Raw genomic sequence first — 50,870 nt, 5'->3', positions numbered from 1 at the left:
CACCCACGCCAGGTCCGCCGCCCGGCCCTGCCCGCGCACCACCCGCGCGGTGGCCCACGCCCCCACCAGCGGGTCGTCGAGGACCCGGTCCACCGCCGCCGGGGCCGCCGCGCGCACCGCGCCCAGGGTGCGGAACGCGGCGGTGGCGTCGGGGTCGCCGGTGACCGACAGCCGCAGCAGGCCCAGGGTGCGGGAGCGGCGGGCCGCGACCAGGGCGCGCACCGCGGCCTCACCGCCGCCCCCGGCGGCGAGGGCGTCGAGGGTCGCCTGCGACAGGGTGTGGCGGGGTGGCACGCGGGTCACCGCAGGTGTTCCAGGTCCGCGGTCAGGCGGGTGCCCGCGTGGGTGATCAGCCGGGTCAGGTCCGGGCAGTACACCGACGGGTTGTCCAACCCGGACCCGGTGCGGTGGCGGTGGGCGGGTTGCCCGCCGCCGCAGACCCGCAGCAGCGGGCACGCCGCGCACGTCGGGCACACCGGTGGGGCGGGGGCCAGGGCGGCGTCGAAGGGGTCGCGGTGCACGGTGAGGCCGGTCGCGGCGGCGGTGGGGACGGTGGCGGCGAGGATGTCGGAGCGGCCGATGCCGCCGTCGGTGTCGACGACCACCTGCGGGGACGGGTCGGTGCCCAGTCCCTCCACGGTGGACTCCCCGCCCAGGAGCAGGTCGAGCAGGGCGTCGAACAGGCGCACCGAGGTGGGGCCGGGGGCGGCGGTGTACCAGTGGTCGAAGATCGTGACCAGCCAGTCGCCGTAGGGGGTGCGGGTGGGGTCGGGGGACCGGCCCGGGGGCGGGGTGTCCCAGGTGCCGTGCGGCAGCAGGTAGTCGAGCACCGGTGGGGCGAAGGAGGTCAGGGCGGTGTGGGTGGCCAAAGGGGCGCGGGTGGGGTCGACCACGCACAGCAGCCCGCCGAAGATGTGCCGGTAGGGGCCGGTCAACGCCGCCAGGCGTTCGGTGACCGCGGCGTGGGTGCCGTGCCCGGAGCGGGTGCGGCGGTGGTGGTCGTGCCCGGCGGCGGTGCCGTCGAGGCTGACGCCCACCCTCACCCCGAACTCGGCGAACAGGTCCAGGAAGGCGGTGTCGAGCAGCAGTCCGTTGGTCTGCACCGCGAACCCCACCCGGGCGGGCACCCGGTCGCGGGCGCGGGTCAGCACCCGGCGCAGGGCCGCCACCCCCGCCAGCAGGGGTTCCCCGCCGTGCAGCACCACCTGCACCGCGTCGAGGCCGTGGGCGGCGGCGTGCTCGGCGACGCGGTCCACCGCGGCGTCGGCGGTGCCCGGGGCCATCGCCCGGGGTCGGTCGCGCCAGGACCCGTCGCCCATCTCGTAGACGTAGCAGTAGTCGCAGGCCAGGTTGCACCGACCGTGGACCTTCAGCACGAACTGGCGCACCGGCCGCGGCCCGGTCATCCCACCCTCCTCCCGGGGGCCACCCGTCCGGGTGGCATGAGCGATCATCATTCCCGGCCTGCGAGGTGACCGGCGGGTTCTCGTCACCGCAGTACCCGATCGGCTCATCCCCGTGTCGGGGGGCCGTGCGCGATACCATGGGTGGCAGGCACACCACGGGGTGTGACGATCCGGGGGAGGGGGTGTGCCGTGGACGCTCGACGCGCCGACACCACCGCAGACCGCGACACCGACACCACCGAGGCCGCGGGCGGGGCGGGCACCGGCGGTGTCACCGGGGGAGGGGACGGCCAGGGAGGCGAGGATGCCACCACGACCACTGTGGACCGGGACGCCGCGGCGGGGCTGCCCGACCTCACCGGGCTCGACTTCGCCGACCTGGAGGCCGTGCCCGAGTCGGTGCTGCGCGCCGCGCTGCGCCGGGTCCTGGCCGACGACGGTGGGCCGAGCAGGTTCGCCGCGTTCCAGAACTCCCTCTAGGGTGTTGCGACGATCGGGTGATCTTGGTCGCCGGGGGGCATCGGGAACCCCCGGGCGGGAGTCTCCTCAAGACGGGACACGTCGGCGCGGGTGGGGTGTGGGAATCGGATGAGCGGACGTCGGGAGGCGGTCGGGCAGGCCGCGGTCACCGTGTTCGCCGCGGCCGCGGTCCGGCCGGGGCGCGCCGACGCGGTGGCCAACCTCGCCGTGCTGCTGGCCGCCGCCGGGCGCCGGGTCCTGGTCCTGGACTGGTCCACCGAGAGCCCCCCGGTGCGGGAGTTCCTCGACCCGTTCCACACCGACACCACCGAGGTGCCCGCTCCGCTGTGGGCGGGGCTGCTGGCCATGGTGCCCGCCCACGCCCGCCCGGCCGGGGCCGGGCCGCTGGAGCGGTTCACCGTGCCCGGGCTGCCCGGGCCGGTGGACCTGATCTGCACCGGCACCCCCGGTGGGCTGCCCGACTTCGTCACCGCCACCGCCGGGCCCGCCGCCTCCGGGGACCTGCGCGGGCTGCTGACCGAGTCCGACTACGACGACGTGCTGGTGCTGCTGCCCGCCGGGCGCGACCCCGACCGGCTCGCCGCCGCCGCGGCCCTGGGCGACCTGGCCGTGGTGGTCTTCGCCGGGGGGCCGCGGGCGGTGGCCGCGGCGGTGGAGGTGGCCACCGGGCTGCGGCGGGCGGCGACCGTGCGCGTCGACGTGGTCGCCCTCGCCGCCCCGTTCCCCGCCGGGGACGACCCCGAGCAGGCCGCGCAGGCGCGCACCGACATCCACCGGGCCTTCGCCCCCATCACCGCAGAGCAGGCCGACGCCCCACCGGTCGACGGGCACCTGGAGCTGCCCGCCTGGCGCCACGACGACCCGTTCGCGCTGCTGGCGGTCCTGGTGGAGTCCCCCGACACCGCCCCCGCGGTCCTGGCCGGGCACGCCGCGCTCGCCGAGGTCGTCACCGGGCACGGGCTGCCCACCGCCGACGGGATCCCCGCCGCCACCCGCGCCACCTACCGGCGGGCCTTCGGGTTGCCCACCGACGGTGAACCCGACCGGGTCCTCGTCGCCGCCGCCCCCGCCCACCGGCCCTGGTCGGACTGGGTGCGCGACCAGCTCGCCCGCGCCGGGGCCCGCACCCGCGACCTCGCCGACCCCGGCGACTGGCTCGACGAGGACGCGGAGGTGGCGCCGTCGGTGCTTCTCATCACCGCCGACGACACCGACCCACCCGGCCTCGACGGCATCGCCGGGCGGGGGCTGCGCACCCACCGGTTCACCCCCGCCCCGGCTCCCGAGGGGCCCGTGGGCCCCGCCGGGCGGCGCACCGCCACCGAGCACGCCGACCGGGCCCGCTCGGCCATGCTGCGCGCCCTGGGCCTGGTCGAGCGGCGCACCGACTTCGCCGGGCCCGCGCCCCGGCTGCCCGGGCTGGCGCCGGCCCGCTTCGGCGCCCCCGGCCTCAACCCGCGGCTGACCCCCCGCGACACCGACATCAACGCCCTGCGCGACCGGTTCACCCGGGCCGGGGAGCGGCGCACCATCGTCACCGTCACCGGGGCCGCCGGGGCGGGCAAGAGCCAACTGGCCCTCGCCTACGCCCACCGCTTCGCCTACGACTACGACCTGGTGTGGTGGGTGCCCACCCACGACCGGCAGCGGGCGTTCGTCGCCCTCGCCGGGCTCGCCGCCGGGATGGGGCGCGCGGGCGGGTACCAGGCCAGGGCGGCGCTGCGGGCGCTGGCCACCGACCCCGCCTGCAGGCGGTTCCTGCTGGTGTTCGACGACGTGCCCGCCGACGACGACCTGGAGGACCTGCTGCCCGAGGGCGGCACCGGGCACATCCTCATCACCACCCGCTCCGCCCTCGACAGCACTGTCGAACTCACCGGCATGGTCGCGGCGGACGCGGTGGCCCTGCTCACCGGTGCCGTGCCCGGGTTGACCGCCGAGCACGCCGCCGCGGTGGCCGACGCCCTCGACCACCGCCCCTACGCCCTGGAACTGGCCGGGTGCTGGCTGCGGGAGACCGTGGAGTCGCTGTGCTCGGCCGGGGCCGCCGTCGCCGCGGCGGCCGACCACGCCGCGGCCGACCTCGTCGCCGAACTGACCCGCCCCGCCGACACCCACACCCCGCACCGGGCCCACGACCCCGCCGGGTGCCGGATGACCGAGCACACCCTGGCCACCCTCGCCGAGACCACCCTGGGGCGGGTGACGCTGCTGCTGGTGCGCATGGGGGCGTTCCTGTCCGCCCAGGGTGTGGCGCTGGGGTTGATGCGGTCGCGGCCGCTGGTGGCCGCGGTGGCCGACCTCGCCGACGACGACGCCCTGCGCCTGGACGCCACCCGCGTCGACCGGGCGCTGTGGCTGGGGGAGCGCTACGGGTTGCTGGAGGTCGACTGGGGCAACCGGGCCAGGGTGCACCTGGGCAACACCCTGCAGGGCATCGTCGCCGACCTCATGGGCCACGACGAGCGCGAGGCCACCCGGGCCACCCTGCTGCGGTGCCTGGCCCGCTACGCCCCCGCCGAGACCGCCGACGAGGCCGGGTCCGCCGACCGCTTCGCCGAACTGCAGCGCCACGTGCTGCCGTCGGGGGCGTTGGGCAGCGACGACCCGCAGGTGCGGCGGTGGCTGGTCAACCAGGTCCGCTACCTGTACCTGCACCGCGGCGAGTACGGCATCCTCGACGCCGCCCTCGACATCGGCGCCGGGGTCCTCGACGACTGGGCCGCCCGCTTCGGCGTCGACGACCCGCTGCGGCTGCGGCTGGCCGGGCAGTTGGCCAACCTCGCCCGCGACCTCGGCTACCGCCGCCGCGCCCTCGACCTCGACCGCGACACCCTCGCCCGGCAGCGGGCCCGGCCCGACTCCGCCGGGGACCTGTCCGCCCTGGCCACCGCCCGCGGCCTCGGCGGGGACCTGCGCGGCCTGGGGCGCTTCGCCGACGCCCTCGTCGAGGACCAGGTCACCTGGGAGGGCTACGTCCGCGAACTCGGCGAGGACCACCCCCAGACGCGGCGGGCGGCGAACAACCTCGCGGTGTCGCGGCACCTGTCCGGTGACACCGAGGGCGCCCTGCGCGTGGAGGAGGACAACCACCGCCGCAGGCTTCGCCTGTTCGGCGAGGACGACCCCGACACGTGGTGGTCGGCGACCAACATCGGCGTCTACCGGCGCGAGCTGCGCCACCCGCGGGCGGTGGAGGGGTTGCAGATCGCCTGGCAGAAGCTGCGCGACCTGCTCGGCGCCGACGCCCGCGCCACCGTGTGCGCGGAGTGGCAGTTCAGCGCCGCCCTGCGCGGCACCGACGCCGGGCGGGCCCGCAACCACGCCCGCAACGCCCGCACCGTGCTGCGCGCCCTGCTCGGCGACACCCACCCCGACACCCTGGCCGCCACGCTGAGCTTCGCCCACGCCCAGCGCCGCTTCGGCCAGGACCACGCGATGGCCCTGGAACTGGCCCTCGACGCGCACGCCGGGTTCACCGCCGAGGTCGACCTGCCGCCCGGGCACCCGTTCCTGGCGCTGTGCGAACTGGGCCTGGGGCAGGCCGAGGCGCACGCCGGGTCCCACGAGCGCGCCGAGGAACGCCACCGCAACGCCCTGGCCCTGCTCACCGACCGGCTCGAACGGGTGCACCCGTGGACCCTGGCCGCCGCGGTCGACCTGGGGGCGCTGCTGGCCGAGACCGGGCGCCTCGACGAGGCCGTGGGCATCACCACCGCCGCCCGCGACGACGCCGTGGACTACCTGGGGCCCGGGCACCCGTGCGCGGCCGACGCGGGCGCCAACCTCGACCTCGCCGCCCGAGGGGTCACCACCGGCTGGAGGCTGATCGATGTCGACGTCCCCCAGACCTGACGCGCACGAGACCGTGCCCGCCCACCTGCCCGCCGACGTCGCCGCCCTCGTCGGGCACTACCGCGACATCCTGGCCGCCACCACCGCCCTGGACTGGCTGGGGCACTTCCGGGCGGGCACCCTCGCCTACGGCATCGACCGGCTCGGTGAACCCGAACCCGCCCCCGACCACCTGCCCGGCACCACCCGCCGCGACGCCGTCGAACGCCTCGGCCGCCAGGTCACCTCCACCGTGCGCGCCCTCGACCGCGCCCTGCAGCAGGCGGGCACCGGCAGGTTGATCCGCACCGTGCTCAGCACCGACCACAACGCCCTGTTCTGCGACACCGTGCGCCCCGGCGACGACGTCATCGGCGTCATGCCCGTCACCGACGGGCCCGACGCCGTCGACGCCGGGGACCGCGCCGTGGCCGCCCTGGCCACCCGGCTGCGCGCCCTCGACGGGCTGCCCGCCCCCAACTACGGCTCCTTCGACACCACCGCGGTCACCGACCGCGCCGAGAGCCCCACCCGGCCCCTGCCCCGCCCGGGCACCGACACCGCCGCGATCACCGACCGGTTGCGCGCCGACATCGGCCCCGACACCCTGCACCTGCTCACCTACTGGTCCGACGGGCAACCGGCGGTCACCGTCGACTGCCTCGACACCGTCACCGACCCCGCCCGCGGCGCCCGCCTGCGCGCCCTCTACGCCACCCTCGGCGCCGACCTGGGGCCGCGGGCCAACGAACTCAACCGGGCCGCCGGGGGCGCCCTGCACGGGCGGCTGCTGCGGCTGGTCCTCGACGTGGAGAGCGGCGCGATCTACTACCGGCGCCTGCCCGCCCGCCGCTACCTCGTCGGGGTCACCCTGCGCCAAGCCCACGTGGCCGCCGCCGACGACCGCATCTCCGCCCTCGCCCAGGACCTCACCCACCCCGACGGTTGAACCCGGCCGGACGCCGTCCCCCACACCCGGGCAGAAGTTGAAGGTGAGAGCACTTCGGCATAAGATCGACCCGGAGTGTGCGGGACTCGGCCGTTGCGGTGAACGGGGACACCATGGTCAGAGCACCAGAAGAGTACGCGTCGTGACGGCCTGGTCACGGTCGGTCGCCGTGGTGGGGGCGGTGTCGGCCGGGTGGGGGCTGGCCGCGGTCACCGGCTTCCACGACGCCGCCGCCTCCGACGCCTACGGGTTCCTCGTCACCGCCCTGCTCGGCTTCGGCCTCTACACCAGCACCCGCGGCATCGACATCGACGAGTTCCGCACCCACCTGCGCACCGTCCTGATCGCGGTCACCCTCGGCGTCGCGGCCAAGGTCGCCCTGATCTTCGCGGTGCTGTACGCCGTCGGCCACGACGTGAAAGCGCTGCTGCTGGCGGTGGCCGTCGCCCAGATCGACCCGCTGTCGGTCGCGGCGATGCGCGCCAAGTCCCGCATGAGCGAGCAGGGCAAAGCACTGCTGGCCGCCTGGGCGTCCTTCGACGACCCGGTCACCGTGCTGCTCACCGCCTACCTCGGCGCCGCCCTGCTCGGCCCCGACTTCGGCGCGGGCACCGGCGGCGCGGGCGGGTTCGCCCTCAGCGTCGCGGGCAACCTCGCCCTCGCCGCCGCGGTGTGCTGGGTGTGGCGGCGGGTCGGGGACCGCCCGCGCGGGGCGGTGGGCAACGCCGTCGTCGCCGCGGCGGTGCTCGCGGTGGCGTTCCTGGCCGTGCGGTACTCGCTGATGCTCGCCCTGGCCCTCATCGGCCTCGTCGTGCGCCCCGACGTCGGCGACACCCTCGACCGCCTCGCCGGGGCCGCCCTGTACCTCGGGCTCGGCGCCATCGGCGCGGTCCTTCTCACCGGTATCCCCGTCGGCACCGGTGTCGTCCTCGGCCTCGCCGCGTTCGCCGCCCAGTTCGTCGTCGCCTACGCCGTCACCGCCCACCGCCACTGGCGCCGCGACCGGCTCCGCCTCGCCCTCGGCCAGCAGAACGGGCTCACCGCCGTCATCCTCGCCCTGCTCCTCGAACCCGCCTACCCCGGTGCCGCCGCCACCGTCGCCGTGGCCGTCGTCGTGGTCAACCTCCTGCACCTGGGCACCAACGCCGCCCACGACCACCTCACCCGCCCACACCCCCGACCCGACGTCGAAGCAGGCGTCGAAACCGCCCGGGACCGGCGCATCCAGACCACCCCGGCACTGGAAGGCTGACCCGTACTCGCAGCGGCGGAGTGTGTGGGCAGCTCAGCCGGTGAGACCGCCCAACCACTCCTGCGCCCCGGCCACCACCTCGGCGGTCAACCCGGTGTGCGGGTCGACCGGCACCAACAGGGTCGGGACGTCCCCGCGCCGGGCCAGGAACTCCGCCCGCGGACCCGGGTAGAGGTCGAAGTCGTCGTCGAACCACACCAGCGGCCTGCCGTGCGCGTACCGCGACACCCCCGGGAACTTCCACCCCGGCCCCTCGCCGAAGACCACCGCGGGCAACCGCGGCAACCCCAACGCCGGACCGACCATCGTGTTCGCCTTGTGCTCCCACGTCGTCGCCCACACCAGCTCCGCACCGGTGCGCTGCGCCAACCCCAGCAGCGCCGCACCGTGCGCGGGGTCCAACCACAACCGCAACGGCCGCCTGCGGCTCCACCCCGACAACCGGAACCGGTGCTCGACATACCCCGGCGGACGGGTGTCCTCGGTCGCCGCGAACGGGTTCAACGGCCCATCGACATCCACGAACACCACCGGCCGCACCCGCGAACTCCACCACGACCACCACCGGCGCGGCAACCGCGGAGTGGATCAGGTCTCGCTCGTTCAGCGGAGTGGTGAAGCCGCCCGGTGGGCATAGGGTTCGGTGACGCGCCCATGACTGGGGATTGGGCGCCAATCGAAACTGGGGTTTCGCATGACAAGCACGACGGGCCTGTTCGGCCTGCGCGCAAAAGCACTCGCGGTGGCCGCCGGGGTCATCACCTCGGTGGTGTTGACGCCCAGCGTGGCGCACGCCTACACCGGGCAGGTGATCGGCTGGACCTCCCCGGCCGACCCGGTGAAGAACGTCCCCTCCTCCCTGTCCTCCGGGGCGACCGCCATCGCGGTGGGTACGGCACACGCCTTGGCGGTGAAGAGCGGCGGAGCGATCGCCTGGGGTGACAACGCCTCCGGGCAGACCACCGTTCCGACGGCGGCCACCTCGGGGGTGGCGGCGGTGGCTGCGGGCAACAGCCACAGCCTGGCGCTCAAGAGCGGCGGGGTGATCGCCTGGGGCAGCAACGCCTCCGGGGAGAGCACCGTACCGGCGGCGGCCACCTCCGGGGTGGTCGCCATCGGCGCCGGGCTCGACTTCAGCGTCGCGCTCAAGTCGACCGGGACCGTGGTGGCGTGGGGCAACGCCCCCTTCGGGCTCAACGGCGTCACCGGGGTCAAGGCCATCTCGGCCAACCTGCTCGAGACGGTGGTGGTGCGCACCGACAATTCGCTGGCGCAGTACACCCGGACCTCCCACACCCCCGCGCCGCCCAACACCGCGGGGCTGCCGGTGAAGCAGGTGGCGGCCGGGGTGTCGGTGCACATCGCGGTCACCGACGACGGGTACACCTTCGCCTGGCATGAGGACGGGACGGTCTTCACCCTGCCGCCGACGATGCAGAACGGCATCAAGTCGGTGGCCGCGTCGTGGACGTACCTGCTGGCCGTGGGCAACGACGGGGCGGTGCGGGTGCTGCGGCTCTCCGACCAGACCCTGGTGACCCCGCCGAGTTCCCTCACCAGCGGTGTGGACAAGGCGCTGCTCGGGCTCAGCAGCACCAACGACCTGTGGGTCGTGGCGACCAAGTGATCCCGGGGCGGCCCCGCTGCGGCGGGGCCGCCCATCAGCGGCCCGCCGCCGTGCGCAGGACCTGGCGGCGGACGCGGAAGCTGAGGTTGCTCAGCGACTCCTCCACCCGCGCCAGCGCGTCCTCCGGGCGGCCCGGGACCACCGTCAGCGGGGTCAGGCGGAACGTCGGCAGGTACTCGGCCATCGCGTCGTAGACGTTGCACACCCCTTCCAGGGCCGCGCGGGCGTCGGCGTCGGTGGTGCCCGGGTAGCGGTGGAACCAGGCCGCGACCGCGCTGCGGAAGCGGATGACCACGTCGACCAGCAGGCGGCCGGTGCCCGCGGCGGCGACGACGTCGGGGCGTTCGACGATGCGCAGGGCCGGGTCGGCGGCCTCGTAGGTGCCGGTGTCGAACGCGAGGGCCACCTCGGGGTCGATCGTGGTCAGCGCGGTGAGGGCCTCGACCGCGGCGGTGAACAGGCCCGCCACCGGCTCGGGCAGGTCGTCGTCCTGCGGGGTCGGGGTCGGGGCCGGGGGGTCGGCGGGGCGGGTGACCACCGACTCGACCCGGTCGGCGTTGTGCTGGATCTGCTCGAGCAGGTCGCGGTGCATGGTGGCCATGCGGCGCAGGATCTGCTCGGTGTGGGTCAGGACCTGCCCGACCGGGTCGGCGGCGTCGAGTTCGGGGAGGCGGGCCATCGCCGCCTCCAGGGCGTGCAGCAGGTCGTCGACGAAGGTGGCCTGCCGGTAGAGGACCGGTTCGTGGCCCAGGTGCTCGCGGACGCGGGCCACGGCGATGTCGGTGGGGGTGCCGGTGACGACCGGGAGGATCACCGCGTGCGGTTCGACCCCGCGCAGGGCCACCACCCTGGCCAGCACCGCGTCCACGTCGGCCTCGGTGAGCAGGGCCGAGGTCAGCAGCACCGCGCAGCCCGAGGCCCGCTGCGGGAACCGCACCCAGTAGTCGGCGCGGGTGTCGGGGCGGGGGCCCAGGACCCGGTCGCGGTAGTGGTCCCAGTTGGCGACGGTGAGGACCCTGCCGATCTGCTCGCCGATGTCGTCGGCGTTGGGCTGGCCGAACAGGTCGGTGCTGGCCCGGCTGAGCAGGGCGTCGTCGATGGGGGTGTCCACCCCGGTCTCGCGGCGGCGGTCGTCGGCGAGGCGGAACGCCCGGTGGCACAGGCGGATCACCTCACGCGGGTTGCCGCGGGTGATCATGCGGATCGTGCGGATCACCGGTGGGGTGAACGGGGACAGGGTCCGCGCACCCAGGGTGGCTTCCTGGGTGCGCATGACGAAGTCGGTGATCTCCTGCTCGGTCAGCCCCGCCAGGCGCACCGGGTGCGGGATGCGCGCGCGCACCGGCCCCGACAGGGCGGGCCACACCTCCGGCAGGCCGCCGAGCACCAGGCACGCCCCGGCCTTCGTCGCCACCTGCAACAGCTCCTGGAACTCCGACATCTCCGCGTGCCCGGGGGCGTGTTGGGCGGAGAAGATCTTGTCCAGCTCGTCGACGACGAGCACGAAGCGCTGCTCGCGGCCACCCAGGAGCAGCGCGAAGACCCGCAGCGCCTCCAGCGCCACCAGGTCGTCGTCGATGACCTTGGTGACGCCGCGGTCGACGAGGATCTGCTCCGGGCGCCCGCCCAGCAGCCAGTTCCACACCGCGTCCTGGAACCCGGTGCGCAGCAGCAGCGTCAGCGCCGCGGCGAAGTCGCGGTTGGCCGTGACCCCGGCCAGGGTCTCGCGGACCTGCCGCAGCAACCTCGACTCCAGCAGGCCCAGCTCCCGGGCGATCTCGTGCCAGCGCACGTCCTCCCGCTCGGTCTCCGCCGCGGCCAGGCCGCTCATCGCCCGCACGTCGTCCTTGGTCAGCCCCGACGGTTCCAGCGCCTCGGCGACCCGGTCGGCGTAATAGTCGTTGACCAGGGCCACCAGGCCCGACACGCCCAGGGAGGTCATGAACCGCTTGTAGAGGGACAGGAAGTCCGCCGCGGCGGCGTCGAGGTACATCGCCCCGCGCGGGTTGCCCAGCCGCCGCCGCGCCCGCGACACCATGCGCACCGACAGGTGGGTCTTGCCGATGCCGTAATCACCCAGCAGGGCGATGACCGTGCCACCGGTGCCGCCGGGGCGGTCGTCGCGGCCGTCGAGGTAGTCGTCGAGGAACGCGAACGCGGTGCGCATCGCGTCGGTGAGCACGGTGATCTCCGCGGAGTCCGGGTCGCCGTCGACCAGTGACACGTTGGCCACCGCCATGTCCGCGAACGGGTTGCGCCGCCGCGCGGGCCGCTGCTCGTCGCTCACCTCGACCCCCTCCGGGGGCCGCGGGGGCCCAGCTGACCGGCCAGCCACCTGCGGAAGTCCTCGGCTGTCACCGCGTAGCCGGGGGAGTAGTCCGCGCCCTGGTCCCGCAGCATCTTGAAGGTGCCGTGCGTGGCGCGCTGCAGGGTCTTGACCGACGGGGACATCGTCGCCAGCGCCCGCAACCCCTCCGGGGAGACCCGCGGGTACACCCCCGCCCCGGTGTGCCTGGTGAGCCGGTCGTCGACGAACCGCTCGACGTCCTGCGCGGACAGCGTCTGCATCTGCACCACCACCGGGGGCCGGAAATCTTCCAACTCTTCCTCGATCTCCATCAAGCTATCCCCCAACAGGGACGACTCGGCCAGGAACACGACCCTCGGACTGCTGAACATCTTCGCGTACCGGACGACTTCGAGCACCAGATCACCGGGCGTCGGCAGCAGCACCACGGCCGCGGCGGCCGGTTCCAGCGCCGTCTCCAGCTCGGGGAAGATCAGCCGGGGGTCGTCGTTGTGCTGCCACAGCGCCGCCGCGCCCGGCCGCAGCAGCCCGGCGTTGCGCTGCAGGGCGGGCAGCAGCCGCTTGCACACCAGGTTCACCCGCTGGTCCACCGACCGCTCCTGCTCCTCCACCGCCGCGGTCAGGTCGATGACGTGCGCGCGCAACCCGGTACCCACCAGGCCCGCGCGGACGCGGTCGGCGAGCCGGTTGACCATGGCGCTCTTGCCGCACCCGGACTCCCCGGCCACCAGCACGTACCCGCCCCTGGCCAGTTCGGTGAAGTCGTCGAACGCCGACTCCGCCCAGCTCAGCGCCGCCGCGAAGCCGCACACGTCGACGTAGAAGCCCTCGTGCTCGGGGTGTTCGAAGGGGCGCAGGGGGCGCAGCGGGCCCCGGTCGAAGTGCGGGACCACGAACGGGTTGACCGGCTTCCCGCCCGCGCCGCCGGTGCTCACCCGGTGTTCTTCCGGCGCAGGGACCGGTGCCACCGCCCGGGCGTGGCCAGCGCGGCGGCCACCAGGTCCAGCGTCGAGTGCAGTTCCTCGACCGCCTCCTCTTCCCGTTTGCCCGGGCCCTCGGACAGGCTGCCGAGAGCTTCGGGGGACAGCGGGCCGGAGACGATGGTCTTCTTGGCGGCCTCCGCCGAGGGCCACGACGGGTGTTCGGCGACCACGCGCCGCAGCCGCGTCAGCAGGGCGGTGTGGGCCTTGTCGAAGCGGGCGCTGTCGCGGTTGGACACGTACATGGAGGCGTACTCCAGCGCGGCGGCGTGGAACTCCGTGGCCGCCGCCACCAGGGCGTCGCGGTCGGCGCGGCCCGCGGTGACCCTGGCCTGCCAGGCGGTGGCGACGTAGGCGGCCAGCGCGCCGAGCAGGCCGGTCAGGAACGGCAGGGCCTTGTCGAGTGCGTCCTGCGGGGGTTGCTTCTGCGCCTCGTAGAGGGCCTGGCAGGCCTTCTCGAACGCCTCCGCGTCGCCCCGGCGCCACGCGGGCAGGTCGGCGACCTTCGCCTTGTCCGCGCCCAGGGCGATCGCGGCGTCGCGCAGCGGTTGGGCCTGGGCGGGGGACAGGCAGTAGACCAGTTCGTGGTCCTCGGGCTCGGCGTGCGCGGCGGGAGCCCAGGCCAGGGCGGTCCACACCGCCACCAGGGCCACCGCCGCGCCCCGCCACCCGACCCCGCGGTCCACGCGCACCCCCCGGTCGCCACCCGTGCCCGAGCACCCGGCGGGTGCCCGCCGGATGAAGGTCAACTGTAGCGAAACCCATGCCGCCCGCCCCCGCTCTCCTGCTACATCCCCGGATCGGGGTGGGGCGTTAGGGGGCCGTCCGGGTGACGCTGCGCCCCCACCGGGTCGGGCACCCGGGAAACGCGGTGGCGACGGCGGTCGGGCAGCCCCTACCGTCGCCGCACGTGACCTCGCAGCCGCACGTGACCCCGCACCCACCACTGCAACCGCACGCCAGTGGCCACCTCGACGTCGGCGACGGCAACCGCCTGTACTGGGAGAGCAGCGGCAACCCCGACGGCAAACCCGCCCTGTGGCTGCACGGCGGCCCCGGCGCGGGCGGCGGGCGGGGCAGCCGACGCCTGTTCGACCCCGACGCCTACCGCATCGTGCTGTTCGACCAGCGCGGCTGCGGGCAGAGCGAACCGCACGCCGCCGACCCCGCGGTCAGCCTGGAGCACAACACCACCGAACACCTCGTCGCCGATATCGAGCGCCTGCGCGAACACCTCGGCGTGGACCGGTGGCTGCTCTACGGCGGGTCCTGGGGCTGCACCCTGGCCCTGGCCTACGCCCAGCGCCACCCCGACCGGGTCTCCGAGATCGTGCTGGTCGCCATCTCCCTGAGCACCCCCGCCGAGATCGACTGGCTCTACCGGGGCGTGCGCGTGCTGGTGCCCGGCCCCTGGGAGGACTTCCGCCGCGGCTCGGGCCTCGACGGCGACCCCGCCGGGGTCGAGCTGGTCGCCGCCTACGACCGGCTCCTCAACTCACCCGACGCCGCCGTGCGCGACCAGGCCGCCGTCGACTGGTGCGCCTGGGAGGACGCGGTCATCGCCCACGAACCGCGCGCCGGGCACTTCTCGGCCACCTTCGGCGACACCCAGCGCGCCTTCACCCGCATCTGCGCCCACTACTACTCCCACCACGCCTGGCTCGACGACGGCGCCCTGCTGCGCGGCGTGGACCGCATCGCCCACATCCCCGCCGTGCTCATCCACGGCCGCCTGGACTTCGGCTGCCCGCTCAAGACCGCCTGGGACCTCGCCGCCGCCTGGCCCGCCGCCGACCTGGTGGTCATCGACGACTCCGGGCACACCGGCAGCCCCGCCCTGGCCGCCGCCATCCACGCCGCCACCGCCCGCTTCGCCCCCGCCGGACGGGGCTGAGGGCCGTGCCGAGACTGATCGAGGACGTCCTGCCCGCCGGTGCCCTCGCCGGGCGCGACCAGCCACGCATCCCCGGCGACGGGGTGCTGCTGCGGCCGTGGCGGGCGGGTGACCGCGCCGCCGTCGTCGCCGGGTACGCCGACCCCGCCATCCAGCGGTGGCACGCGCGCAGCATGGACGACACCGAGGCCCGGGAATGGATCACCGGGTGGGGTGCGCGGTGGCGGGCGGAGACCGGGGCCGGGTGGGCCGTGGGCTCCGCCGGGGCCGAGGACACCGTGCTCGGGCAGATCAGCCTGCGCCGCATCCACCTCGACGAAGCCCGCGCGGAGGTCTCCTACTGGGTGCTGCCCGCCGCCCGCGGGCACGCGGTGGCACCGCGGGCGCTCACGGCCCTGGCCGGGTGGGGGTTTACCGGGCTCGGGCTGCACCGGATCGAGGTGGCGCACTCCACGGCGAACCCCGCCTCCTGCCGGGTGGCCGAACGGGCGGGGTTCGCGCTGGAGGGCACCAGGCGGGCCGAGGCGCTGCACGCCGACGGGTGGCACGACATGCACCTGCACGCCCGCCTCGACACCGACTGACCACCCGGCGCACACCCACGCGGCGCCGACCGGGCGCCGCTGCGGCCCCCGGATGGTCGACCACCCGAGGGGCCGCAGCGGCGCACGCCGATCACCGGCCCGTGCCGAGCCTCAGCAGTCGGACAGGAACCGGTCGAGGACCTCCACCCCGAACCGCAGGCCCTCCACCGGGACCCGCTCGTCGACACCGTGGGCCATCGCCCGGTAGTCGAAGTCCGCCGAGAGCAGCAGCGGGGCGAACCCGAAGCACTCGATGCCCAACTGGGAGAACGCCTTCGCGTCGGTGCCCCCGCCCATGCAGTACGGGACCACCACCGCCTCCGGGTCCTGCGAGCGCAGCGCCGCGGCCATGGCGTCGAACCACGGGGAATCCACCCGCGACTCCACCGGCGGCTGGTGGGCGACGTACTCGCGGGTGATGCCCGGGCCCAGCAGCCGGTCGATCTCGGCGAGCATGACCGCCTCGGTGCCGGGCAGGACCCGGGTGTCGACCTGCGCCTGGGCCACCCCGGGCACCACGTTGACCTTGTACCCGGCCTGCAGCACCGTGGGGCGGGTGCTGTTGCGCACCACGTTCTCCACCATCTTCGTGGCGTTGCCGAAACCGGCGATGGTGGCGTCGACGTCGTTCCAGTCGACCGGGACGTCCAGGGCGGTGCCGACCCGGTCGATGAACGCCCGCACGGTGGGGATGAGGTGGATGGGCCACTGGTGGGCGGCCAGCCGGGCGAGGGCGTGGACCAGCTTCTCCACCGCGTTGTCGTCGTTGCGGCGCGAGCCGTGCCCGGCGCGGCCGGTGGCGGTCAGCCGCAGGTGCGAGGTGCCCCGCTCGGCGGTGCCCACCGGGTACAGGTGCACCAACCGGCCGGTGGCCGAGCGGGCGGGCACGGTGTAGCCGCCGGACTCGCTGATGGCCGCCGCGCACCCCTCGAACAGCGACGCGTGCTCCTGCACCAGCCAGTGCGCACCCCACTGCCCGTCGTCCTCCTCGTCGGCGACGAAGGCGAAGACCACGTCGCGGCGCGGGCCCCGGCCCTCGGCCGCCCAGCGGGCCAGCACGGTCAGGACGTTGGCGACCATGTCCTTCATGTCCACCGAGCCCCGGCCCCACACGTACCCGTCGTGGATCTCCCCGGAGAACGGGTGCCTGCTCCACTCCGCCGGGTCGGCGGGCACCACGTCGAGGTGGGCCTGCACCAGCAGCGCGGGCAGCGAGGGGTCGGTCCCCGGCCAGCGGGCGATGACGTTGGAGCGGCCCGGTGCGCGCTCCAGCAGCACCGGTGACAGGCCCGCGTCGCTCAGCCGCCCGGCGACCAATTCCGCCGCCGGTCGCTCCGGGTTGCCCGCACCCCCGCCCAGGTTGGTCGTGTCGATCCGGACCAGCCTGGAGCAGAGTTCCTCGACAGCCTCACCCACGCCGTACCCCTTCTCAGCCGTACAACCCGTCGATGGCTCCCGCCGCGATGGCGGTCACCACCTTGAACGCCTTCATGGCCGCGGTCTGCGACTCCGCGGTGAACCTCACCGTGCGCGTACCCACCATCTCCACCGTCGGCACCACCGCGGCGGCATGTGCGAGATGTGTCGCATCGAAGTCGACCTCGACGGTGTGCGCGGACGCGTCGCCGTGCCCGCGCCCGGCGTGGGCCATCGCCGCGGTCGCCTCGGCGGTGATCAGGGCCGCGGTCACCGACGGCGGCGAGCACACTGCGGCGTAGCGCGACACGCACTCCTTGACCACCGCGTGCCGCGCCCTGGGCGCGTAGGCGCTCGCGTCGGCGCAGGTCAGGTCGTCGCCGGTGACCAGCAGCACCGGCACCCCGTGCTCGGCGGCGAGGGTGGCGTTGAGCCTGCCCTCGCTGGCCGCGACCCCGTCGAGGCGGACTTCGGTGATCGAGTTCTCCAGGTAGGTGTGGGCCAGTACCCCGTCGGCGCCCGCCCCGGTGTGGTAGCCGAGGAACACCACCCCGTCGACCCCGGAGTCGATGCCCTGCATCATCGACAGCGGCTTGTGGCGGCCGGTGAGCAGCCGGGCGCGGGGGTCGAGCTCCTCCAGCAGCACGTTGCGCTGGGAAGAGTGTGCCTCGTTGACCAGCACCTCGGTGGCGCCGCCGTCGAACAGCCCGGCCACGCAGGCGTTGACGTCGCCGGTCAGCAGTCGGCGGAACCGCTGCCACTGCTCGGTGCCCGGCACGACGTCGGCGGTGCAGGTGACGCCGGTGGCGCCTTCCATGTCCGCGGAGATGAGTATGCGCACCGGGCACAGGTTACTTCTGCGCGACACTCGTTGACTTCCGCGGTTCCCGAATGGTTACTTTCTTGCCAACTGTGACAGGAGTTGCGTCACACCGAGGGACAAGGGGTGGGTACGGTGCGGCAGAGAAGATGGGCGTTAGGGGCATCCACGCTGGTGGTGGCCGTGTCGGCGGGACTGGGGGCGGTACCGGCGGTGACCGCCACCGCCGCCGCGCAACAGGGGACGACGCTGCGGGTCGCGGTCACGCAGGAGGTGGACTCGCTCAACCCGTTCCTGTCGATCACCCGCACCGGGACCGACATCCTGCGGGCCGCGTTCGAGCAGTTGACCACCGCCTCGGCCGGGGACATGAGCCCCGAGCCGGGCCTGGCCGAGAAGTGGGAGCCCTCGCCGGACAAGCTCACCTGGACCTACACCGTGCGCCGGGGCGCGAAGTGGAGCGACGGGCAGCCGATCACCGCCGCGGACGTGGCGTTCACGTTCAACCTGATGCTGTCGAACGAGACCGCCCGCACCGCCAACAGCAACTACGTCGCCCAGTGGGAATCGGTCACCGCCCCCGACGACACGACCGTGGTGGTCAAGACGAAGGCCCCGCAGACCACCATGGCCGCCCTGGACATCCCGATCGTGCCCGAGCACGTGTGGTCCAAGGTCGACGTGGGCGCCGAGCCGACCTACCCGATGGTGGGGTCCGGGCCGTTTGTCATCACCGACTTCAAGGAGAGCCAGTACACCCGGCTCTCGGCGAACAAGCAGTACTGGCGCGGCGCCCCGAAGATCGACAACCTCGACTTCGTCCACTACAAGAACGCCGACGCCGCCGTGCAGGCGCTGCGCAACGGCGAGGTCGACCTGGTCAACGGCCTGACCCCCACCCAGTTCGACGCGCTCGCGAGTGATCCGAACATCGAGCGCAACAACGCCAAGGGCAAGCGGTTCAACGAGCTGGTCATGAACCCCGGTGCCGCCACCGCCACCGGGCAGCCCATCGGCGACGGGCACCCCGCCCTGAAGGACCCGCGGCTGCGCCGGGCGATCGCCCAGGCCATCGACTCCAAGACCATCGTGGACAAGGTCTCCGGCGGGTACGCCACCGTCGGCGGCGGCTACATCCCGCCGCTGTTCTCCACCTACCACTGGGAGCCCACCGGGGAGCAGGCGCGGACCTTCGACCCGGCCGCGGCCAACTCCGCCCTCGACGCCGCCGGGTACGCCCGCGGCGGCGACGGGGTGCGCGTCGACCCGGCCAGCGGGCGCCCGCTGAAGTTCCGGCTGATGCTGCACGCGGGCAAGGCCTTCGACGAGCAGTCCGCCCCGTTCATCCAGGGGTGGCTGCGCGACATCGGCATCGCCGTGGACGTGGTTTCGGTGGCCGACAACAAGCTCAACGAGGACACCACCGCCGGGCGGTTCGACCTGGCCTACAGCGGGTGGACCGGCAACCCCGACCCCGACGCCATCCTCGCCCTGCAGACTTGCGCGTCGCGGCCCAACGCCGACGGCAAGGGCGCCACCCCCGACTCGTTCTTCTGCGACCAGGAGTACGACCGCCTCTACGCCCAGCAGGGCAGCGAGTTCGACACCGCCAAGCGCGCCGAGATCGTCAAGCGGATGCAGCAGATCCTCTACGCCCAGGCGCCGATGACGATCCTGTCCTACGACAACGCCCTGGAGGCCTACCGCAAGGACAAGTTCGCCCCGTTCACCCTGTCCCCGGACCCGGGCGGGTTCATCATGAACCAGCAGTCCTACTGGGGGTACTACAGCGCCACCCCCGCCGCCGCGTCCGCCTCGGGTGGGTCCTCCTCGTCCTCGACGGTGGTGTGGGTGGTCATCGGCGCGGTCGTGGTGATCGCCGTCGTTGCGGCCCTGGTGCTGGCCCGCCGCCGCAGGGCCACCGCGGACGAGCGCGAATGACCGACGCGCTCACCACCGTCGAGCCCCCCGCCGCCGCCACCCCGCGTGGCGGCGGCGGGGGCACGCTGCGCTACGTGCTGACCAAGGTCGGCGCCGCGCTGATCAGCCTGGGGCTGATCGTGGTCCTCGGGTTCGTGCTGTTCCGGGTCCTGCTGCCCGGCGACCCGGTGCGCACCCTGACCCGCGGCGCCCCGGTCACCCCCGAGGGCGCCGCCGCCCTCGAACGCGAGTACGGGTTCGACCTGCCGCTGTGGGGGCAGTTCACCCGCTACCTGGGCAACCTCGCCCACGGCGACCTGGACAAGTCGCTGGCGTTCAAGGTGCCGGTGGCGCAGAAGATCGGCGAACGGCTCGGCCCGACGCTGCTGCTGGTCGGCGTGGGCACCCTCATCGCCGTGGCGCTGGGCCTGTGGCTGGGCACCCGCACCGCCTGGCGGCGCGGCAGCCGCTTCGACCGCACCGCCACCGGCATCGCCCTGGCCCTGTGGTCGGCCCCCACCTTCTGGCTGGGGCTGGTGCTGCTGACCGTCACCGGCGGGCTGTTCCCCTCCGGGGGCATCACCTACCCCGACACCCCACCGGACTTCCTCTCCCAGGCCCTCGACACCGCCCACCACATGGTGCTGCCCACGATCACCCTCGTCGCCGTCGTCTACGCCCAGTACCAACTGGTCATGCGGTCCTCGCTGGTGGAGGAGATGGACGCCGACCACCTGCTCACCGCCCGCGCCAAGGGCCTGCGCGACGACGAGGTGCGCCGCCGCCACGCCGTGCCCAACGCCCTGCTGCCCACGGTGACCCTGGTGTTCCTGCACCTGGGGCTGGTGGTGTCCGGGGCGATCACGGTGGAGACGGTGTTCTCCTGGCCCGGCCTGGGCCTGCTGACCTTCGAGGCGCTGCGCTTCCCCGACTACCCGCTGCTGCAGGGCACCTTCCTGGTGCTCGCCGCCGCCGTGGTCGTGATGAACCTCGTCGCCGACCTGCTCTACCGGGTCCTCGACCCCCGGGTGCGTGCCTCGTGACCGTCCCCGAACCCGTCGAGCGGACCCCCAGCCCGGCGTGGGCGCGGCGCCGCGCCGCCGCCCGCCGCGCCTGGGGCGAGTTCACCCGCCACCGCGCCGGGGTCTTCGGCCTGGCGGTGCTGCTGCTGGTCATCGCCCTGGCCGCGCTGGCACCGCTGATCACCGACGCCGACGGCATCGACGTCACCCGCGCCACCGGCGGCCGGTTGGAACCACCCAGCGGCCGGTACTGGCTCGGCACCGACGAGAGCGGCCGCTCGGTGCTGCTGCTGGTGCTGTGGGGGGCGCGGATCTCCCTGCTCGTCGGCCTGTCGGCCACCCTGCTCTCGATCGCCATCGGCACCGTCGTGGGCATCCTCACCGGGCACTTCGGCGGCTGGGGGTCGGCGCTGCTGATGCGGCTGACCGACTTCTTCCTCGTGCTGCCCTCACTGGTGCTGGCCATCGCCCTGTCCACGGTGATCGGACCGGGGGTGGGCACCATCGTGCTGGCCATCGGCGTCACCTCCTGGCCCTCGGCGGCCCGGCTGGTGCGCGCCCAGACCCTCGGCGTGGAGGCCCGCCCCTACATCGAGCGCTCCCGCGCCCTCGGCGGCGGGCACCTGCACATCATCGGCAAGCACGTGCTGCCCGGGGTGCTGCCGCTGGTGTTCGTCAACACCACCCTGGCCGTGGGCACCGCCATCGTCGCCGAGTCCACCCTGGCCTTCCTCGGCCTCGGCGACCCGGTGGCCATCTCCTGGGGCAGCATGCTGCGCTCGGCGTCGAACTCCGGGGCCGTCACCGCCGGGGCGTGGTGGTACCTGGTGCCGCCGGGACTGGCCATCGCCGTGGTCGTGCTCGCCTTCACCCTGTGCGGGCGCGCCATGGAATCCGTGCTCAACCCCAGGCTGCGGGAGCGCTGAATGACCCTGTTGCAACTGCGCGACCTGCACGTGCGCTACCCGGGCGAGCACGCCGTCGCCGGGGTCGACCTGACCCTGGCCGCGGGGGAGACCCTCGGCCTGGCCGGGGAGTCCGGCTGCGGCAAGTCCACCCTGGCCATGTCCGTGCTGCGGCTGCTGCCCCCCACCGCCGAGGTCGCCGGGGAGATCCTCTTCGACGGCGAGGACGTGACCACCATGAGCTGGGGGCGGCTGCGCGCGGTCCGCTGGGCCGGGGCGTCGGTGGTGTTCCAGGGCGCCATGCACGCCCTCAACCCCGTGCACCGCATCGGCGAGCAGATCGCCGAACCCATCCGCGTGCACTCGCCCAAGACCCCACCGGCCCGGGTCCGCGAGCGGGTCGCCGAACTGCTCGCCCAGGTGGAACTGCCCGCCGACCGGGCCGGGGCCTACCCGCACCAGCTCTCCGGCGGGCAGAAGCAGCGGGTGATGATCGCCATGGCCCTGGCCTGCGACCCCAAGCTGATCATCGCCGACGAACCCACCACCGCCCTCGACGTCGTCGTGCAGGCCCAGGTCCTCGACGTGCTCACCCGCCTGGTCACCGGCCACGGCATCGGGCTGCTGCTGATCTCCCACGACCTGGCCGTGCTCGGCGCCACCTGCGGGCGGCTGGCGGTCATGCGCCGCGGCCGCATCGTCGAGGAGGGCCCCGCCCACCGGGTCATCACCGCCCCCACCCACCCCTACACCCGCACCCTGGCCGCCGCGTTCCCCACCATCGGCGACCCGCGCTCCCGGTACAACCCGGCCACCGCCGGTGACGCCCCGGTCGCGGGCACCGAGGCGGTGGGGGAGGAACTGCTGGCCATCCGCGACCTGCGGGTCGCCTTCGGTGCCACCGCCGCCGTGGCCGGGGTGGACCTCAGCGTCCGCGCCGGGGAGATCGTCGCCCTGGTGGGTCAGTCCGGCTCCGGCAAGACCACCCTCGCCCGCACCGTCCTGGGGTTGCAGAAACCCGACTCCGGGCAGGTCCTCTTCGACGGCAAACCGATCCCCACCTCGGCCAAGGGGCTCAAGGCACACCGCAAACAGGTCCAACTGGTGCTGCAGGACCCCACCAGCGCCCTCAACCCCCGCCACACCGTGCACGAGGCGGTCGCCGAGGGGCTGCGCATCCACGGGGTGCGCGGCGACGAGGCCGACCTGGTGCGCGCGGCGCTGACCGACGCCGAACTGCGGCCCGCGGACAAGTACCTGGGGTCGCTGCCGCACGAACTGTCCGGCGGGCAGCGGCAACGGGTCGTCATCGCCGGGGCCCTGGCCCTGTCCCCGCGGCTGCTCGTCGCCGACGAACCCGTCGCCTCCCTCGACGCGTCCGTGCGCGGGGAGGTCCTGGCGCTGCTGCTGCGGCTGCGCGCCCGCCTCGGCCTGGCCACCCTGGTCATCACCCACGACCTCGGCCTCGCCTGGAACATCGCCGACCGGGTCGCGGTCATGCACCGGGGGGTGATCGTCGAACACGGCCCCGTCGAGGACGTGCTGCTGCGCCCCCGCCACGACTACACGAGGTCACTGCTGGCGGCCGTCCCCCGCCCGGACGCGGGCCGAACGGCCGAACCCCGGGCCGACCAGGGGGTCTGAGGCGCACCCGGGCAGGGACCGACCGCGCGCCGCTACCCGGTGTGAGCAGCGCCGCGCGGTCGGTGCCACCGGAACGGCCGTAGCGCGCAGGCCGGACAACGCCCCTGTGTAATCTCTTCCTCTGACAGTCACCCCCGCTGAACCATGCGCACACGTGGAAGAGTCCTTGGCCGCTGAGAACGCAGAGAAGCAGACAACCGCCCCCGACGGGAGTTCGGAGCCGTCACCGGAGCGGATTGGACCGCTGCCCAAGCGCACCATCGCGCTGGGCACCCTCGGCAGCGTCCTGATCCTGCTCAGCGCGTTGGGTGCCGCCGGGATCCTGGTCAGCGACCCGGTCCTCGGTCACGGACCGCTGTCGTGGATCCGCTACGGCCACGGGCAGATGCTCGCCACCGGCGTCATCTACCTCGGCTTCGGCCTCGTCGTCTGGGCCTGGGTCCGCCTCGGCCGCCACGTCCTCGCCGGGCGGGTCGCCCCGAAGTCGGTGCTGCTCGCCGCCGCGTGCTGGATGGCCCCCCTGGTCATCGCCCCGCCGGTGTTCACCCGCGACGTGTTCTCCTACATCGCCCAGGGCACCCTGCCGCTGTTCGGCCACGACCCGTACTCGGTCGGCCCGATCGTGCTCGACCTGCAGAGCGTCGTACAGAACGTGCACCCGTTCTGGCAGACCACCCCCGCCCCCTACGGGCCCATGTTCATCCTGCTGGCCAAGGGCGTGGCCTGGGTCGCGGGCACCAACATGATCGCCGGGGTCGTGCTCATGCGCGTCACCCTGATGATCGGCCTCGGCCTGCTGCTGTGGGCGCTGCCCGGCCTCGTGCGCCACCTCGGCGGCAACCTCTCCACCACCCTGTGGCTGGCGATCGCCGGACCGATGACCGTGGTGCACCTGGTCGGCGGACCGCACAACGACCTGCTCATGGTCGGCTTCCTCGCCGCGGGCACCCTGTGCGTGCTGGAGCGCAAGCACGTCGTGGGCATCCTCCTGGTCACCCTCGGCGTCGCGGTCAAGGCCACCGCGGCCATCGCCCTGCCGTTCCTGGTGTGGGTGTGGGCCGGGCACCTCAACTCCACCCCTGTGAAGAACTTCGTCCGCGCCGGGGCCGCCGCGGTGGGCGTGTTCGTCGCCACCTTCGCCGTCACCACCTTCGCCGCCGGGGTCAACCTGGGCTGGATCCAGGCCTTGCAGGCGCCCACGATGATCGTCAACTGGCTGTCGGTGCCCACCGCCGTCGGCGAGGTCGTGCACTCGGTGGTCGACCTGTTCGTCAACGCGAACAAGTCCTGGTTCGTCAACACCACCCGCGTCCTCGGTGCCCTGCTGTTCATCTGGATCGCCGCCCGCCAGTGGTGGCAGTCCCGCGCGGGCGGCTCGGACGCGGTGCGGCGCATGTCCTTCGTGCTCTTCGCCGTCGCCGTGCTCTCCCCCGCCACCCTGCCGTGGTACCTGACCTGGGGCTTCGTCATCGCCGCCGCCCTGCCCTGGCAGCGCCGCCAGCTTGCCATCCTGGTCAGCGCCGCGGTGTTCCTGGTGCTGACCTACTCCCCGGCCGGTGAGGACCTGCTCTACAACTGGGTGTTCATCGCCTGCGCGGTCGCGGTGTCGGTCCTGGCGGGGTTCTCCCTGCTGCGCGTGGACCCGCTGGGCCTGTTCACCGACCACCACGAGGACGACCTGCTCAGCGTGGACACCCCCACCGCCGCCAAGGTGTAACCCGCACCCCTGCCCGGCGACGTCAGCCCGCGGTGTTGTGCCCCATCGCACGGCGGGCGGTGTCGAAGCTGCGCAAGGCCGCTCCGACCGCGGCCGCGACGGTGAGCTCGAAGATCTCGTCCTCGTCGTACCCGACCGCGGTGAGCCCGTCGACGTCGGCGTCGGTGATCTTGTACGACGCCCGGCGGACCAGTGCGGTGTAGGACAGCAGCGGCTCGGGGAGGGTGTCACCGGTCGCGGCGGCCACCCGGAGTGCCGAGGTCGTCGTCGCGGGTGCCGCCAGCACCGAGTGGCGCAGGTTCCGCACGGCGTCGCCGTGGTCGGTCCTGGGGCCCTCGGCGAGGAGGAAGCCGGGGAAGCGGTAGCCGAACCGGTGCAGGGAGCGGGTGCCGCTGTGCAGTTGGCCGTCGCGGAGGACGAAGCCGAACGCGTTGGCCAAGCGGTTGACGATGTCCCACACGAGGTTCACGTGCAGCGCCTCCACGACCGCGTGCCCGGGCAGCGCGGCCACGGTGGTGGCGTCGACGTGATCGGGGTCCGGGGTGGCGGTGTCGAGGAACGCGCGCACAGCCCGCAGCTCGGGACGCACTGACGAGGGGGCGTCCGGGTCGATCTCGCCGTGCCCGGCGATGCGGGTCAGCTCGGCGTGGGTGACGACGCAGAACGGGCACCGGTGCAACCGCGCGGTGGACGTGGCCAGGTACTCGCGTTCCCCGGCGGTCCAGTACGAGGGCCCGCGCATCGCCCCGGCGGTGAGGTCCAGCAGCGGCCTGCTGAGGAACCCGGGCCGGTAGAGCAGCATCTTCACGATGTCGGGGCTGCCCACCCCGGACTTCCTCGCGGTCGCGGCGAGGAACAGCTTGGCGCGGCGGCGGTGCCCGTGGTCGAGGGCGGGCAGTCTCATCGTGGCTCCGGGGTGTCGAGGGTGCGCAGGCGCCCGGCCAGGTGGCGCCGGTCGGCGGGATCGGTGGTGAGGTCGTGGGCACGCCGGTAAGCCTCGGCCGCGTCCTCGGTGCGGCCGAGGCGGCCCAGGAGCTCGGCGCGGGTGGCGTGCAGCAGGTGGTAGCGGTCCAGGCCCTCGATCCGGTCCACGAGCGCCAGCCCGTCGGCGGCGGTGGTGGACATGGCGACGGCGACGGCGTGGTTCAGCGCCACGACCGGGGACGGGGCCACCGCGAGCAGCCACCCGTACAGCGCGGTGATGCCCGCCCAGTCGGTTCGGGCGGCCGTCGGCGCTTGGGCGTGCAGGACGGCGATGGCGGCCTGCACCTGGTAGGGCCCTGGTGCGCCGAGTCGCAGCGCGCGGTCGAGCAGACCGACGCCCTCGACGATCCCGGCGCGGTCCCAGCGCGAGCGGTCCTGGTCCTCGAGCAGCACGAGGTCGCCCGCCGGGGTGTGGCGGGCCGCGGCGCGCGCCTCGTGCACGAGCAGCAGGGCGAGGAGACCGAGCGCCTCCGGTTCGTCGGGCATGAGGGTGGCGACGAGCTCGGCGAGCCGGATCGCCTCCTGCCGCAGCTCGCGGTGCTCCGACCGGTGCCCGCCTGCGGTGTGGCCCTGGGTGAAGATCAGGTAGATCACCGCGAGCACCCCGGACAACCGCTCGGGCAGCAGGTGGTCCGCGGGAACCCGGAGACTGATCCCCGCATCGCGGATCTTGCGCTTGGCCCGCACCAGCCGCTGGGCCAGGGTGGCCTCGCCGACGAGGAAGACGCGGGCGATCTGCCCGGCGGTCAACCCGGCCACGGCGTGCAGCGCCAGGGCGACGCGTGCCTCGGTGGCCAGCGCGGGGTGGCAGCAGGTGAAGATGAGGCTGAGCCGCTCATCGCCGACGCCGAGTAGGTTGCCCCCGTCGAACTCCGCGGTCGCCGCCTCCGGTCGGCCTCCGAGCAGGGCGAGCTTCTCCTGACCGCGTCGGACCCGCCGGAGCCGGTCGATCGCGCTGTTGCGGGCCGCGGTCAGCAGCCACGCGACCGGGTCCCGCGGCACCGTGTTCTCCCAGCTGCGCAGGGCCAGCGCACAGGCGTCCTGCAGCGCGTCCTCGGCGACTTCGAAGTCGCCGAGGACGCGCACGAGTGCCGCGAGCATCCGGGCCCGGTGCTCGCGGTAGACCTCCAGCAGGGCGGGTGCGGCGGTCACGCGCCGCTCGTCGGTCGGTGGTCGAGACCCGGGACTCCGGCGATCGGGCGGACCTCGACGGTGCCCAGCGCGGCCATCGGGCACAGCGCGGCCAGCTCGAGGGCCTCGTCGAGGTCCCGGCAGTCGAGCACGTACACCCCGCCCAGGTGCTCGTGGGTCTCAGGGAACGGGCCGTCGGTGATCAGCGTCTTCCCGTCGCGGACGCTCACCGTGGTGGCGGTGTGCTCGCCTTGCAGGGGGTGGCCCGCGACGAACGCGCCGCGGCGGCGGCACTCGTCGGCGAACGCGTTCACCCTGGCCAGCGCCGCGGAGAAGTCGGGTTCCTCGGGTTCCGGGCGGTCGCAGTCGTAGATCAACAGCAGGTAGTGCACGTGTCCTCCGGCTCAGCGGGTCCGATCCGTCGAAGAGGATGACGAACGACTCGACCCGAATTCGACACCCGTCGTCGGGTTCCCCCGAATGGGCGTGCGCAGTGGTGCGCACCGGACGCTCTGGCCTCCTCACGGGATCGACAGGACGATCTTCCCGCGCACCCGCCTGCTCTCGCTCACCTCGTGCGCCCTCGCCGCCTCGGCCAGCGGGAACACCGCGTGCACCGGGATGCGCAACCGGCCCTCCTCGGCCAGGGCGACCGCGGCGGTGAGGCCGTGGGCGTGGACCGGGTCGGGGTTCGGGCCGCCGCTGGTGCTCAGGTGCACGCCGTGCTCGGCGGCGGTGAAGTCCGCGACGGTGATGACCCGGTCGGGGGTGCCCGCGATGGTGACCAGGTCGGGCAGGGAACCGGACCCGGCGGCGTCGAGGACGAAGTCGACACCGCCGGGGGCCAGGGCGGCGACGCGGTCGGGCAGGCCGGGGCCGTAGGTGGTGGGGATCGCGCCCAGGTCGGTGAGGAACCCCTGGTTGTGCGGGCCACCGGTGCCGATCACCGCCACACCCCGGGCGCGGGCGAGTTGGGTGGCCACGGAGCCCACGCCCCCGGCCGCGCCCTCGATGAGCAGGGTGGCGCCGGGGGTGACCCCGAGCAGGCCCAGGACCCGGGTGGCGGTCTCGACGTTCCCGGCCGCGCCCCCGGCCTGCGCCCAGTCCCAGGCGTCCGGCTTCGGCGCCCAGTGCTCCAGGACGGCGAACTCGGCGGTGGCGCCGCCGAGTTCGCGCCGCCGCACCAGCCCGAACACCGCGTCGCCCACCGCCACACCGGTGACGCCGGGGCCGATCTCGTCGACGATCCCGGCACCGTCGACGCCGGTGGTGTGCGGGAGTGCGAGGGGGATCATGTGCCGCAGCGTCCCCGAGCGCAGGTAGCGGTCGCCGGGGGTGAGTCCGGCGGTGCGCACGGCGATGCGGATCTCGCCGGGGCCGGGGTGGGGTTCGGGGACGTCGGTGTCGATGGTGAGGACGTCGGGGGTGCCGTAGTCGGCGAAGCGCAAGGCGAACACGGTCGGGCCTTCCTGGGGGTGGGTGTGCTGCTGCCCAGTCCAGCGGTGCAAGTGGAAGAGGTGTTCCACTTGTGCCTAAAGTGAGAGTCGTGGCCTCCCCGGACTCTCGCCTGCGCGCCGACGCCCGCGACAACCGCGACCGGATCGTGCGGGTGGCCCGCGACACCTTCGCCGAACGCGGGATCGATGTGCCCATGGCCGCCATCGCCCGCCGCGCCGGGGTCGGCGTGGCCACCCTCTACCGCCGGTTCCCCACCAAGGAGTCGCTGGTCGCGGCGGCGTTCGCCGAGCGGATGGCACACTGCGCGGTGCTGGTCGAGGAGGGGTTGGCCGACCCGGACCCGTGGCGTGGGTTCACCGCCGTGCTGGAGCGGGTGTGCGCGATGCAGGCCCTCGACCGCGGGCTGACCTCCGCGCTGATGACCGCCTTCCCCGACGCGTTGGACTTCGCCACCCACCGCACCCGCGCCCTGTCCGACTTCATGGCGCTGACCCGCCGGGCGCAGCAGGCGGGCCGGTTGCGGGCGGACTTCGGCATCGACGACCTGACCATGCTGCTGATGGCCAACAGCGGGCTGGTCACCGACAGCCCGGAGGCGGCGCTGGCGGCGTCGCGGCGGCTGGTGGCGTGGTTCCTGCAATCCTGCCGCGCCGAGCACGCCGAAGAGCTGCCGCCCCCGGTCCCGCTGGGCCTGGGGCACCTCTTCCGCCCCCGCTGACCGGGACTCAGCCCGCATGACACGCGTCGGCGAGGACCTCGCTGTGTCGGTGTGGAGGGTTCGGCATGCACACACCTGAAAGCCTGCTTCGGAACTCCTCAGAATAATCGGAGTTCCAGGTGGGACGGTCTCGAATGCAGCAAGGATCAGCCGTCATGGCAGTACTCCGATTGGGCATTCATTCTACTGTTTTTGCACTCTCGATGCTATCTTGCCGACATGAGAAAAAGGAGATCTTTCACGGCCGCCCTGATCGCGGCAATGCTCACGGTGATGGGGATGTTCGCAGCTCCCGGGGTCGGTCAGGCGAGTACATCGGACGCTTATCCGGTTACGCCGTTCTACCTGGAGTATGGCGCGAGCGTTCTCACCGGTTCCATCACCTGGTACAACCGGAACGTCAACATCACGGGCTCGGTCAAGGCGCGTTCCACGGGAAAGCAGGCTCGTTTCCGTGGCGAGTCCGCTTCCTGCCTGTCGCCACTGGAAACGCGAACGGCGTCGGTGGACACGACCCGTCCGTTCGATTTCGGCATGACCTGTGATTTTCCAGGTGGTTTCACCTATGTCCACGTGGCCCTGTGGGACGTCGACGGCAGTTTCCTGGACGGTGTCACCTGCACCAGGCAGGGCTGCTGAACCGGAGTCCGCGCCCGTTCGACATCACCCGCGACAGGGCCCGGCCCGGACGCGCGGGAGCGGTGTTCACCGTCGGTGGAGCACCCCGGCGTTCAGGACAGGGCGGGTTCGGTGAGGGTCAGGGTGGCGTCGTCGGCGTCGAGGACCGCCTCGGCGCCGAGGGGGACGGTGAGCTGCCCGGGGCAGTGCCCGAAGCCCAGTTCCCACAGCATCGGCACCCCCAGCGACGCCAGCAGGTCCGACACCACCGCCTTGACCTCCTCCAGCGGCCCGCACCCGGTCCAGGACCCCAGGGCGATGCCGCTGACCCCGGTGAACCACCCGGCGCGCAGCAGGTGGGTGAGCTGCTCGTCGACGCGGTAGGGCTCCTCGTTGACGTCCTCGAGCACCAGGATCGTCCCGTCGGCCGGGGGGACCGCGTCGAGGGTGCCGACCTCGGCGGCCAGCAGGGTCAGCGTGCCGCCGAGGAGGACCCCCTTGGCGGTGCCGTGCCCGGAGGAGGTGGTGGCCGGGCCGATGAGGGTCGTGGTCGACTCCGGGTCGAACAGGGTGGCGTGCAGGTGCTTCTGCGCGTCGTCGTCGAAGGCGTTGGTGGCGATCATCGGGGAGAACAGGGTGACCAGGTCCAGGGCCTGGCCGACCGCGGTGTGCAGGGCGGTGATGTCGCTGGACCCGGCGAGGACCTTCGGCCCGGCCTCGGCCAGGGCGGGCCAGTCCAGCAGGTCGACCATGCGGTGGGTGCCGTAGCCGCCGCGGCAGCAGAACACCGCCGCCACGTCCGGGTCGCACCAGGCGTCGCGGAAGTCCGCGGCCCGGTCGGCGTCGCGCCCGGCCAGGTAGGGCAGGTGCGGGTGGCGGTCGAGGACGTGGTCGCCGACGCGGACGGTCAGCCCCCACGACTCCAGCACGCCCACCCCGCGGGCCAGCAGGTCCTCGGGCACCGGGCCCGCGGGGGCCACGACGGCGACGGTGTCGCCGGGGCGCAGGTGCGCGGGTCGGGTGCGGCTCATCGGCTCAGCTCCAGCACCGGCACCCCGGGCGGGGTGAACCCGAAGACCTGCCCGTAGAACGACAGCTCTGCGGCGTGGGCGGCCTCGATGGTCTCCGCCCTGCGGAACCCGTGCTGCTCACCGGCGAAGCGCAGGTAGGCGTGCGGGATGCCGGACCCGGCGAGGGCGGCGGCGAAGCGGTCGGCCTGCTCCGGTGGGCAGATCCTGTCCTCCAGCCCCTGCATCAGCAGCACCGGCCCGGCCAGCCGCTGCACCCGGTTGGCCGGGGACCGCTCGGTGTAGCGCTCGGCGTGCTCGGTGGGCGAGCCGACCAGGCCCTCGGTGTAGCGGGCCTCGAAGTCGTGCACCTCGCCGCCCCCGGCGGTCCACCCGGACAGGTCGAGGATGGGGAACTGCACGGTCCCGCAGGCGTAGGTGTCGACCCCGGTCAGCGACGCCGCCGCCGTCCACCCACCGGCGGAGCCGCCGCGGATGCCCAGTCGGGCCGGGTCGGCGCTGCCCTCGGCGGCCAGCGCGGCGGCGACGGTGGCGCAGTCGGCCACGTCGAGCACCCCCCACTGCCCGTTGAGGACCTCCCGGTAGGCGCGGCCGTAGCCGGTGGAGCCGCCGTAGTCGACCGCCACGACGCCGATGCCGCGGCTGGTGAAGTAGGCGAACCCCAGGTTCAGGCCCGACCCGGCCGACCCGGTGGGCCCGCCGTGGACGTAGACCAGGTACGGGGGCAGCTCCCCCTCGGGGGCGGCGAAGTCGGGGTTGGTGGGCGGGTACACCGTGGCGGGGATGCCGCGGCCGTCCTCGGCGGTGAAGGTCCGCCGCACCGGCACCGGCAGGTACGCCGCGTCGGGCAGCGCCGGGCCGGGGTCGCCCAGGTGGGCCAGCTCCCCGGTGGACAGGTCCAGGCGCACCACCGTGGTGGCCGCGTCGGGCCCGGAGCCCACGGCGGTGACGACCCCGTCGGTGTCGGCGCCGATGTCCGACCACAGGGCCACGTCGGTGTCGACGTCGGTGACCGTGCCGGAGCGCTCGTCGAGCACGGCCAGCCGCCCGCCGCGGACCACGGCGAACCGGCCGCGGCCCAGGACGGCGAACCAGCGGCGGCCCAGCACCCACATCGGGCCGCCGATCTCGTACGGCCCGGCCGCCAGGTTCGTGGAGGTGCCGTCGAGGGTGATGCGGTGCAGGTTCCACCACCCGTCCGGGTCGGTCAGCGCCAGCAGCGCGTCGGAGCCCTCCCACTCGACCTGGCACACCGCCTCGCGAGGCCCACCGGCCACCACCCGGTGCGGGCCGAGGGTGCCGTCGGGCAGCAGGTGCGCCACGCACAGCTCGGTGCCGTCCCACGGCATCGCCGGGTGGTCCCAGCCCAGCCAGGCGGCGAAGCGGCCGTCGGGGCTGGGCTTGGGGGCGGTCATGAAGTGGTGGCTGGCGCCGAGCACCCGCACCCCGGACCCGTCGAGGGGGATGGCGACCAGGTCGCGGCGCACGTCGGTCGGGTGGTCCCCGGTGGCGGTCTCGCGCACCGCCCACACCTCCGCGCCCCCGGCGCCGACGCCCAGGTCGGCGAAGCGCTGCCCCTGGGGCCGGTCGGGCTCGGCGGTCAGCGCCACCGGCTCACCGCCGGGGTCGAGCAGGTAGACCCGCTGGTCCGACCACTCGGTGAACGCCACCCGCCCGTCGAGGACCGCGTACGGGGTGCCGCCGTACTCGTGCACCCGGTTGCGGGCGTTCCACGGGGCGGGCAGCAGCTCCTCGGGGCCGTCGGCGCCGCAGCGCACCAGGGTGGACCGGCCGCCCTCGTCGGGCTTGGCCAGGGTCCACCACACCGTGTCCCCGACCCGCCGCACCCAGGCCGGGCTGCTGCCCGGCCTGGCGACGTCGGCTTCGCCGATCGGCGAAACCCAGGTCCCGTATGACGCGATCTCCACCACAGGAGGGACCATACCCAGTGCCGAAGCGGCGACCGATACGGTTGACCAAACGGGAAAGGCACGATCTGCTCGGTTCGGCGGCGTGCACTAAGTTCGGAGGTGCCATGGCCCGTGTCATCCACGTCTTCCGCCAGCCCGACCGCTTCGTAGCAGGCACCGTCGGGGAACCCGGCGACCGCGTCTTCTACCTGCAGGCGGTCGAGAGCGTGCGCATAGTGAGCGTGACCATCGAGAAGCAGCAGGTCGCGGTGCTCGCCGAGCGCATCGGCTCACTGCTGGAGGAGGTCCACCGCCGCTTCGGCGCGGAGGTCCCCGACGGCGTGCCCGGTGAGCTCGTCGACGCCGAGCCGCTGACCGTGCCGGTCGAGGAGGAGTTCCGCGTCGGCACCATGGGCCTGGGCTGGGACGCCGAGTCCAAGGCGGTGGTCATCGAGTTGCTGGCCGCCACCGACGCCGAGGTCGACGAGTCGGTGGTGCTCGACGACACCGAGGAGGGCCCGGACGCGGTGCGGGTGTTCCTGTCGCCGGGGGAGGCGCGGGCGTTCGCCGACCGCGCCGACCGGGTGGTCAACGCCGGGCGCAAGCCGTGCCCGCTGTGCGCGGAGCCGCTGGACCCCAACGGCCACGTCTGCCCCCGGCAGAACGGGTACCGCCGCACCGAAGAGGACTAGGGCCGTGCGCCCCACCGACCCCGACGTCGGGGACTTCCTGCGCCGCGGCGCCCTCGACGTCGAGGGCAGGCTCGTCGACGCCTCCAACGCCACCCTGTTCTGCGCCATCGAGGCCGACGGGGTGGCCGCCAAGTGCGTGTACAAGCCGGTGCGCGGCGAGCGCCCGCTGTGGGACTTCCCCGACGGCACCCTGGCCGGGCGGGAGGTGGGCGCCTACCTCGTCGCCGAGGCCTCCGGCCTGGGCGGCATCCCGCCCACGGTGCTGCGCGACGGCCCGTTCGGCCCGGGCATGGTGCAGCTGTGGATCGACACCGACGACGAGGCCCCGGGCCTGGTCGACGTGGTGTCCCCGGCGCGGCTGCGCCCGGGGTGGAAGGCGATCCTGCGGGCGCACGACAGCGACGGGGAGCCCGCGGTGCTGGCGCACTCGGACTCCCCGGCCATCGCCCGCCTCGCCGCCCTCGACGTGGTGATCAACAACGCCGACCGCAAGGGCGGTCACGTGCTGCTGGGCACCGACGGCGGCGTCTACGGCGTCGACCACGGCATCTGCCTGCACACCGAGCACAAGCTGCGCACGGTGCTGTGGGGGTGGGCGGAGGAACCGATGCCCGACGAGGTCGTCGACGCCCTGGCTCGGCTGCGCTCGGCGCTGGGCGGCCCGCTGGCCGACACCCTCGGCGAGCACATCACCCGCGCGGAGGTCAGGGCCCTGCGCTCGCGGGTGTCGCGGCTGCTGTCGGCACCGGTGTTCCCCTCGCCGGACACCAGCCCGTACCCGATCCCCTGGCCCGCGTTCTGATGCCCCGGCAGTGGCCGACGTCGTTCCGCGACCGGCTGACCTCCCCGCTGCCCGGCCCCGTGCAGATGCTGCGCATCCTGCGCGAGGGCGGGTTCCGCGGGTCCACCGAGCACGCCGACCGCATCCCGGTGGTGCGCACCGGGCTGCCCCCGGCCGACCCGGCGGGGGTGTCGCTGACCTGGGTGGGACACGCCACCTACGTCATCCGGGTGGGCGGGGCGTGCGTGCTGGCCGACCCGGTGTGGTCCGACCGCATCCCCGGCACCCCGCGCCGGATCACCCCACCCGGGATCGCCTGGGAGGAACTGCCGCCGGTGGACGCGGTGGTGATCAGCCACAACCACTACGACCACCAGGACGCCCCCACCCTGCGCCGCCTGCCCCGCTCGACGCCGGTGCTGGTGCCGGGCGGGTCGGGGCGCTGGTTCACCCGCCGCGGGTTCACCGACGTGCACGAACTGGACTGGTGGGAGTCGGTGCGGGTCGCGGGCCTGACCTTCGACTTCACCCCCACCCACCACTGGTCGCGCCGCGGCCTCACCGACACCTGCAAGTCCCTGTGGGGCGGCTGGGTGATCACCGGCGACGGGCACCGGGTGTTCCACGCCGGGGACAGCGGCCACGGGCACTGGTTCACCGAGATCGGCCGCCGGTACCCGGGCATCGACGTGGCGATGATGCCGATCGGCGCCTACGACCCGCGCTGGTTCATGTCCCCGGTGCACATGGACCCCGAGGAGGCCGTGCGCGCCACCACCGAGCTGGGTGCCCGGCGGCTGGCCTCGATGCACTGGGGCACGTTCGTGCTGACCGGGGAACCGGTGCACGAACCACTGGGGCGGGTGCGGGCGGCGTGGTCGGCGGCCGGGTTGCCCACCGAGGACCTGTGGGACCTGGCCGTGGGGGAGACCCGCACCCTGCCCTAGACCTGTGCGGGAGCACGGGGTCCGTACCGCCGATGTGCTGAACACCGTGGACCACCGCTGTCGCCTGCGGTGCAATGGGGTGGTGCGGATGCTGTCCAGGCTGCTGATCCCGTCGCTGATCACGGCCGGGATGGCGACGCTGCTGGCGGTCGCCGTGAACGTGTGGACCAGCGAGTCCGTGCCCGCGCCGTTCCACCTGCTCAAATCCCACGCGCACTGGGCGGTGCTCGGCCTGTGGGTGCTCACCGCGCTGCTGGCCGCGCTGTACGAACTGCCCCGCCGCAAGGCCGCCGAGGAGGAACACGCCCTCGGCGAGCAGGATCGCCTGGGCGCGACGGTGGCGGTCGTGCGCGGCCGGGTGCACCGCGCCATCGCCCGCCGGGTCCGCGACAGCCGCCTGTTCCCCGGGCTGCCCCGGCTGCCGCAGGTGTGGCAGTCCGCCACGCCCACCCGGCTGGCCACCGACGCCACGGGGTACCTGAGGGGCGAGGACTACGTCCGCACGTTCGAGGCCGTCCCGTCCCGGCGCCTGGTGGTGTGCGGGGCCGCCGGTACCGGCAAGACCGACTGGCTGCTCACCTACGCCCAGGGCGCCCTGGAGGCAGGTGGCCCCGTGCCGCTGCTGCTGGACCTGAGCACCTGGCCGAGGGACCTGGACTTCGAGCGGTGGACCAGCGGGCAGTTCGCCGGGGAGTTCCCCGAACTCGACGACGAATTCGTGCACACCGGGCGGTTCGTGCTGCTGCTCGACGGCCTCGACGAGGTCGACCCCGAACGCAGGCGCGGGCTGCTGGACGTGCTGGGATCCGCGGTGTGGAGCGACCAGGCGATCATCCTCACCAGCCGCCCGGAAGCGTATCCCGACCACGGCCTGCTGGACGCGGCGGTCATCACCTTGCTCCCGCTGGACACCGGGCAGGTGCAGGGGTGGCTCGACCGGGTGTTCCGCACCGAGGCCGACGCCGAGCGCTGGTCGCCGGTGCGCCGCGCGCTGCGCACCCCGGGCAGCCCGGTCGCCGAGGCGCTGAGCAGCCCGCTGATGGTCACCCTGGCGGCCAAGGTCTTCCAGGACCCGGGCAGCGATCCGGCCGAGCTGGTGGACGCCGGGTCGGTCACGGGCCGGTTGCTCGACGGTGTGGTGCCCGCCGCCTACTCCCACCCCGGGGAGCGGTCGAAGTGGACGGCCGAGCAGGCCGCGGGCTGGCTGGAGTTCCTCGCCACGCACACCGGGCGGGACGGGATCGCCTGGTGGCGGCTGTACCGGCTCGTGCCCCGCTGGCGGTTCGCCGTCTGCTTCGGATTCCTGCCCGCGCTCACCGGCACCCTGATTGCCGCTGGAGCGGCCTGGCTGTTCCTCGGGGTGCTGCCCACGGGGCTGTCGGTGGACGACACCTGGGAATTCCTCAGGCAGCCGCTGCTCATCGCCCAGTCCATGTTCGACGACGCCGTCCGGACGATCAGCGGCGAGCAACAGCCGAGCGCGGCGGAGACCGCGGTGGCCGTCGGGTCGGCGGTCGGGTCGATCGCAGCGGGCTGCCTGAGCGGTGCGCTGCTCGGTGCGCGCGAGAGCGGCTGGTGGCGGCGCACGGGCTGGTCGGTCCGGGGGATCGGGCGGCCCTGGCCGACCGCTCTCCGGGACATCGGCTTCGGCGTGGTGGTCGCCGCCGCCGTGGGCGCGCTGACCGCGGCGGCCGGTGTAGCGGTGGCGAGCGTGCTGCTCACCGCGGGCGAGGACTCCAGTGCGCTGTTCTGGCTGGCCACGTGGACCGCCGTGCAGGTCGGCGCCCTCGCCGGAGCGGGCACCGGCCTGTACTCGGTGCTCTTCGGTGAGCCGCCGCTGGTGTGGTCGCGGCTGAGCCCGACCGCACCGAGCCGCCTGCGCCTCACCCCGCCGCCGTGGCGGCGGTGGGTGCTGGCCGCGGCCGGGGGTGCGGTGGCGGGCACCGTGCTCGCCCTGGCCTTCGGCGCCGGGCCGGGGCGGGTTGCGCTGCTCTGCGCGGCCGTCGCGGTGGCGGGCGTCGCCTGGCTGATCGCCGACGACCTCACCGACGACGAGGGCCCCGGGCCCGCCGACACCTGGCAGGCCCGCGGCGCCGAGCGACCCTCGGTGCTGCTGCGCGACGACGTGCTCGCGTCCCTGATGCGGGTGGCGGCCACGGTGCTGCTCGCCGCCCCGCTGTTGGCCGCGCCGTTTGTGGTGCACCCGGCCGTCGGGCGGACGTCGGCCGGGCTGCTGGTGGTGTACGCGGTGCTCCGCGAGCTGACCACCCGGTCGTGGAGCTGGTGGCTGGTGGCCGCCCTGGCACTGGCGATCCGGCGGCGCCTGCCGTGGTCGGCGCTGGGTTTCCTGGAGGACGCCCGCGCACGTCAGGTGCTGCGGGTGCAGGGTGGCAGGTACCACTTCCGCCACGCCGAGTTGGCCGACCGCCTCTCCCGCACCCCCGCGCCTCCCGCACCCGCACCACGCCGGGAGGACTGGGACTACGTGGTGGTGGGCGATCCCTACGCGGAGGAGCTCATCCGGGCGTACGACCTGATCGACGAGGGCGAGGACGCCGAGGCCCGGCCGCTGCTGGAGGCGTTGCGGGACCGGGCCCGGCGGGACGGGGACGCCGAGGCCGCGTTGGTCGCCCGTGCCGCGCTCGCCCAGTTGACGGACCGCGACGGCAGACCGGCGAGCCTGCGCGGGCGACTCACCGAGATCTTTCCCGAGGTGCTCGCCACGTTCGGCGAGGCGCACCTGCTGACGGTGCGGACCCGACTGCGCCTGGCCGACCTGCTCACCGGGGACAAGGCGATCAGGCACGTGGACGCCGTTCTGGCCGCCCGTCCGCACGACGCCGCCCCGTCGGACCCCTACGTGCGGGCCGCGCACCTGCGGGGTGTCGACCTGCACGAGGAGGGTGACCAACTGTCCCGGCTGCACCACGCGACCATGGCGGAGGCCGGTCTGCCCGCGGAGGATCCCCGCGTCGAACGGCTCCGGGGAATCCAGCTCCAGGCCAAGGCCAACGTGATCTGCACCTTCGCCCCGGCACCGGAACGGCTGGTGTCCCTGGCCGAGCTGCACCAGGAGGCGTGCACCAGGCTGCGCCCCGGGCACCCCACCACGATGACCATCCGGGTGGAGCTGGCCAAGGCCTGCGGTCGGGCGGGGCGGTGGGCGCAGGCCGAGGAGCACTGGGTCGCGATCACCGAGTGGGCGGACGGGGCGCTGGAACCGGGCCCGGTGGTGGACGGTTTCCACGAGCACCTGCGCAAGGCCAGCAGCCGCCGCCGCTCCTGAGCCGGGTGCGGGTGGTCGGCCGCGGTGCACGGGGGCGCGGTCGTGCTGACCGGTGCACCAGCCGCCTGCCTCCTCGGCGGTCGGGCCGCCCGCCGAGGACGTCGTGGTTCTGACCGTGGGAACCGGCGCCCTGGGTCGGATCTGTGTGGGAGTTGTGCTTTTCGCGTGCAGGTCCCGGGTCGCGGGTGCGCCGGGGGGCGGCGGTCGGGTTGAGTGGTGTTGATCAACCGATGTCCGGACCGCCCGGCGGTCTGTTCCTGGGGAGGAACCACCATGCGCACATCCCTCGTGGTCGCGGCGGCCGCCGCGACCCTGCTCGGCACCCCGTTCCTGGTCGCGCCCGCCACCGCCGCGCCCGTCACCGCGGCGGCGTCGGTGTGCCCGGTCGACGGTGGTGACCCGGACCCGTACACCGCCAAGGCCACCCGCGCCACCGCCTCGGTCACCACCGCCGACGGGCGCACGATCTCGGTGGAGCTGCGCTCGGGCAACAACGCCGCCGCCCAGCAGCACGCGTGGGTGAAGATCAGCTCCAGCACCCCGCTGCGCGCCACCGACCAGGTGTGGCTGGAGGTCACCGGTGACAGCGGCGCCACCTGGGCCACCTGCGGGGTCACCTCGCCGGTGGCGGGCAGCCTGTCGGCGTGGACGCACGGGTTCCGCACCTCGACCTCGGCGCAGGTGCGCATGGTGGGCGCGGTCCGGGTCGTGCAGACCCCGACCGACCTGGTGGGCCGCACCGGCACCTGGTGAGGGGCACCCCGGCCCGGGCGGGGGGCCCGGGCCGGGGGTCAGGGGCGGGGGCGGGCGTTGCGCAGGCGGATGCCGCTGAACCCGACGGTGAGGGTGGTGACCGCGTCCCAGAACGCCCACAGGTTGTCCAGCACCCGCAGTTGGATCCCGGCCTCGGCGTGCACGGCGAGCAGGTCGCCGACGGGTTCGGGTGGTCCCAGCGGGATGACCGGGCGGGTGGCGACGTGCGCGTGCGGCACGGGGGTGCCGTGCGGGCGGAAGTCGGCGGTGGGGAAGCGGTAGGCGTAGAGGCGGGTGGTGCGCAGCGCGTCGAGCCAGGCGTACTCGACCGCGTGCACCCGGTGCCCGCCGCCGGGGCCCAGGACGGTGTCGCGGTCGGCGGCGGTGGTGGCGGGGGTGGCCCAGGCCATGGCGCGCGGGCAGTCGCGGGGGAACCAGTAGTCCGGGGCCCTGGCGGCGTCGACGGCCCACACGTACGCGTCGGGTTCGGCCGCCGTGGCGGCGCGGTGCGGGGCGAAGCGGGTGATCGTCGGGTCCTCGGAGAAGTGCAGCAGTTGCCCCGGTTCCGGTCGCATGGACCGACCTTGCCGTAGGCGGTACCGGACGGGCAATCGGTTCCCCCGGCCCGCACCGGGGCCGGATCAGTCCTGGCGGGTGGGGCGCAGGGTGATGTCGCCGATCTCGACGTCGTCGGGTTGTTCGACGGCGAAGGCCACCGCTCGCGCCACGGCGTCGGGCTCCAGGCCGAGGGTGCGCATCCGCTGCCGGATCTGCTCGCGGGTCGTGGGGTCGTCGATGTGGTCGGCGAGCCCGGTCTTGACGAAGCCGGGCGAGATCGACGTCGTGCGCAGGACCCCGTCGGTGGACTCCTGGCGCAGCGCCTCCAGCAGCGTGCGGACCGCGTTCTTGGTGCCCGCGTAGACCGCCTGGGTCGGGGTGATCTTCAGACCGGAGGTCGACACGATGGTCACCAGGTGCCCGCGGCCCTGCTCGCGGAACACCGGCAGCGCGGCGGCGATCCCGTGCAGCACGCCGCGCACGTTGATGTCGATCATCGCGTCCCAGCCCTCGACGTCGAGGTCGGCCACCGGGGCGGTCCTGGCGATCCCGGCGTTGCCCACGAGGACGTCGAGGCGGCCGAACCGCTCGACGGCCGTGTCGACCAGCCGCCGCAGGTCCTCCCGCCGGGTGACGTCGGTGGGCACCACCTCCGCCCGGCCGCCCGCGTCGCGGATGCGCCCGGCCAGCGCGGTGAGCCGGTCGGTGCGCCGCGCGCCGAGCACCACGGCCGCGCCGCGCCCGGCGAGGTGCACCGCGGTCGCCTCCCCGATGCCGCTGCTGGCCCCGGTGATCGCGACGACCTTGCCGTTGACCCCGTCCATCGATGTGCCTCCCGCTCTAGACTGACAAGTGTCCGGTTACCGTGTCACATCAACCGGACACTTGTCCATTTATCGAGGGGAGGGGTGAGGGTGTCCGCTCGTGCGCACCGCTCGGACGCGGTCGCCAACCGTGATCGCATCGTCGCCGAGGCGCGCGCGGTGCTGGGCGATTCCCCGGGGACGGCCGCGGACCTGAGGCTGCACCTGATCGCCAAGGCCGCCGGGGTCGGGCAGGGCACGCTCTACCGGCACTTCCCGACCCGGGAGCACCTGCTGGCCGAGGTCTACCGGCTGGAGCTGGGCGAGTTGGTCGACGCCGTGCCCGCGCTGCTGGCCGAACACCCACCCGCGGAAGCGCTGGCCCGGTGGTTGCAGCGGCTGGTCGACTACGCCAGGGTCAAGCGCGGGGTCGTCGCGGCGATCGAGGCGTCGGCCTGGCAGGACCTGCACGCGGGCAACCACGGCAGGCTCGACGAGGCGCTCGCGGCCCTGCTCGAGCGGGGCGCGGCCGCCGGTGAGCTGCGCGACGACGTGACCGCCGCCGACGTCATCCTGCTGCTCGGCGCGCTGTCGCGGGTGCCCGAGGCCGGGTGGGACACCCGGGCCCGGGCACTGGTCGCGGTCATCCTCGACGGTCTGCGCCGCCGCTGAGCCCGCGCGGTCGGGGTGGCCGTCACCGACCACCCCGACCGCTCACGCGTGCCCGCTCACTCCGAGGCGAGCAGGTCCTGCAGTTCGGTGACGGCCCCGCGCAGTTCGGTGACGAAGGCGTTCATCTCCTCGGCGACCGCGGCGGGGGTCGACAGGTACAGGTTGAACCGGTCGGGCAGCAGCACGTAGGCCACGCCGATGCAGGTGGGGCTGGTGGAGCCGAACCCGAAGTACTGGATGTTGACCGACGGGGCGGAGCTGGTGGACAGGTAGTCGTCGCGCATGACCGTCCAGCCCGGGGTGTCGTAGAGGGCCAGGGGGGCGGTGGCGCCGAGTTCGGCGCCGCGGCGCTTCTGGATCAACTGCAGCTCCCACAGGTGCTGCTCGGGGGCCTGGCCGTTCTGGCACTCCTTGGCGCGGGCGACGTGGGCTTCGGCGGCGGTGCGGAACGCGGCCCGCTTGTCCGCCGCGGGCACCGCCGGGTCCTGCATGGCCTCGACGAAGGCGAGGACCTCGGGGGTGACCACGCGCATCGCCTCGGTGCGCCCGTTCTGGTACTGGCGGGTGGCGATGGACTCGTAGGTGGCGCCGGTGATGCCCTTGGACCGCTTGTGCGCGAGCTGGTAGGCGAGCTGGGCGAACGCGTCGGGCGACATCTTCAGCGCCTTGGCCCTGGCGGTGCCGAAGTCGGTGAACGACACGGTGCGGGTGGCGGTGGCGGCGGCGTACTCGGCGAACGCGCGCCGGGCGGCGGCGATGTCGGCGCGCAGGGCCTCGTCGAGGACGAACTCGATCTGCTCGACCGGCGGCAGGCCCTGCGGGCGGGCCCCGGCGCGCTCGGCGTGGGCCTCGGCGGTCTCGTTGAGCATGGCGTCGACGAAGCTGAGGATGGTGGTGCCGTCGAGGCCGCAGTGCTCGACGTTGATCCCGGCCCGCCCGTCGGCGAAGACGATGATCGACACGGCCTTGTCGAAGTAGCGGTTGCCGCTGTCGCCGTGCAGGAGCTGGTCACACGCGGCCTGGGTGTCGGCGGGGGCGAAGGACTCCAGGTTGACGCAGAACAGGGCGGTCTCGATGGTGTCGATCGCGGCGGCGTTGGCCGGGTCGAGGGCGATCAGCCGACCCCGGGTCTGCGCCCACTCGGCGCGGGCCTGGGTGGTCAGGGAACCGACGGTGCGGTCGGGGGCGGTGCCGTCGGCGCCCGCCTTGACCACCGCCCGCAGCCCGCCTTCGAGGTCGGACAACGAGTAGGGGGCGCCGTCGGGGCCGATGACGTCCATCCGGAACATGCTGCCCCGGTTGAACACCACCACGTGCCGGGCGGCCGACGGGCCGGGCCACTCGTCGGTGTAGGGGACGCGGACGGTGTCCTGCTCGACGCCGGGGATGCGGGTCTCGGAGAACAGGAACTTGTTCTGCTCCATCGACAGCGCCTGCCCGCGCTGGATGACCGGCGGGATCTCCTCGCGGTCGAGCAGGAGCTTGAAGTCCACCGCGGCGGTGATCAGCCCGGCGGCCCGCTGGAACTGGTCGGAGTCGGTGTCGCGGAAGAGGAAGAAGAAGTTCGCGTTGAGCGCGATGCGGTCGCGGCGCCCCAGGTACCGCGAGGGCCAGAACACGTCGAGCCAGGAGCGGGTGCCGGGGGCGTCGTTGAACCGCTCCAGGTCGGCGTGCAGGACCCTGGCCGGGCTGTCGGCGGCCAGGTAGTCGGTGACGGCGGCCTCGGTGGTGGCCAGTTGCTCGGGCGTGAGCAGCGGCGAGCACCACGTCAGGAACCGCGCGCAGGTGTCCTCCAGCGTGGGCAGCGGTACCCGGGGCAGCCGGTCCTCGTTGCCGAACGTGCGGGTGGACCACTGCTGGCTGCTGTTCACTGGCGTCCTTCTTCTTCACGCGGGGATCGACGCGTTCATCATCAACTGTGCGGGCGCGACCCCGCAATGAGCGCTGCGCAACTGGCGCGGCGTGACAAGACCCGCTGTGGTCGGGTCAGGCCCGCGGCGGGGTCGCGCCGCGCGGTCGCGACAGGTGCAGCTCGGCGTAGAGCCAGCCCTCGGACTCCAGGCCGGTGGGGTCCACCCCGGCCTCGGCGATGGTGTCGAGGACCTGGGCCTGCTCCTCGGCGGAGGCGAAGCGCCGCTGCTTGAAGGCGCCCTCGACGTGCACGGTGTCGTAGCCGAGGTCGGAGAGGGCGTCGGCGACGCGGGTGTAGGGGAACATCCGCAGCACGAAGTGCGCCATCCACGGCAGCGGCCCGTCCTGGGCGGCGGCCACGCGGGTCAGGGTGGCCTCGGTGACGTAGCCGACGCACCCGGTGGAGATGACCAGGTCGGTGCCCGAGAGCCGGGCCCGCTGCTCGGGAGTGGGGTCGCCCGCCTCCAGGTCGGCGTGCACGGTGTCCTCCAGGTACCCGGCGGCGTGGGCGTAGGCCAGGGCCGGGGCGGAGGCGTCGAACCCGACGAAGCGCACGCCGTCGAGCTGATCGCGGGAGCGGACCATGGCCCGGTCCACGGCGAGGAGCCCGTCGCGGTCGAGCGCGGTGACGGCCGGGTCGGTGTAGTGGGTGTAGAGCTCGTCCATGGTGGCGTCGCAGCGCAGCAGGGCGGCGTTGATGCCGTAGGAGCAGCCGATGTCGAGGACCTGGGGCACTGCCACGCCCTGGGTCTGGCGGTACTCCTGGATGAGCTTGGCGAAGTAGGGCTTGGCCAGCTCGGGGATCTGGTAGTCCAGGCCGCGCAGGGCCGAGAAGTAGGCGCGCGGGTCGGGCTCGGTGTAGATGTGGTCGAACGAGGTCTTGCCGGTGGCGTCGAGGTCCACGGGTGCTCGTCTCTCCTAGCCGGGGTGCGGGCGGGCGGCGGCCCGCCGCCGGGGTGTGGTCGGGGTGCGGGGCGGGTCAGTCGAGGAGGGTGTCGCCGCGCACGGCGCGACCGGCGGCGGCGAGGTGCTCGGGCAGGACCCGGCCGAAGAGCTGCCGGGTGCGCTCGACGCTGCCGATGACGCCGGGGCGCAGGCTGTAGGCGAAGATCGCCGAGTGCCGGGCGGTGGTGCCGGTGACGGTGTCGACCCGGTGCAGGGCGAAGCGGCCCTTGAAAAGCTGCAGGTCCCCGGGGCGCAGGGTCAGGTGCCGCACCAGGTCGGAGTTCCCGGCGAGCACGGCGGCGACGTCGGCGAGGTTCTCGTCGGTCTCGGTGCGGATGCCGGGGCAGTAGTGGAACTGCCCGCCCCCGTCGGATGCCTGGGTGAGCATGCTGACGGTGAACTCGTTGGTGTCGAAGTGCCAGGGGTGGGCCATGCCCGGGGGGATGACGTTGAGGCACAGCCCCGAGAGCGGGTCGGCCAGTTCGTGCAGCTCCGGCAGCTCGAAGCAGTCGGCGACGAAGCGCTGGAACAGCTCGTTGGTGTAGAGCCGCTCGATGATGGCGCCTGCGGGCAGCAGGTCGCGGGCGACGAAGGCGTTGCCGCGGACCATGGTGACCCGCCCGGGGTGCCCGGGCGGCAGGTCGGTGTCGAGGGCGATGTTGTAGGCGTTGACCGTCTCGGGTTCGTAGTGCGCCTGCGGGGCGACGGCCGCCCCCTCGGCGCGCAGGGCGTCCTGCAGGGCGGGGCGGATGAAGTCGGCGAGCACGGTGCAGCCCTGTTCGCGCAGTTCGCGGCGGGCGCGGTCGACGACGCCGGTGAGGGTGGGCCCGCCGGGGTCATCCAGCGGGTAGCGGTCGGTGTCGACCACCTCCTCGACGACCCGCGCCTGGCTGCGCGTGCGTTCCCCCGACTGGCCCGCCGATACGCCCATCGACCCCGTCCTTCCCCGCGCGCGGGTGGTTGCCGTGTCCGCCCCATTGTCCGACTCGGCGCTGGAACCGGGTTTAGCACAGCCGTCTCACCGGTTTCCATTAATGTGATCGACTTTGTGACACGACACACGAAAGCCGTGGTCACGGGGGGAGTCGGCGGCATTCTGCCGAACTCCGGGGCCGGTCATACCGCCGAATGGTGGCCTTATCCGAAGTGTGTCGACACCGGTTGTGACAATGGTGCGCGAAATTCCTCGGCGGTGACCGGCGGGGGTGCTACACCCGGCGCGGCGGTGTCACCACTGTGGACACCCGTGCCATACCGCACATCGATCATGGGAGTTCGCACACGACTGGTGTGCGAAGATGGGGTGGTGCGTGGAGACGAACGCAGGCGGGTGATCGTGGCCCGGCTGCGACAGGGACAACGGGTCGAGGTGGCCGCGGTGGCCGCGGAGACGGGCGCCTCGGAGATGACGGTGCGCCGCGACCTCGACGCGCTCGCCGCGACCGGGGTGCTGCGCCGGGTGCACGGCGGCGCGGTCGCGGCCACCCCCGGGTCGGTGGAGCAGCCCTTCGCCACCCGGGCCACCGCGGGCGCCGAGGCCAAGCGGCGCATCGCCGCGGCGGTGGCGGCGATGGTGCGCGACGCCGAGGTCGTGGTGCTCGACTCGGGCACCACCGCGGTGCAGGTGGCCAAGGCGCTGCGCGGGCGCCCGGTGACGGTGATGCCGCTGTCGCTGCACGCCGCGCGCGAACTCCTCGACGACCCGCAGGCGCGGGTGCTGATGTGCGGCGGTGAACCCCGCCGCGGGGAGTGGGCGCTGACCGGCCCGCTGGCGGTGGCCTCGCTGCGCGCGGTGCGCTTCGACGTGGCGGTGATCAGCCCCTGCGGGTTCGACACCGCCACCGGCCTGACCGCGGTCGACCTCGACGACGCCCAGGTCAAGCAGGAGGCCATGGCCGCGGCGGGCCGGGTCCTGGCCGCGGTCGACGGCGGCAAGTGGGGCCACACCGCCATGGCGCGCATCTGCCCGGCCGACCGGGTCGACGTGCTCGTCACCGACGACACCGCACCGGCCGCGGACCGGGCCGAACTGGCCGGAATGGGAGTGACGATCCATGTCTGCTGACACACCCACCCTCCCGCGCGCCGCGCGCGCGGCGACCTGGGGGTTCTTCGGCCTCAACGGGTTCGTGCTCGGCTCGTGGGTGGTGCACATCCCGGTCGTCGAGCACGACACCGGCATCAGCCACAGCACCCTGGGCGCGCTGCTGCTGGTCTTCGGCGGCGCCGCGTTCGCCGGGATGCAGGTCACCGGGCCCCTGGCCGACCGGTTCGGGCACCGGGTGGTGGTGCCCGCGGCGGCGGCGCTGCTGTGCGTGGCGGTCCTGGGCCCCGGCCTGGCAGGAGGCCCGTGGACGCTGGGGGCGGCCCTGGTGGCCTTCGGCCTGGGCAACGGGGCGTTGGACGTGGCGATGAACGCCCACGCCGTGCAGGTCGAACGCGCCTACGGCCGGCCGGTGATGTCGGCGTTCCACGCGGTGTTCTCCATCGGCGGCGCGGCAGCGGCGGGCATGGGGGCACTGGTGCTGGGCCGGGTGCCCACCGAGCTGACCCTGGGGTGCGTGGGCGCCGCCGGGTTGCTGACCGCGGCGGTCTCGGCCCGGTTCCTGCTGCCCGGCCGCCCCGCCGCCGAGACCGCCGCGGACACCGGCGCCACCACGCGGGCCCCGCGGCGGCTGGTGTGGCTGCTGGGCGTGCTGGCGTTCGCGCTGATGCTCTCCGAAGGGGTGGCCTACGACTGGGCGGCGGTGCACCTGCGCGACGTGCTCGACACCCCGCCGGGGGTCGCGGCCCTGGCCTACGGGGCGTTCTCGGTGGCGATGACGGTCGGCCGGTTCACCGCCGACGCCGTCGCCGCCCGGTTCGGGGCGGTGCGGGTGGTGCGCTACGGGGCCGCCCTGGCCGCGGTCGGGCTGGCGGGGGCGGCGCTGTCGCCGTGGGCGGTCCCGGCGATCGCCGGGTGGGCGGTGTTCGGGGTGGGCCTGTCCGGGTGCGTGCCGCAGCTGTTCACCGCGGCGGGCAACCTCGACCCCCGCTCGTCGGGGGCACTGCTGGCCAGGGTGGTGGGCCTGGGCTACCTGGGCCTGCTGGCCGGACCCGCGGTGATCGGCGGGCTGACCCACTGGGTTGCGCTGAACACCGCGTTCGCCCTGCCGGTGGTCCTGTGCGTGGTGGGCGCGGTCGGCGCCCGGGTGCTGCGACCGGCACCCGGCGCCGAGGCACCCGGGACTACGACGGCGGGTACTGCGCAGCCTTGAGCAGCCGCGCCAGGTGCGCGGTGTTCGCCGCGAGGGTGGCGGTGGTGGAGGCCACCGCCTCCGGGGTCTGCTCCAGGTCCTTGTAGTCGGTGCCCTGCATGGCCTCACCGTTCCAGTAGGTGGCGCCCCCGGCGGGGATGGTGAACCCCACGTCGTTGAGGGCCTGGAACAGGTCGGCGCTGACCTTGTGCGCCCCGTCCTCGTTGCCGACCACGCACACCACCGCCACCTTGCCGTAGGTCAGCAGCCTGCCCTCGTCGTCGGACTCCGACAGCTCCCCGTCGAGGCGTTCGAGGACCCGCTGCGCGACGCTGCTGGGGTGCCCCACCCACACCGGGGTCGCGATCACCAGCACGTCCGCGGCGAGCAGCTTCTCCCGGATCCCCGGCCACGCGTCACCGGCGCCCATGTCGACGAGCACCCCGGGCTTGACGTCGTGGTCGACCACTCGCACCACCTCACCGCTGACCCCGTGCCCGGCGAGGGCGTCGAGGACCTGGCGGGCGATGAGGTCGCTGCTGGAGTCCTGCGGCGACGGGGTCAGGGTGCAGACGAGGGCCAGTGCGCTCAGCGGTGTGCTCATGGCCGTGCGGCTACCCGCCCACCCGGCGGGGAAACGCCCGGCGTGGCGGGTCGGCGGGCGGGCGCGGCGCCGGCTAGCGTGGCGGGGTGCGCTCGCAGAACTACGGCCGCGATATCACCACCGGCCGCCCGCCCAAGCAGATCCCCGAGGTCCTCGCCGAGGTCGGCACCGTCGCCGAGGACCCCGCCTCCGGGTTCTGCGGGGCGGTGGTGCGCTTCGAACGCGGCGACGTCGTGCTGGAGGACCGCCACGGCCGCCACCGGGTGTTCCCGCTGACCCCCGCCGGGTTCCTCGTCGACGGCCGCCCGGTCACCCTCGTCAAACCCCCCACCCCCGCCGCCCCGGCGGCACCGGCGCGGTCGGCGTCGGGGTCGGTGCGCGTCCACGGGCTGCGCGCCCGCACCGCCCGCGAGAGCCGCATCTGGGTCGAGGGCGTGCACGACGCGGAACTGGTCGAACGGGTCTGGGGCCACGACCTGCGGGTGGAAGGGGTGGTGGTGCAGCCCCTCGACGGCATCGACCACCTCGCCGAGCGGGTCGCCGACTTCGGCACCGGCCCCGGCCGCCGGTTGGGGGTGCTGGTGGACCACCTGGTGGCAGGCAGCAAGGAGTCGCGCATCGTCGAGGCGCTGCGCGACGAGCAGGTCATGGTCACCGGGCACCCCTACGTCGACATCTGGCAGGCGGTGAAACCCGCGGCGGTGGGCATCGCGGCGTGGCCGGACGTGCCGCGCGGGGTGCCGTGGAAAGAGGGGGTGTGCGCCGCCCTGGGCTGGGGTGACCCGGCGGAGGGGTGGCGGCGGGTGCGCGCGGCGGTGACCGGGTTCCGGGACCTGGAGCCGCCGCTGGTGGGCGCGGTGGAGCGGCTGATCGACTTCGTGACCGAACCGACTGCGTGATCCGACCGCCCGACTGCCGTTTCCCCCACCCCCGGCCCCCGGATGGAGGATGATGGGGTCATGGCGGCGCTGCTGTGGCTCATCGCGGGGATCGTGCTCATCGTCGCCGAGGTCGTCTCCGGGGACCTGGTGCTGCTCATGCTGGGGGTCGCCGCGCTGGCCGGGGCCGGGGCCGAGGCCCTGTTCGGGGTGACCCTGCTCAGCGCCGGGGTGTTCGCCGCGGTGTCGATCGGGCTGATCACCGCGGCCCGCCCGGCGCTCAAGCGCAGGCTGCACCCCGGCGAACAGGTCAAGGACAACGTCGCCGCCCTCGTCGGGCAGCGGGCCACCGTGCTCGCCACCGTCGACGGCACCGGCGGGCGGGTCCGCCTGGGCGGGCAGGAGTGGACCGCGCGCACCCTCGACGAGACCCAGGTCCTCGAACCCGGCACGTCGGTGACCGTCATGCAGATCTCAGGCGCCACCGCGGTGGTGTGGGCCGACGGGCTGTGAGCCCGCCGGTGTGGAAAACAAGCAGGTAGGAGGTTCTGGTGACGCCGACTCTCATCATCGCCATCGTCGTGGTGGTGTTCGTGCTCACGATCGTGATCAAGTCGGTGCTGGTGATCCCGCAGGCCCAGTCGGCGGTGATCGAGCGCCTGGGCCGCTTCCGCAACGTCGGCGAGCCGGGCCTGAACTTCCTGGTGCCCTTCTTCGACCGGGTGCGCGCCCGCATCGACCTGCGCGAACAGGTGGTCTCCTTCCCGCCGCAGCCGGTGATCACCCAGGACAACCTCACCGTCTCCATCGACACGGTGGTCTACTTCCAGGTCACCGACTCCCGGGCGGCGGTCTACGAGATCTCCAACTACATCATCGCCGTGGAGCAGCTCACCACCACCACCCTGCGCAACGTCGTCGGCGGGATGAGCCTGGAGGAGACCCTGACCTCCCGCGACCAGATCAACCAGGAGCTGCGCGGGGTGCTCGACTCCGAGACCGGCCGCTGGGGCATCCGGGTCGCCAGGGTCGAGCTCAAGGCGATCGACCCGCCGCCGTCGATCCAGGACTCCATGGAGAAGCAGATGCGCGCCGACCGGGAGAAGCGCGCGATCATCCTCACCGCCGAGGGCCAGCGGGAGGCGGCGATCAAGACCGCCGAGGGGCAGAAGCAGTCGCAGATCCTCGCCGCCGAGGGCGCCAAGCAGGCCACCATCATGGCCGCCGAAGCCGACCGGCAGTCGCGCATCCTCAAGGCCCAGGGCGAGCGCGCCGCCCGCTACCTGCAAGCCCAGGGCCAGTCCAAGGCCATCGAGAAGGTCGTCGCGGCCATCAAGGCCTCCCGCCCCACCCCGGAGGTGCTGGCCTACCAGTACCTGCAGACCCTGCCCACCATGGCCCAGGGCGACGCGAACAAGGTGTGGATGATCCCCACCGACTTCTCCAAGGCCCTGGAGGGCTTCGCCCGCCAGCTCGGCGCCAAGGGCGACGACGGGGTGTTCCGCTACGAACCGCCCACCGACGCCCCCACCGGCCCGTCGGCCACCGAGGACGAGGAGGAGGTCGCGGGCTGGTTCGACACCTCCACCGACCCGCGCATCGCCGAAGCGGTCCGCGCGGCCGAGGCGGTGGCCCGCAAGGAGGTCGACAGCCCGCTGAGCACCCCGGGCATCCCCACGCTGGGCGCACGCCCGCAACCGGCGGCACTGACCGACCGCGACCGCCCCCAGGCGATCGACCCGCCCGCCGCACCGCAGGTCTGACCCGACCGCGAAGGCCCCCGCCAGATCCACACCGATCCCCGGGGGCCTTCGCCGTGCCACCGGGGATCAGGTGTGCTCGACGCGGACCTCGGCGGCGCCGCGCGCACCCGCCACCACCTCGGCCTCGGCCGCCACCGCCCGCCGCACCGACCCCGGCAGCGGCGCGAACCCGGCCACGGTGATCACCAGCTTCCGCCCCGACGCCCTGGCCCGCCACGTCCCCACGACCTCCCCACCGGCGAGCACGGTCCCGGGGCCGCCGATCACCTTCCACACCCGGGCCCGCTCCGCCGCGTCGGGCACCAGCGTCTCCCGGTCGCGGGCCTGCACCAGCGGGTCCAGCGGCGGCAGCAACCGCACCACGTCCGCCTCCGGGGCACCGCGCAGGGCCTCCAGGTCGGCCTCCGGCAACCACATCCGGGCGCCGTCCACGTCG

The 50,870-nt window shown here is 73.9% G+C and carries 45 protein-coding genes and 1 pseudogene; 25 read left to right on the top strand and 21 right to left on the bottom strand.

The window, feature by feature from the left end:
• Positions 1–294 (bottom strand): annotated as a pseudogene (locus tag L6E12_RS23090) (hypothetical protein); the annotation flags it as partial.
• A 5-nt stretch (positions 295–299) separates the two neighbouring features.
• Positions 300–1,406, bottom strand: a complete 1,107-nt coding sequence (locus L6E12_RS23085; protein ID WP_236230020.1) for an FxsB family cyclophane-forming radical SAM/SPASM peptide maturase — start codon at positions 1,404–1,406, stop codon at positions 300–302.
• A gap of 189 nt (positions 1,407–1,595) precedes the next feature.
• Between L6E12_RS23085 and fxsA the strand changes: the two genes are divergently transcribed.
• The 4 genes from fxsA (at position 1,596) to L6E12_RS23060 (ending at position 7,921) form a co-directional block, all read left to right on the top strand.
• A complete protein-coding gene (fxsA, locus tag L6E12_RS35505; protein ID WP_236230019.1) occupies positions 1,596–1,886 on the top strand; it encodes an FxSxx-COOH cyclophane-containing RiPP peptide in 291 nt (96 codons plus the stop codon).
• A 108-nt stretch (positions 1,887–1,994) separates the two neighbouring features.
• Positions 1,995–5,741 (top strand): FxSxx-COOH system tetratricopeptide repeat protein, encoded by a 3,747-nt coding sequence (fxsT, locus tag L6E12_RS23070; RefSeq protein ID WP_304523907.1) that lies wholly within the window; start codon positions 1,995–1,997, stop codon positions 5,739–5,741.
• Positions 5,719–6,669, top strand: a complete 951-nt coding sequence (locus tag L6E12_RS23065; protein ID WP_236230018.1) for a hypothetical protein — start codon at positions 5,719–5,721, stop codon at positions 6,667–6,669. Before fxsT ends, L6E12_RS23065 begins: the two co-directional genes overlap by 23 nt.
• 142 nt (positions 6,670–6,811) lie before the next feature.
• Positions 6,812–7,921, top strand: coding sequence for a hypothetical protein (locus L6E12_RS23060; RefSeq protein ID WP_236230017.1), 1,110 nt, complete (start codon positions 6,812–6,814; stop codon positions 7,919–7,921).
• Positions 7,922–7,954: 33 nt separating this feature from the next.
• Here the strand turns inward: L6E12_RS23060 and L6E12_RS23055 are convergent, their stop codons facing one another.
• Positions 7,955–8,443 carry an HAD domain-containing protein gene (locus tag L6E12_RS23055; RefSeq protein ID WP_236230016.1) on the bottom strand — a complete coding sequence of 163 codons (489 nt, stop codon included), beginning with the start codon at positions 8,441–8,443 and terminating at the stop codon, positions 7,955–7,957.
• A gap of 172 nt (positions 8,444–8,615) precedes the next feature.
• On the opposite strand from L6E12_RS23055, the gene L6E12_RS23050 reads away from it, so the two are divergent.
• On the top strand, positions 8,616–9,548 hold the full coding sequence (locus L6E12_RS23050; protein ID WP_236230015.1) for a hypothetical protein: 933 nt from the start codon (positions 8,616–8,618) through the stop codon (positions 9,546–9,548).
• A gap of 34 nt (positions 9,549–9,582) precedes the next feature.
• Here L6E12_RS23050 and L6E12_RS23045 read toward each other — a convergent pair whose 3' ends face one another.
• Genes L6E12_RS23045 through L6E12_RS23035 form a run of 3 tightly spaced genes read right to left on the bottom strand, consistent with a single transcriptional unit; the run spans position 9,583 to position 13,522 of the window.
• Positions 9,583–11,835 carry a hypothetical protein gene (locus tag L6E12_RS23045; protein WP_236230014.1) on the bottom strand — a complete coding sequence of 751 codons (2,253 nt, stop codon included), beginning with the start codon at positions 11,833–11,835 and terminating at the stop codon, positions 9,583–9,585.
• Positions 11,832–12,791, bottom strand: a complete 960-nt coding sequence (locus L6E12_RS23040; protein WP_236230013.1) for a hypothetical protein — start codon at positions 12,789–12,791, stop codon at positions 11,832–11,834. Before L6E12_RS23040 ends, L6E12_RS23045 begins: the two co-directional genes overlap by 4 nt.
• The gene (locus L6E12_RS23035) at positions 12,788–13,522 is read right to left on the bottom strand and encodes a hypothetical protein (protein WP_236230012.1); all 735 of its coding nucleotides are present in this window, start codon (positions 13,520–13,522) and stop codon (positions 12,788–12,790) included. Before L6E12_RS23035 ends, L6E12_RS23040 begins: the two co-directional genes overlap by 4 nt.
• A 224-nt stretch (positions 13,523–13,746) precedes the next feature.
• On the opposite strand from L6E12_RS23035, the gene pip reads away from it, so the two are divergent.
• Positions 13,747–14,730, top strand: coding sequence for a prolyl aminopeptidase (gene pip / locus L6E12_RS23030; RefSeq protein ID WP_236230011.1), 984 nt, complete (start codon positions 13,747–13,749; stop codon positions 14,728–14,730).
• A gap of 5 nt (positions 14,731–14,735) precedes the next feature.
• Positions 14,736–15,314 carry a GNAT family N-acetyltransferase gene (locus tag L6E12_RS23025; RefSeq protein WP_236230010.1) on the top strand — a complete coding sequence of 193 codons (579 nt, stop codon included), beginning with the start codon at positions 14,736–14,738 and terminating at the stop codon, positions 15,312–15,314.
• A gap of 111 nt (positions 15,315–15,425) precedes the next feature.
• Here the strand turns inward: L6E12_RS23025 and L6E12_RS23020 are convergent, their stop codons facing one another.
• Positions 15,426–16,730, bottom strand: a complete 1,305-nt coding sequence (locus L6E12_RS23020) for a M20/M25/M40 family metallo-hydrolase (RefSeq protein ID WP_236230009.1) — start codon at positions 16,728–16,730, stop codon at positions 15,426–15,428.
• A 13-nt stretch (positions 16,731–16,743) separates the two neighbouring features.
• On the bottom strand, positions 16,744–17,571 hold the full coding sequence (locus L6E12_RS23015) for a M55 family metallopeptidase (protein ID WP_236230008.1): 828 nt from the start codon (positions 17,569–17,571) through the stop codon (positions 16,744–16,746).
• Positions 17,572–17,763: 192 nt separating this feature from the next.
• Here L6E12_RS23015 and L6E12_RS23010 point away from each other — a divergent pair, with 192 nt between their 5' ends.
• The 5 genes from L6E12_RS23010 (at position 17,764) to mptB (ending at position 24,758) form a co-directional block, all read left to right on the top strand.
• A complete protein-coding gene (locus L6E12_RS23010) occupies positions 17,764–19,491 on the top strand; it encodes an ABC transporter substrate-binding protein (RefSeq protein WP_236230007.1) in 1,728 nt (575 codons plus the stop codon).
• Positions 19,488–20,513 (top strand): ABC transporter permease, encoded by a 1,026-nt coding sequence (locus L6E12_RS23005; protein ID WP_236230006.1) that lies wholly within the window; start codon positions 19,488–19,490, stop codon positions 20,511–20,513. Before L6E12_RS23010 ends, L6E12_RS23005 begins: the two co-directional genes overlap by 4 nt.
• Positions 20,510–21,418, top strand: coding sequence for an ABC transporter permease (locus L6E12_RS23000; RefSeq protein WP_236230005.1), 909 nt, complete (start codon positions 20,510–20,512; stop codon positions 21,416–21,418). Before L6E12_RS23005 ends, L6E12_RS23000 begins: the two co-directional genes overlap by 4 nt.
• The gene (nikE, locus tag L6E12_RS22995; protein ID WP_236230004.1) at positions 21,419–23,041 is read left to right on the top strand and encodes an ABC transporter ATP-binding protein; all 1,623 of its coding nucleotides are present in this window, start codon (positions 21,419–21,421) and stop codon (positions 23,039–23,041) included.
• 166 nt (positions 23,042–23,207) lie between these two features.
• A complete protein-coding gene (mptB, locus tag L6E12_RS22990; RefSeq protein WP_236230003.1) occupies positions 23,208–24,758 on the top strand; it encodes a polyprenol phosphomannose-dependent alpha 1,6 mannosyltransferase MptB in 1,551 nt (516 codons plus the stop codon).
• Positions 24,759–24,780: 22 nt separating this feature from the next.
• Here the strand turns inward: mptB and L6E12_RS22985 are convergent, their stop codons facing one another.
• From L6E12_RS22985 to L6E12_RS22970, 4 genes are all read right to left on the bottom strand, one after another.
• Positions 24,781–25,662 carry a hypothetical protein gene (locus tag L6E12_RS22985; RefSeq protein ID WP_236230002.1) on the bottom strand — a complete coding sequence of 294 codons (882 nt, stop codon included), beginning with the start codon at positions 25,660–25,662 and terminating at the stop codon, positions 24,781–24,783.
• Complete coding sequence (locus L6E12_RS22980) at positions 25,659–26,894, bottom strand: RNA polymerase sigma factor (RefSeq protein ID WP_236230001.1); 1,236 nt, start codon at positions 26,892–26,894, stop codon at positions 25,659–25,661. The genes L6E12_RS22985 and L6E12_RS22980 overlap by 4 nt, the downstream gene beginning before the upstream one ends.
• Positions 26,891–27,265: a YciI family protein gene (locus L6E12_RS22975; protein ID WP_236230000.1), complete on the bottom strand. Its 375-nt coding sequence runs from the start codon at positions 27,263–27,265 to the stop codon at positions 26,891–26,893. The genes L6E12_RS22980 and L6E12_RS22975 overlap by 4 nt, the downstream gene beginning before the upstream one ends.
• Before the next feature lie 129 nt (positions 27,266–27,394).
• Positions 27,395–28,330, bottom strand: coding sequence for an NADP-dependent oxidoreductase (locus L6E12_RS22970; protein WP_236229999.1), 936 nt, complete (start codon positions 28,328–28,330; stop codon positions 27,395–27,397).
• Positions 28,331–28,419: 89 nt separating this feature from the next.
• Between L6E12_RS22970 and L6E12_RS22965 the strand changes: the two genes are divergently transcribed.
• Both L6E12_RS22965 and L6E12_RS22960 read left to right on the top strand, forming a co-directional pair.
• Positions 28,420–29,049, top strand: a complete 630-nt coding sequence (locus tag L6E12_RS22965) for a TetR/AcrR family transcriptional regulator (RefSeq protein ID WP_236229998.1) — start codon at positions 28,420–28,422, stop codon at positions 29,047–29,049.
• Between the two features lie 219 nt (positions 29,050–29,268).
• Positions 29,269–29,688, top strand: a complete 420-nt coding sequence (locus L6E12_RS22960; RefSeq protein ID WP_236229997.1) for a hypothetical protein — start codon at positions 29,269–29,271, stop codon at positions 29,686–29,688.
• A gap of 92 nt (positions 29,689–29,780) precedes the next feature.
• Here L6E12_RS22960 and L6E12_RS22955 read toward each other — a convergent pair whose 3' ends face one another.
• Positions 29,781–30,698: an LD-carboxypeptidase gene (locus L6E12_RS22955; protein ID WP_236229996.1), complete on the bottom strand. Its 918-nt coding sequence runs from the start codon at positions 30,696–30,698 to the stop codon at positions 29,781–29,783.
• Positions 30,695–32,626 (bottom strand): S9 family peptidase, encoded by a 1,932-nt coding sequence (locus L6E12_RS22950; RefSeq protein WP_236229995.1) that lies wholly within the window; start codon positions 32,624–32,626, stop codon positions 30,695–30,697. The genes L6E12_RS22955 and L6E12_RS22950 overlap by 4 nt, the downstream gene beginning before the upstream one ends.
• A gap of 104 nt (positions 32,627–32,730) precedes the next feature.
• On the opposite strand from L6E12_RS22950, the gene L6E12_RS22945 reads away from it, so the two are divergent.
• The 5 genes from L6E12_RS22945 to L6E12_RS22925 all read left to right on the top strand — a co-directional run bounded on the left by L6E12_RS22945 (position 32,731) and on the right by L6E12_RS22925 (position 39,064).
• Positions 32,731–33,297, top strand: a complete 567-nt coding sequence (locus L6E12_RS22945; RefSeq protein ID WP_236229994.1) for a DUF3090 domain-containing protein — start codon at positions 32,731–32,733, stop codon at positions 33,295–33,297.
• 4 nt (positions 33,298–33,301) lie between these two features.
• Positions 33,302–34,099, top strand: coding sequence for an SCO1664 family protein (locus L6E12_RS22940; protein WP_236229993.1), 798 nt, complete (start codon positions 33,302–33,304; stop codon positions 34,097–34,099).
• Positions 34,099–35,025, top strand: coding sequence for an MBL fold metallo-hydrolase (locus L6E12_RS22935; protein ID WP_236229992.1), 927 nt, complete (start codon positions 34,099–34,101; stop codon positions 35,023–35,025). The genes L6E12_RS22940 and L6E12_RS22935 overlap by 1 nt, the downstream gene beginning before the upstream one ends.
• A gap of 82 nt (positions 35,026–35,107) precedes the next feature.
• A complete protein-coding gene (locus tag L6E12_RS22930) occupies positions 35,108–38,311 on the top strand; it encodes an NACHT domain-containing NTPase (protein WP_236229991.1) in 3,204 nt (1,067 codons plus the stop codon).
• A gap of 273 nt (positions 38,312–38,584) precedes the next feature.
• The gene (locus L6E12_RS22925; RefSeq protein ID WP_236229990.1) at positions 38,585–39,064 is read left to right on the top strand and encodes a hypothetical protein; all 480 of its coding nucleotides are present in this window, start codon (positions 38,585–38,587) and stop codon (positions 39,062–39,064) included.
• 38 nt (positions 39,065–39,102) lie between these two features.
• Here L6E12_RS22925 and L6E12_RS22920 read toward each other — a convergent pair whose 3' ends face one another.
• On the bottom strand, positions 39,103–39,639 hold the full coding sequence (locus tag L6E12_RS22920; RefSeq protein ID WP_236229989.1) for a DUF6886 family protein: 537 nt from the start codon (positions 39,637–39,639) through the stop codon (positions 39,103–39,105).
• Positions 39,640–39,705: 66 nt separating this feature from the next.
• Positions 39,706–40,446, bottom strand: coding sequence for an SDR family oxidoreductase (locus L6E12_RS22915; RefSeq protein WP_236229988.1), 741 nt, complete (start codon positions 40,444–40,446; stop codon positions 39,706–39,708).
• 90 nt (positions 40,447–40,536) lie between these two features.
• On the opposite strand from L6E12_RS22915, the gene L6E12_RS22910 reads away from it, so the two are divergent.
• Positions 40,537–41,097, top strand: coding sequence for a TetR/AcrR family transcriptional regulator (locus L6E12_RS22910; RefSeq protein ID WP_236229987.1), 561 nt, complete (start codon positions 40,537–40,539; stop codon positions 41,095–41,097).
• Positions 41,098–41,153: 56 nt separating this feature from the next.
• On the opposite strand, the gene L6E12_RS22905 is transcribed toward L6E12_RS22910, so the two are convergent.
• The 3 genes from L6E12_RS22905 to L6E12_RS22895 form a co-directional block, all read right to left on the bottom strand.
• Complete coding sequence (locus L6E12_RS22905; RefSeq protein ID WP_236229986.1) at positions 41,154–42,968, bottom strand: choline/carnitine O-acyltransferase; 1,815 nt, start codon at positions 42,966–42,968, stop codon at positions 41,154–41,156.
• Between the two features lie 115 nt (positions 42,969–43,083).
• Complete coding sequence (locus L6E12_RS22900) at positions 43,084–43,911, bottom strand: class I SAM-dependent methyltransferase (RefSeq protein WP_236229985.1); 828 nt, start codon at positions 43,909–43,911, stop codon at positions 43,084–43,086.
• Positions 43,912–43,987: 76 nt separating this feature from the next.
• Entirely contained in the window at positions 43,988–44,884 is an 897-nt protein-coding gene (locus L6E12_RS22895; RefSeq protein ID WP_236229984.1) for an arpA protein, read from the bottom strand.
• Positions 44,885–45,259: 375 nt separating this feature from the next.
• On the opposite strand from L6E12_RS22895, the gene L6E12_RS22885 reads away from it, so the two are divergent.
• Both L6E12_RS22885 and L6E12_RS22880 read left to right on the top strand, forming a co-directional pair.
• Positions 45,260–46,018, top strand: a complete 759-nt coding sequence (locus tag L6E12_RS22885; protein ID WP_308075132.1) for a DeoR/GlpR family DNA-binding transcription regulator — start codon at positions 45,260–45,262, stop codon at positions 46,016–46,018.
• Positions 46,008–47,210 (top strand): MFS transporter, encoded by a 1,203-nt coding sequence (locus L6E12_RS22880; RefSeq protein WP_236229983.1) that lies wholly within the window; start codon positions 46,008–46,010, stop codon positions 47,208–47,210. The genes L6E12_RS22885 and L6E12_RS22880 overlap by 11 nt, the downstream gene beginning before the upstream one ends.
• On the opposite strand, the gene L6E12_RS22875 is transcribed toward L6E12_RS22880, so the two are convergent.
• Positions 47,182–47,793 (bottom strand): flavodoxin family protein, encoded by a 612-nt coding sequence (locus L6E12_RS22875; RefSeq protein ID WP_236229982.1) that lies wholly within the window; start codon positions 47,791–47,793, stop codon positions 47,182–47,184. The two genes, L6E12_RS22880 and L6E12_RS22875, sit on opposite strands and share 29 nt — an antisense overlap.
• Before the next feature lie 86 nt (positions 47,794–47,879).
• On the opposite strand from L6E12_RS22875, the gene L6E12_RS22870 reads away from it, so the two are divergent.
• Genes L6E12_RS22870 through L6E12_RS22860 form a run of 3 tightly spaced genes read left to right on the top strand, consistent with a single transcriptional unit; the run spans position 47,880 to position 50,434 of the window.
• Entirely contained in the window at positions 47,880–48,692 is an 813-nt protein-coding gene (locus L6E12_RS22870; RefSeq protein WP_236229981.1) for a DUF3097 domain-containing protein, read from the top strand.
• Positions 48,693–48,752: 60 nt separating this feature from the next.
• A complete protein-coding gene (locus L6E12_RS22865) occupies positions 48,753–49,184 on the top strand; it encodes an NfeD family protein (RefSeq protein ID WP_236229980.1) in 432 nt (143 codons plus the stop codon).
• A 38-nt stretch (positions 49,185–49,222) separates the two neighbouring features.
• On the top strand, positions 49,223–50,434 hold the full coding sequence (locus L6E12_RS22860; RefSeq protein WP_236229979.1) for an SPFH domain-containing protein: 1,212 nt from the start codon (positions 49,223–49,225) through the stop codon (positions 50,432–50,434).
• A 66-nt stretch (positions 50,435–50,500) separates the two neighbouring features.
• Here the strand turns inward: L6E12_RS22860 and L6E12_RS22855 are convergent.
• On the bottom strand, positions 50,501–50,870 hold a 370-nt coding region (locus tag L6E12_RS22855; protein WP_236229978.1), incomplete at its 5' end, for a DNA glycosylase AlkZ-like family protein.

It is taken from the genome of Actinokineospora sp. PR83 (genome assembly GCF_021056305.1).
Classification (GTDB): Bacteria; Actinomycetota; Actinomycetes; order Mycobacteriales; family Pseudonocardiaceae; genus Actinokineospora; species Actinokineospora spheciospongiae.
Note: the sequence above shows the minus strand (reverse complement) of the source record. Positions and strands in the feature narration are given on the sequence as shown.

Bases quoted from the DNA above. Each gene is read 5' to 3' on its own strand.
- L6E12_RS23085 (WP_236230020.1), bottom strand. From the start codon at position 1,406: ATGACCGGGCCGCGGCCGGTGCGCCAGTTCGTGCTGAAGGTCCACGGT.
- fxsT (WP_304523907.1), top strand. From the start codon at position 1,995: ATGAGCGGACGTCGGGAGGCGGTCGGGCAGGCCGCGGTCACCGTGTTC.
- L6E12_RS23065 (WP_236230018.1), top strand. From the start codon at position 5,719: ATGTCGACGTCCCCCAGACCTGACGCGCACGAGACCGTGCCCGCCCAC.
- L6E12_RS23050 (WP_236230015.1), top strand. From the start codon at position 8,616: ATGACAAGCACGACGGGCCTGTTCGGCCTGCGCGCAAAAGCACTCGCG.
- L6E12_RS23005 (WP_236230006.1), top strand. From the start codon at position 19,488: ATGACCGACGCGCTCACCACCGTCGAGCCCCCCGCCGCCGCCACCCCG.
- nikE (WP_236230004.1), top strand. From the start codon at position 21,419: ATGACCCTGTTGCAACTGCGCGACCTGCACGTGCGCTACCCGGGCGAG.
- L6E12_RS22985 (WP_236230002.1), bottom strand. From the start codon at position 25,662: ATGAGACTGCCCGCCCTCGACCACGGGCACCGCCGCCGCGCCAAGCTG.
- L6E12_RS22960 (WP_236229997.1), top strand. From the start codon at position 29,269: ATGAGAAAAAGGAGATCTTTCACGGCCGCCCTGATCGCGGCAATGCTC.
- L6E12_RS22955 (WP_236229996.1), bottom strand. From the start codon at position 30,698: ATGAGCCGCACCCGACCCGCGCACCTGCGCCCCGGCGACACCGTCGCC.
- L6E12_RS22945 (WP_236229994.1), top strand. From the start codon at position 32,731: ATGGCCCGTGTCATCCACGTCTTCCGCCAGCCCGACCGCTTCGTAGCA.
- L6E12_RS22935 (WP_236229992.1), top strand. From the start codon at position 34,099: ATGCCCCGGCAGTGGCCGACGTCGTTCCGCGACCGGCTGACCTCCCCG.
- L6E12_RS22925 (WP_236229990.1), top strand. From the start codon at position 38,585: ATGCGCACATCCCTCGTGGTCGCGGCGGCCGCCGCGACCCTGCTCGGC.
- L6E12_RS22920 (WP_236229989.1), bottom strand. From the start codon at position 39,639: ATGCGACCGGAACCGGGGCAACTGCTGCACTTCTCCGAGGACCCGACG.
- L6E12_RS22915 (WP_236229988.1), bottom strand. From the start codon at position 40,446: ATGGACGGGGTCAACGGCAAGGTCGTCGCGATCACCGGGGCCAGCAGC.
- L6E12_RS22895 (WP_236229984.1), bottom strand. From the start codon at position 44,884: ATGGGCGTATCGGCGGGCCAGTCGGGGGAACGCACGCGCAGCCAGGCG.
- L6E12_RS22880 (WP_236229983.1), top strand. From the start codon at position 46,008: ATGTCTGCTGACACACCCACCCTCCCGCGCGCCGCGCGCGCGGCGACC.
- L6E12_RS22875 (WP_236229982.1), bottom strand. From the start codon at position 47,793: ATGAGCACACCGCTGAGCGCACTGGCCCTCGTCTGCACCCTGACCCCG.
- L6E12_RS22865 (WP_236229980.1), top strand. From the start codon at position 48,753: ATGGCGGCGCTGCTGTGGCTCATCGCGGGGATCGTGCTCATCGTCGCC.